We start from the raw sequence: 57,352 nt of genomic DNA on the forward strand, positions 1-57,352 counted from the left end.
GCCGTCGGTGGCCTGCTGAAGATGCCGATGTGGGTGTTCATCCCGACCGTCTTCCTCGGCCGCACCGTCCGGTTCACGGCACTCTTCCTGGGCGTCGACTTCGCCATCCACTAGATCTGCGCGAGCGCGTCGCTCCTTCGTCGCGCCGCGCTGCCGCGCTCGCAGTCGACGCGGTCAACAGGCAAGGCTGCTTGGCGTCTCACCGGTCGGCATCGCGAAAGCGCGGCCGTCACTCGCTCCGGTCGCTCGTACCTCGCTCTCTCCGCTCGCTTGCCCGCGTTTTCGCGAGTGGCCGACGCCGAGGGTCGCAGGGGGTCCGATAACATCCGCGTATGCAGATCAGCCAGACCGCTCTCGCCGTACTCCAGGCCGCGGAGGAGCATGGCGAGCCCGCCGTGAACCCATGGTTCATCGGTGGCGGCACGCTGCTCTTCCTGCTCCTGCTGCTTGCCGCGCTGGTGGCCTTCGGCGGCGGCCGGGACCACAGCTGAGTCCCACGGCCATCCGATGACGGACCCCGCTCGGCGTCCCCGGGTCGGGGTGATGGGCGGCACCTTCGACCCCATCCACCACGGTCACCTGGTCGCGGCCTCCGAGGTGCAGGGGTGGTTCGAGCTCGACGAGGTCGTGTTCGTCCCTACCGGTCAGCCGTGGCAGAAGTCCGACCGGGAGGTCTCGCCGCCCGAGCACCGCTACCTGATGACGGTGATCGCAACCGCGGCCAACCCCCGCTTCACGGTGAGCCGGGTCGACATCGACCGGGGCGGTCCGACGTACACGATCGACACGCTGCGCGACCTCCGCGCTGCGCGACCGGACGCCGACCTGTTCTTCATCACCGGCGCCGATGCGCTCACCGACATTTTCAGCTGGCGCGACGCCGACGAGGTCTTCGAGCTCGCCCACTTCGTCGGCTGCACCCGGCCGGGATCGGAGATGGATCCCGCGACGCTTTCGGCGATCCCGGCCGAGCGTGTCACGATGTTGGAGGTGCCGGCGCTCGCGATCTCCTCGACGGACTGCCGTCAGCGGCAGGCGGAGGGGCAGCCGATCTGGTACCTCGTCCCTGACGGGGTCGTGCAGTACATCACCAAGCACGGCCTCTACCCCGCAGAACCGGAGTGAAATTGACCGCGACCGAGCACGCCGTCGAGCTGGTGCACGCGGCGGCCCGCGCCGCCGCCGACAAGCTCGCCACCGACCTCCTCGCCTTCGACGTGAGCGAACAGCTCGCGATCACCGACGCCTTCCTACTCGCCAGCGGCGACAACGACCGGCAGGTCAAGGCGATCGTCGACGAGATCGAGGACAAGCTGCGCGAGATCGGCTCCAAGCCGGTCCGCCGCGAGGGCGAACGCGACGGGCGCTGGGTGCTCATCGACTACGGCGAGATCGTGGTGCACGTGCAGCACAGCGAGGAGCGGGAGTTCTACGCCCTCGAGCGGCTGTGGCGTGACTGCCCGATCATCGAGCTGCCTGCCGAGGTCCACGGGCCCGCTGCCGCCGATGGGTAGCGCCGAGCGGAGGCTGGTGCTGCTGCGGCACGGCCGCACCGGGTGGAACGCCAGCCGGCGGATCCAGGGCCAGCTGGACCCCGCTCTCGACGAGACCGGGCACGCGCAGGCGGCCGCGGTCGCTCCGGAGATCGCCGCGCTGGCGCCGGTGGCGCTGATCTCGTCGGACCTGCAGCGGGCACGCCAGACGACGGACTACGTCGCGCAGGCGACCGGCCTGACGCCGTCGTACGACGAGCGGCTGCGGGAGTACTCCCTGGGGGAGCGGCAGGGCCTGACCCACGAGGAGTACGCCGCCCTCGACCCGGCCGAGTACGCCCGGTTCCGTGCCGGCGACTGGGACGACGTCCCCGGCGCCGAGACCCAGGCTGAGGTGGCCGCGCGGTTCACCGCGGTCCTCAAGGAGACCGCTGCTGCGCTCGACGTCGGCGAGACCGGGCTGATCGTGGCGCACGGCGCCGCGATCCGCACCGCGACGGTGGCCTGGCTCGGATGGCCGGTCGAGCGGGCGACCGACTTCCGGGGGCTGGCGAATTGCGGCTGGGTCGAGCTCGTGGAGCGGCCCACCGGTCGCTGGGCGCTCGCGGCGTACAACCGCACTGGCGCCTCTCCGGTGGTCGAGTAGCCCGAGCCGCTAGGCGAGGGCGTATCGAGACCCCGGCACCCTCGAGACCTCGATTTCACTTGTCCTCAGGCGGTTCGGTAAGGTTCTCCGCGTTGCTCAGGCAACGATCACGGGGCTGTGGCGCAGCTGGTAGCGCATCTGCATGGCATGCAGAGGGTCAGGGGTTCGAGTCCCCTCAGCTCCACCCAGATCGACGGCCGGCCGGTGCTCAGCGGTCGCCCTTGGACTCCTCGCGGAGTCGCGGCTCGGCCCAGCTCTCCGGGTTGACGCCCCTCTTGTCGGCGTAGAACGCGCGCACGAGGTCCATGTCCGCCACCACGTCGCCGGACGGGGTGAACGATGGGCCCATCCCGAGCGAGCGGGTCGTGCCGTCGATGAATCCCAGGACGATGGGCAGCCCGGTCTGACCGGCGATCCGGTAGAACCCGGGCTTCCAGTACTCGCTCTTGCCCCGTGTCGCCTCCGGTGCGATCACGAGGAGGAAGGACTCGTGACCCTCGGCCTCGTGGAGCAGGGCCCGGATCGTCGCTCCCGGGTTTTCCCGGTCGAGAGGGATCCCACCAGTCTTGTGCAGGATCCAGCCGATGGGTCCCATGAAGTAGGTGTGCTTGATCAGCACCTGCGGGCGGGCGCTGCTGCTCCAAGCGATGAGCAGCATGGCCACCCAGTCCCACCGGGACGTGTGCGGCGCACCCACCAGGATGCCCTTCTGCGGCACGGTGCCGACGAGGCGCCACCTGCTGGCGCGCAGCAAGCCGCGGGCGAGCGCCCGTCGGACCCTCATCTTGTGTGCCATGGGCGAACCGTAGTGGCACCCAGGGGTGCTTGAATCGCGGGTATGACGATCCCCGACTACCGCTGGGGACGTGAGGGCTCGCTGCTGTCCCGCGTCGGCACCAGCGTCGCCTCGACCAGACCCGGCTCCTGGACGATCCGCAAGCTGATGCCCCTCGACCGGAGGCTGTTGCTGCGGACCCGTGGTCGGCGCACGCTGCTCGGGCCGATCGGCGCCCCGACCCTGGTCCTCGAGACCATCGGCCGGAAGTCGGGCGAGCCCCGGCTCAGTCCGCTGCTCTTCGCGCGCGACGGCGACTCGGTCATCGTCGTCGGTTCGAACTTCGGCCAGGAGCACCACCCGGCCTGGACGGGCAACCTGCTGGCGCACCCGCGGGCGCAGGTCATCGCCGGCGGGGCCGAGATCCCCGTCGTCGCCGAGCTGCTCACGGGCGCCGAGGCCGAAGCGGGCTGGCAGAAGATGGTGGACCTCACGTCGGTCTACGCGACCTACAAGACGCGCACCGACCGCGAGATCCGGGTGTTCCGGCTGACTCCGACGAGCTGAACGCGAGTCATCCTCTGGCAGCCACTCCGATTGACCCCAGCAGCTCGAGGACGCGACGCTCGATCTCGTCGCGAACCGGCCGGACGTCTTCGACGCTCAGGCCGGCCGGGTCGTCGAGCGGCCAGTCCTCGTAGCGCTTGCCGGGGAAGTAGGGGCACGCGTCGCCGCATCCCATGGTGACAACGACGTCGGCAGCGCGGACGATCTCCTCCGTCCACGGCTTGGGAAACTCCTCGGTGATGTCGATCCCACGTTCGGCCATCGCAGCGACCGCCGAGGGGTTGATCTTCGTGCCTGGCTCGGAGCCGCCCGACCAAGCGACGGCGTTGTCGCCGGCATGGTGGTTGAAGAACCCGAGCGCCATCTGCGACCGCCCGGCGTTGTGGACACACAGGAACAGGACGATCGGCTTGCCGTCGTCATGTCCCTCGACCCTGGCCATTGCGTGCAGGCGCTGCTTGGCGAAGCGCTCCGCGAGCAGTGGGAGGAAGCTGGTGACGGTCGCGCGGTCGGCGAACTCGTCGTAAGACGTCAGCAGGAACAGCTCGATGGTTTCCTTGTTGAATGTCCCTTCGAAGTGCCGTGTCAGCCGCTCGGCAGCGCCCTTGAGCGCGACCTGCTGGTCGAGGCTGATGTCGTGTTGCTCGGTCCTCATCGGTAAGCCTTTCGTGGGTTGAGTCAAGCGGTGCGCAGACGCGGCTCGAGGGCCGTGACTCGTGTTGCGAGGTGGTCGTACGCCGCGTCGAATGCGGCGTCGGTGCCGGGGGCCACCGGATCGGGCACCGACCAATGAAATCCGGTGGGACCGGCGAGTTCCTCGTGGGCGCGGTCGCAGACCGTGATGACGAGGTCGCCGTCGGCGAGGACCTGGTTGACGGCCCGTGGTCGGCGGCGGGGGATCGGGAGCTGGTGACGGTGGGCGGCCGCGAGTGCGCCCGGGTGGATCGCTGGGGCGGGGTGGGTGCCTGCGCTGGCTGCCGGGATCGCGCTGGCTTGTCGCCACATCGCCGCGGCGATGTGCGAGCGCGCGCTGTTGGCCGTACAGACGAATACCACGCGGCGGGGAACGGCGAGCGACTCCGGGCCGTGGACGTCGAGGGCCGCAGGGACGAGCCGGATGTAGCTTCGGCGGCCGTCGCCTTCCGAGCGCTGCCGGGCGATGAGGCCGGCCTCCTCGAGCACCCGCAGGTGGTGGGCCAGCAGGTTCGAGGGAATCCCGATGCTCGCGCCGAGCTCGGAGGCCGTCGCGTCCGTGAGCGACAGCAGGTCGGTGATCCGGAGCCGGGTCGTGTCCGCGAGGGCGGCGTGGACCTTTGCCCGGCCCTCGAGTGTGGGGTATGCCTCAATGACCATTGAGTCAATACTCACTGAGCGATCGGGATCCGTCAAGTGGTGCGTCCGAGGAGGTCTCAGCCGGGCGCGCCGTACGTCCTCTCCACCGACTCGGCGCGGCTCCAGGTCGCGGCCATCATCGCGGCCTGGGTGCGGTGCGCGACGCCGAGCCGCGCGAGCAGTCCCGTCACGTGGTTCTTGACGGTCTTCTCGGCAAGCAGGAGCCGCTCGGCGATCTCCCGGTTGGTCAGCCCCTCGGCGATGAGGAAGAGGATCTTGCGCTGCTGCGGCGTGAGCTCGCCGATCACCTGGATCGACCGCTTGTGGAGCGTCACGTGCTCGACCACGCTGGCGGGCACCGACCAGTCGACCACCGAGTGACCACTGGCGACCAACCGGATCCCGTTGACGAGCGAGCTCGCGGGGATCTGCTCGAGCATGTAGCCCGCGGCGCCGGCCAGCATCGCGGTCGCGACAGCGTCGTCGTCGCGCCGGCCGGCGAGGATCAGGCCCCGGATCCTCGGGTCCTCCACACGCATCGCGCGGCAGAGGCCCAGCCCGCTGCCGTCAGGCAGCCGGGCATCGAGGACGGCGACATCCGGACGGAGCTGGAGGATCTCGGGGAGGGCAACGAGGGCGAAACCGGACTGGCCGACGACCTCCATGTCGCTCTCGGCCTCGAGCAGGCTGGACAGCCCGCTGCGGACGATGTCGTATTGCGCAGCGAGGTACACGCGGATCCGTTCCGTGCCAGCCACGCCACAAACTCTGGCGGACCGGCGGCACCGCAGGGGCCGAACACCCACATACCGACGTCGTCACGACGTGTTCTGGTCGTCCGACCGGACACCGCCGGTCCTAACTGACTAGGTGTGCTCGCGGATCGGAGGACCGAACCGCGGGCAGGCCGACGCGCTACGGTTCGGTGGACGAAGCCCCGCTCGCCCGAGAGGACACCGCCGTGCCGTTCCAGAGTCCCTTCGCCGATGTCGAGATCCCGGACGTCAGCGTCTACGACTACCTCTTCGCGGGACTCACCGACGACGACCTCGGCCGCGTCGCGGTCTTCGACTCGGCGACCGGCACCGATACGACGTACGGCGACCTGCGCGCCCGGATCGACGCGTTCGCCGGCGCGCTGGCGGCCCGCGGGATCTCGCCCGGGGACGTGGTCGCACTGCACTGTCCCAACACCGCGGCGTTCATCATCGCGTTCCACGGCATCCTTCGCGCCGGCGCGACCGCGACCACCGTCAACTCCCTCTACACACCGTCCGAGATCGCCAACCAGCTCCGCGACTCCGGTGCCGTCCGGTACGTCACGGTCTCCGTCCTCCTGCCGGCCGCGCTGGCCGGGTGCGCCGACGCCGGTCTCGGCCCCGACCAGGTGATCGTGCTCGACGGCGCCGAGGGACACGAGTCGATGATGGACCTGCTCTCGGAGGGCGCCGCGGCGCCGGAGGTGTCCATCGACCCGGCGACACACCTCGCCGTTCTCCCGTACTCGTCGGGCACGACCGGCAAGGCCAAGGGTGTCATGCTCACCCACCGCAACCTGGTGGCCAACGTCGAGCAGACGACGTCGGCGATCCAGGAGCGGCCGGACGACGTCGTCCTCGCGGTGCTCCCGTTCTTCCACATCTACGGGATGAACGTGATCATGAGCCTGACCCTGAAGGTGCGGGCCAAGCTGGTCACGATGCCGCGCTTCGACCTCGACGCCTTCCTCCGCCTGATCCACGAGCAGCGGATCAGCTTCCTCTACATCGCGCCGCCGATGGCGGTCGCGCTCGCCAAGCACCCCGCGGTGGACAACATCGACACGTCCAGCGTGCGCGCGGTGCTGAGCGGTGCGGCACCGCTCGACGAATCGCTCGGCGAGGCGGTCAAGAAGCGGCTCGGTTGCGGGATGCAGCAGGGCTACGGCATGACCGAGCTCAGCCCCGTCTCCCACGCGCTGCCGCTCGACCGCGAGGACATCTCGATCGGCTCGGTGGGCCTGGCGGTCGCCAATGTCGGGTTCAAGGTCATGGACCCCGGCACCGGGGACGAGATCGAGGCGGTCCCCGGCGGCCGCACGGCTCCCGGTGAGCTGTGGGTGAAGGGGCCCGGCGTGATGGTCGGCTACCTCGGCAACGACGATGCCACGCGCGAGACCATCGACGACGACGGCTACCTGCACACCGGCGACATCGTCGAGGTCGGGCCGCACGGCGAGGTCTACGTCGTCGACCGGCTCAAGGAGCTGATCAAGTACAAGGGCTACCAGGTGCCGCCGGCCGAGCTCGAGGCCGTGCTGCTGACCCACCCCGCCATCGCCGACGCGGCCGTCGTGCCTCACCCCGACGAGGAGGCCGGCGAGGTCCCGCACGCCTTCGTGGTGGTCCAGGAGGGTCAGTCGCTGACCGCCGACGAGGTGATCGAGTACGTCGGCGGGAAGGTCGCGCCGCACAAGAAGGTGCGGCTGGTCGACTTCATCCCCGTCATCCCGAAGTCGGCGTCCGGCAAGATCCTGCGCAAGGACCTCAAGGGCAAGACCGCGGCCGATCTCGCGTAGCCGTTCAACCACGCTTCACCCTCCCGACACCGTCGGAGCGGCGCCGGTTCAGCGGTGGTCGGTTGGCTCCAGCCCATGACTGTCACCCGCCCCGAGGGCCGCCCGATCCTGTCCCTGACCCCGGTCGCCCGCGAGGGAGTCCGGCACGGATCGCGGTCCTACCTGACCTGCCTGTTTAAGTGCGGCAACGCCTGCGACCACGCCGAGCCGAACCAGACCGAGACCGGCCACGTGCGGGACGAGATCGCCAAGGCGATCGCCCGTCGGTCGGTCCTGCGGGGGACCGCCGTCGGTGCCGGCGCCCTGGTCCTCAGCGGCGTCGCCGGCGGGAGCACGCTCGCTGCTGCCGCGACCGCGCCGCTGGCCGCTGCCGGTCCGGGTGGCCCGCTGGCCAGGCTGAACTTCCAGCCGGTGGCGCCGAACCGGCGGGACGCGGTCGTGCTGCCGAACGGTTTCGACCACAACGTGATCATCCGGTGGGGCGACCCCGTCGTCGCCGGCGCGCCGGCGTTCTCGCCGTACGACCTCACCCTGGACGTGGTGAAGAAGACGTTCGGCTACAACAACGACTACGTCAGCGTCGTACCGCTCGACGACCAGCGCGCACTGATGACGGTCAACCACGAGTACGACGACCCGGAGCTGATGTACCCGGCGGGCCGGTACACGCAGGAGGAGATCGCCTGGTTCGGGATCTACTCGCACGGCCTGTCGGTCGTGACCATCAAGCGCGGTCAGGTTGCCGGCTCGTGGTTCCGTGAGAAGAACCTCGCCGCCGCGCCGAAGAACCGGCGGATCAACGCCGACACCAAGTTCCATGTCACCGGACCGGCTGCCGGGCACGCCCTGCTGCAGACGACCAAGGACCCGTCGGGCACCCGGATCAAGGGCACGCTCAACAACTGTGCCGGCGGCACCACCCCGTGGGGGACCGTGCTGTCGGGCGAGGAGAACTTCAACCAGTACTTCAACACCGAGGGGACGGTGCCGGCCGGCCCGACCCTCGCGAGCGGCACCCCACTCGCCACGGCGTACAGCCGTTACGGCATCGCCAAGTCCGGCAGCGACCCACGCAAGTGGTACACCGTCGACGACCGGTTCGACCTCGAGGCCGAGCCCAACGAGCCGCACCGGTTCGGGTGGATCGTCGAGGTCGACCCGACGAACCCGAACGAGTCCCCGAAGAAGCACTCGATGCTCGGCCGGTTCAAGCACGAGGGCGCCTGCGTCACCATCGCCCCGAACGGCAAGGCCGTCGCCTACTCCGGCGACGACGAGCGTGGCGACTACATGTACAAGTTCGTCTCCGCCGACCTGTTCGACGGCAGAGGGACCAACGCAGCGCGCAAGCACAACAAGACCCTGCTCACGAAGGGCACGCTCTACGTCGCGAAGCTGACCGGCAACGACAGTGGCGCCATCACCGCGCCGTACGACGGCACGGGCGAATGGATCCCGCTCACCAGCGACACCCAGTCCTTCGTCCCCGGCATGACGGTCGAGGAGGTGCTCGTCTTCACGCGTCATGCTGCAGACCTGGTCGCGCCGACGAAGATGGACCGGCCCGAGGACATCGAGGTCAACCCGGTCAACAAGAAGGTCTACGTGGCGCTGACCAACAACTCCAACCGCGGCACGTCGTACCCCGCCGACGAGGCCAACCCGGTCACGCTCTCGGGCACGCGCACCAGCCCCGCAGCGCCGCTGGTCAACCAGAGCGGCAACCGCAACGGATACGTCCTCGAGATGACTCCGGACGCCGACGACCACGCGAAGGACACCTTCACCTGGGACCTGCTGCTCGTGTGCGGTGACCCCGAGTCGCCGGAGACCTACTTCGCGGGCTACGACAAGTCCAAGGTCAGCCGGATCAGCTGCCCCGACAACGTGACCTTCGACAGCCTCGGCAACCTGTGGATCGCCACCGACGGCGCTCCGACGCCGATGGGTCAGAACGACGGCCTGTTCCGGGTGCCGGTCGCCGGGCCGGAACGCGGGCACGTGAAGGCGTTCCTCTCCGTGCCCAAGGGAGCGGAGTGCTGCGGGCCGCTGATCTACGACGACGACCAGTCGCTGTTCTTCGCGCCGCAGCACCCGGGCGAGATCAGCGGAGCGACGTTCGACGCGCCGGCCAGCACCTGGCCGCACACGAACGACTACCCGCGACCCTCGGTCTGCGTGGCGTACCGGCAGCGCTGATCACCGGCGGGTCGGGGCGGCGCAGTCGATGCAGGTCCGCGCCAGCGGCCTGGCCTCCAGACGGCCGTCCCCGATCGGCGCACCGCAGCTCTCGCAGCTGCCGTAGGTGCCGGCGGCCAGTCGCTCCACGGCGGCGTCCGCCTCGACCAGCTGGTGCCGTGCCTGTCGGACGAGGGCTCCGACCTGCGAGCGCTCGAACGCGATCGTCGCACCCTCGGGGTCGTGCTCGTCGTCGGCGTTGGTGTCGCGCGAGGCGGCCACCATCGCGTCGAAGTCCTCGGTGAGGGACGCGAGACGACGGAGGGTGGCCTCGCGCTCGGCGTCCAGCCGATCACGTGCCGCGTCGTCGTCCATGCAGCCATGGTGAACGGTCCGACCGACACCGGCCGAGGGAATGCCGTCCTATCACCCGGGTACCGCGCCCGCATGACGAAGTTCGGATACACGTTGATGACCGAGCAGAGCGGGCCGCGGGAGCTGGTGAGGTACGCCGTGGCGGCGGAGGGGGCCGGGTTCGACTTCGAGGTGTGCAGCGATCACTACTCGCCCTGGCTCATCGAGCAGGGTCATGCGCCGTACGCCTGGACGGTGCTGGGCGCGGTGGCGCACGCGACCTCGCGGGTCGGGCTGATGACCTACGTGACCTGCCCGACCATGCGCTACCACCCCGCGGTCGTGGCGCAGAAGGCGGCGACACTCCAGATCCTGGCCGAGGGGCGGTTCACCCTCGGACTCGGCAGCGGCGAGAACCTCAACGAGCACGTCGTCGGCGAGGGTTGGCCGGGGATCCAGGACCGGCACGACATGCTGGTCGAGGCCGTCGAGGTCATCCGCGAGCTGCACACGGGCGAACTCGTCGACTACCGCGGCCAGTACTACCAGGTCGACTCGGCCCGGGTCTGGGACGTCCCGGAGGAGGGCGTCGAGATCGGCATCGCGGTCGCCGGTGATCGGGCGATCGAGATGTTCGCCCCGCTCGGCGACCACCTCATCGGCGTCGAGCCGTCGTCGTCGCTGGTCGAGGGTTGGAACGACGTCGACGGGTGCGAAGCAGGTGGGGAGCGAGGCACGGGCGATCGGACAGGTCCCGATCTGCTGGGACCCCGACCGCGACACCGCGGTCAAGAAGGCGCACGAGCAGTTCCGCTGGTTCGGTGGCGGCTGGCCCGTGAACGCCGATCTGCCGACGCCGGCCGGGTTCTCCGGCGCCACCCAGTTCGTCCGGCCCGAGGACGTCGCCGGCGCGATCCCCTGCGGACCCGACCTCGACGCCGTCGTCGAGGCCGCGAGCGCCTACTGGAAGGCTGGCTTCACCGACGTCGCGATCGTGCAGATCGGCGACGACGGGCAGGACCGGTTCCTCGCCGAGGCGGCCGGACCGCTCCTGGAGAAGCTGCGCGCCGCGGCACCCGGCGATGCCGGATGACGGCCGCGGTCCTGCTCGACATCGACGGCTTCGGCCAGGCGGAGCTCGAGGATGCTGGTGCGCTGCGCGTCGAGGAGCTGCCCACCGACCTGCTCGAGCTCGACTGGTCGCAGGAGGTCCACCGCTAGGACGTGCCCTAGCCCGGTCCGGACAGGCGCGAGACCCGTCGGGTGGAGTATTCTGACCTCGTGCGGAAGAACCTGCTTCTTAGATAGCCGCGTCGACGACCAGACGGGTCGACGCGGCCGCCCCTCCCTGCGCGAGGGGCTTTTCTGTGTCTGGGTCATTGCAGGGCAGGTCACCCACCCACGAGCACCGAGAGAGAACCATGAGCGAGCAGAACCCGAACCGGCCGGCCGCGACCGAAGCGTCGTCGTACGACGTCCACGCCGTCGAGGCGAAGTGGCTGCCGGTCTGGGAGAAGATCGACCCGTTCCGCGCCGACGACGAGGCTGTCGTGTCCGGCACGCGGGAGAAGCGCTACGCGCTGACGATGTTTCCCTACCCGAGCGGTGACCTGCACATGGGTCACGCCGAGGTGTTCGCGCTCCACGACGTGATCTCCCGCTACTGGCGGTTCCGTGGCTACGAGGTCATGAACCCGATGGGCTGGGACTCCTTCGGGCTGCCGGCCGAGAACGCCGCGATCCGCAACAACGAGTACCCCGCCACCTACACCTACGCCAACATCGAGACGCAGGCCGCCTCGATGAAGCGCTACGGCCTGAGCTTCGACTGGTCGCGGCGGCTGCACACGTCCGACCCGGAGTACTACCGGTGGACGCAGTGGCTGTTCCTGAAGCTGCGCGAGCAGGGGCTGGCCTACCGGAAGAACAGCCCGGTCAACTGGTGCCCGCAGGACCAGACCGTGCTGGCCAACGAGCAGGTGCTGGCCGACGGCACCTGCGAGCGGTGCGGTGCCGAGGTCACGAAGAAGGAGCTGACGCAGTGGTACTTCAAGACCACGCACTACGCGCAGGAGCTCTACGACCGCCTGGATGACCTGCAGGAGACCTGGATCGGCAAGGTCGTCAACTCCCAGCGCAATTGGATCGGCCGGTCCGAGGGCGCGCACGTGGTGTTCGAGGTCGAGAGCCACGGCCCGGTGACCGTGTTCACGACCCGCCCGGACACGCTGTTCGGGGCGACGTTCTTCGTGGTCGCCGCCGACGCGAAGCTGGCCGACGAGATCTGCGCACCCGAGCAGCGGGAGGCCTTCGACGCGTACCTGCAGGAGGTCCGGAAGGCCACCGACATCGACCGGATGTCGACCGAGCGGCCGAAGACCGGCGTCTTCCTGGGCAGGTACGCCGTCAACCCGGTCAACGGCGAGCGGATCCCGGTGTGGGCTGCGGACTACGTGCTGGCCGACTACGGGACCGGCGCCATCATGGCGGTGCCGGCGCAGGACCAGCGCGACTACGACTTCGCGAAGGCGTTCGACCTGCCGATCGTGCGGACGGTGCAGCCCCCGGCCGACTTCGACGGTGAGGCGTACACCGGCGCCGGTCCGGCGATCAACTCCGCCAACGCCGAGATCTCCCTCAACGGCATGCACGTGGAGGAGGCCAAGTCGACGATCATCGCCTGGCTGGAGGCCAAGGGACGGGGCAACGGCACCGTCAACTTCCGGCTGCGCGACTGGCTGCTGTCGCGCCAGCGCTACTGGGGTGCGCCGATCCCGGTCATCCACTGCCCGTCGTGCGGTGAGGTGGCGGTGCCCTACGACCAGCTGCCCGTGAAGCTGCCCGAGCTGCGTGGTGCTGACCTGAAGCCGAAGGGCACGTCCCCGCTGGGTGCGGCGACCGAGTGGGTCAACGTCCCGTGTCCGTCCTGCGGCGGCCCGGCGACGCGCGACACCGACACCATGGACACGTTCGTCGACTCGTCGTGGTACTTCTTCCGCTACCTGTCCCCGAACGACGACAGCCAGGCGTTCGACCCGGCGCTGGCCCGGGCCTGGGGACCTGTCGACTTCTACCTGGGCGGAGACGAGCATGCCGTGCTGCACCTGCTGTACTCCCGCTTCTTCACGAAGGCGCTGCGCGACATGGGCCTGATCTCGTGGGACGAGCCGTTCTCGTCGTACCTGTCCCAGGGCAAGGTGATCAACAACGGTCGCAAGATGAGCAAGTCGCTGGGCAACGGCGTCAGCCTGGGAGACCAGCTCGACGACTTCGGGGTGGACGCGGTGCGACTGACCCTGGTGTTCGCCAGCCCGCCCGAGGACAACATCGACTGGGCCGACGTGAGCCCGGCCGGCTCCCTGCGGTTCCTGCAACGCGCGTGGCGGCTGTCGGGCGACGTCACCTCGGAGCCGGGCGCCGACGCGACCGCCGGTGACGTCGCGCTGCGCAAGGTCACCCACCGGACCGTCGCCGACGCCGCCCACCTGGTCGAGTCGCACCGGTTCAACGTGATGGTCGCCAAGGTGATGGAGCTGGTCAACGCGACCCGCAAGGCCATCGACGCGGGCTGCGGTCCGGCCGACCCGGCGGTGCGGGAAGCGGCCGAGGCCGTCGCGATCGTGCTGTCGCTGGTCGCGCCGTACACCTCAGAGGAGATGTGGGAACGGCTGGGTCACGCCCCGTCTGTCGCGCAGACCGGCTGGCCGACCGTCGACGAGTCGCTGCTGGTCGAGGACTCGGTGACCGCGGTGGTCCAGATCCAGGGCAAGGTGAGGGCTCGGCTGCAGGTCGCTCCGGACGTCTCCGACGCCGACCTGGAGGCGGCCGCGCTGGCCGACCCGGACGTCGTGCGCGCGATCGACGGACGCGACGTGCGGCGGGTGGTCGTCCGTGCCCCCAAGCTGGTCAACATCGTCGTCTGATCGTGCCGTGCCCTAGATTCGGGACATGACGGTCGCGCTCGTCACCGACTCCACCGCCAGCCTCCCGCCGGAGGTCGCCGCCGAGTGTCGGGTGTCGGTGGTGCCGGTCCAGGTCGTCATCGACGACGTCGCGTACGACGAAGGTGCCGAAGAGGCCTCGCCGGCGTGCGTCGCCGCGGCCCTGCGGGAGAAGCGTTCGGTGAGCACGTCCCGGCCGGCCCCGGCGGTCTTCGCCGACATCTACCGACGGCTGGCGGACGAGGGGGCGAGCGAGATCCTCTCGATCCACCTGTCGAGCGAGGTGAGCGGGACGTTCGAGTCGGCCCAGGTGGCGGCGCGGCACGCGCCGGTCCCGGTGACCTGCGTCGACACCCGGCAGGTCGGGTTCGGCACCGGTTATGCGGTAGAGACCGCTGCCGCCGTGCTGGCCACGGGTGGCAGCCGTGCGGACGCCGCTCGGGCTGCGCGGGAGCGCGCAGCGGCGGTCACCTCGGTGTTCTACGTCGACACGCTCGAGTACCTGCGTCGTGGCGGCCGGATCGGCGGCGCTGCCGCCGTCCTCGGCGGGGCGCTGGCGGTCAAGCCGCTCCTCGGCATCGAGAACGGCGTGATCACCACGCTCGAGAAGGTCCGGACCTCGGGACGGGCGATCAGTCGGCTCGAGGAGCTCGCCGTCCTCGCCGCGGGCGACCAGCAGGTCGACGTGACCGTCGCCCACCTCGCCAGCGAGGAGCGCGCCGGCGTGCTGACGACGAACCTCACCGACCGGCTCGAGAAGCAGCTCGACGGCCGCGCGGTCCGGTGCGGCGAGCTGGGCGCGGTGCTCGGTGCGCACGTCGGGCCGGGCATGCTCGCGATCTGCGTCGCGCCGCTCGATCCGGGCCTCTGAGCGACGGCCGCTCGCCGGAAACCGTCCACAGGACGTCGGCCGGCATCGGCTGTCCACAGCCCGCTGCGCGGCCGGGTGCGGATGCTGGAGAGCCCACCTAGCGTGCCCGCATGCGCAGCACCCGTGGATCGTCCGGCTCCGAGCCGTCGCGTGCCGAGCGGGCCGACGCCGCCGCTCGCCGGCTCGCGCTGCTGGCCGCCGACCTCGGCGCGGCCGATCCGGACCCGCGATCGACGTCGTGGCCGCCCCCGGACGCCGACTTCACCCGAGTAGTGCCGTCGCGGCGCGCGGTGTCGCCGGCGCCCGACCCGGTCGAGCCGGCCGAGCGGCTCGAGCCCCCGGTCGTCCCACGCCCGGGCCGGCACGCGGCGCGGCGCCGGCCGGGGTGGGCTGCGCCTCGGACGACCGGCTTCCCCGGTCTGGGTGCGCCCCAGGTCACCGTCCTGGCGGTGCTCGTCGCCGCAGGTGTCGCGCTCACCGCCTGGTGGGTCGTCCGCGACCAGGCCGCCCCGGTGGCGCCCGGATCGGCGGCTCCACCCTCCACCGCGGCGCCACTGGTCGCCACCACGCCCGGCACGGACCCGACCGGTGCGAGCCCGGCCGACGCTGGCGGCACCGTCACCGTCGACGTGACCGGCAAGGTACGCCGCCCGGGCATCGTCGTGCTCGACACCGGTGCCCGGGTGGTCGACGCGCTCGACGCGGCCGGGGGCGAGCGTGCCGGCGTCGATCTGAGCTCGCTCAACCTGGCGCGGGTGCTGGTCGACGGTGAGCAGATCGTGGTCGGCGCGCCGCAGCCGCCTCCGCCGGTGGCGACGAGCGGCGCGACCGCGCCCGGCGCACCTGCCGCCCTGGTCAACCTCAACACCGCGACCCAGGCCGAGCTCGAGACGCTCCCCGACGTCGGACCGGTGACCGCGCTGGCGATCCTCGCCTGGCGCGACCAGCACGGCGGCTTCACCAGCGTCGACGAGCTGCTCGAGGTCGACGGGATCGGGGAGACGACGCTCGAGACGCTCACGCCCTACGTGACCGTCTGACCAGGCGGGGCTCAGGCCGGCCGGTCCTCCAACAGCGCCCGGTGCAGGACCGCGATCAGGTCGCCGCGGGTGACGATCCCGACGATCCGGTCCTGGTCGTCGACCACGGGCACGACCTTGAAGCCGTCCTGCGTCATCGCGGGCACCAGCTCGGCGACCGGAGTCGCCGCCGGGATGGTGGTGACGTCGCGGATCATGATCGTCTCCACCGGCTCGAGCTCGACCAGGTCGCGCGTGAACAGGTCGATGATCGAGACGATCCCGACCACGTGACCCTCGTCGTCGACGACGGGCAGCGTCTTCACCTTCCGCTGCACGATGACCGTGCGCGCGCGGTAGATGGACTCGAACGGGCGCACCGTGGCGACGTCGGTGTGCATGATCCGCTGGACCGGCACGCTGCCGAGCCGGCGGTCGAGGGCATGGGCCTCGGCGTCCTGGACCAGCGCGACCACGTCCTCGGGGAGCACGTCGAGCCGCTGGGACAACCGGGCCATCGCGGACTCGATGTCCGCCGCCCCCAGCCCCAGCTCGGCGGCAGCGGGTGACGGCGGCGTTTTGGTCGGTGCCCGGTGCGGGTAGCGACGCCCGGTGAGGTTGTTGACGGCGATCGCCACGAGCAGCAAGGCAACGGTGTTCACAGCCACCGGCAGCACCACGAACGCGATGCCCTGCTCGTCGATCACCGGCGTGGCGGTGGCAGCGAGCAGCGCACATGCGCCCCCCGGAGGGTGCAGGCAGCGCAGCAGCATCATCACGCCGATGGCCGCGCCGACGCCTACCGCGCCGGCGAGCAGCACGTCGTCGACCAGCCAGTAGGCCGTCAATCCGACCAGGGTGGAGATGGTGTTGCCGCCGACGACCGGCCACGGCTGCGCGAGAGGGCTCGCGGGCACCGCGAACAGCAGGACCGCCGCAGCCCCCATCGGTGCGACGATGAAGGGGAGCGTCTCGGGCCCGCCCGGCACCACCTTGGCGGTCGCGCCGGCCACTGCGATGCCGATGAGAGCGCCCGCGGCGCCGCGGGCCAGCTCGGCGGAGGAGTAGCGCGTCACCCCGGCACCCTAGGTGCTCTCCCGACGCGCACGGCGACTCGCCTGCCCGGCAATCGTCCACAGGCCGGCCCGGGCCCCGCGTCCGTCCACAGCGCGGCCCGCCCAGCGCGGCCGGCGTCGGGAGCCGCCCCTACCGTCGCCGGGCATGGAGGAGCAGACGGCCACCGATCCGGGCGGGCCGCCCCCGCACGACCTCCGGATGGCGTCGGTCGGTGCCGCCGGATGGCTGGGTGGGATCGCCGCCTACGGCGTGGGGGCGCACGCGGTGTGGTGGCCCGTCGTCCTCGGCGTCCTGGCCGTTGTGGTCACCCGGCTTAGCCGGCGTCGGGTCGCCCGGCTGCTTGCCGCGTGCGCCGTGGTCGCCGCCGGCGTGGTCGCCGGGGCGCTGCTGAGGACCGAGGCGGTCAGCCACGGTCCGCTCCGGCAGCTCGCCGAGCAGCGCGCCGTCGCGGAGCTGACCGGGGTCGTCGTCTCCGATCCTGTCGAGGTCGACGGCCAGTGGGGGAGCCAGGTGGTCGTGCGTCTCCGCGTGCACGAGGCGACTGCGCGCGGCGAGACCTACCGGCTCGGTGCGAGGGTGGTCGTCATCGGCGACCCGGCCTGGTCCGGAGCCGCCCTCGGGTCCGAGGTGCGCGTGGTGGGCCGGCTGGCTCCCGCCGACGAGGGTGACCTCGACGCGCTCGTCGTCGGTGCCCGGCCGCCCGTGCGGATCCGCGGCCCGGACGTGTGGTGGCGAGGCGCGGCCGCGGTGCGGTCGTCGATCCGCGACTCGGTGGCGTCTCGGCCGGAGCCGCAGCGTGAGCTGGTGCCGGCCCTGGTCGTCGGTGACGACGCCGGCATCCCGGTCGGTCTCGAGCAGGACTTCCGCACCACCGGGCTCACCCACCTCACGGCGGTGAGTGGCACCAACCTGACGCTGGTGGTCGGGTTCCTGCTCCTCCTCGCCCGTTCGCTGCGGGTGCGCGGGCGCTGGCTCACCGTCGTGGGTCTGCTCGGCATCGTCGGGTTCGTCCTGCTGGCCCGCACCGAGCCGAGTGTCGTCCGCGCTGCGGCGATGGGCACGGTCGGTCTGTTCGCCCTCGGGACGGACGGGCGACGACGCGGGCTGCGCGCGCTCGGCGTGGCGGTGACCGGTTTGCTGCTCGTGACGCCGGCGCTCGCGGTGTCGGCCGGATTCGCGCTGTCGGTCCTGGCGACCGGTGGGATCGTCGTCCTCGGACCACCGGCGCAGCGAGCGCTCGGACAGTGGCTCCCCGCTCCGGTGGCCGGTGCGGTCGCGGTCCCGTTCGCCGCTCAGCTCGCGTGCAGGCCGGTCATCGCGGCGCTGTCGGGCGAGGTGAGCCTGGTCGCCGTCCTCGCCAACCTGCTGGTGGCGCCGGTCGTCGGGCCGGCGACGGTCCTCGGGCTGGCGGGCGGGTTGGCCGCCCTGGTCTGGGACCCGCTCGGTCGGGTGGCAGGGACGGCGGCCGGCACGTGCGTCGGCTGGATCATCCGGGTCGCGGAGTGGGGCGCCGACCTGCCGGCACCGTCGGTGCGCTGGGGATCCGGCGCGCTCGCCCTCGCCGTGCTCGCAGGGTTGTGCGTGGTGGTGGGGTTCGCGGCGCCCGCGCTGCTGCGCCGACGCGGGCTCGGCGTCGCGTTGATCGTCGGGTCGCTGGTCGTCGTCCTCGGCGTGCCGGGGCGGATCGCCTCGCTGCCGGGCGGGTGGCCCCACGGCTGGCCGCCGCGCGGCTGGCTGCTCGCGGTCTGCGATGTCGGCCAGGGGGACGCCCTGGCCGTCTCGGTCGGCCCGCAGACGGCGATCGTCGTCGACGCCGGGCCGGATCCCGAGCCCGTCGACCGCTGCCTCGACCGGCTCGGCGTCGCGGCGGTGCCGCTGCTGGTGCTGACCCACTTCCACGCCGACCACGTCGGCGGGCTGGAGGGTGTGCTGCGCGGGCGCTCGGTTGCCGCCGTGGAGGCGAGCCCGATGCTCGACCCGCCGGCGGCCGTCGAATCGGTCGAGCGGGCCGCGCGGGAGCGTGGTATCCCGGTCACCCTGGCGCGGTACGGCGCGACCCGGCAGTACGGCGACGTCACCCTCCAGGTGCTGTGGCCCGACCTGCCGATGCCGGTCGCGGGGCCGGGCGACGGCAGCGCGGCGAACGACGCGAGCGTGGTGCTCCTGGTCGAGTCCCACGGCGTGCGGATGCTGCTGACCGGTGACGTGGAGCCGCTGGGCCAGGCGCGACTCGCCGCGCGCCTGCCGGACCTGGACCTCGACGTGCTCAAGGTTCCGCACCACGGCAGCAGCTACCAGGACACCGACTGGCTGCGTGCGCTCGACGCCGAGATCGCAGTGGTGTCGGTGGGGGAGGGCAACGACTACGGCCACCCGGACCCGCGACTGCTCGACGCCCTCGCCGACGGCGGGGCAGTGGTCGCCCGCACCGACCAGGACGGCGACGTCGCCGTGGTACCGGGGGACGAGGGTCCTGCTGTCGTCGCCGACGACTAGGCTCGGCGCCATGCGGGCGGAGGACGTGCTGGGCCGGGTGGTCCTGGTGACCGGCAAGGAGGAGTTCCTCGCGGCCCGCACCCTCGAGGACGTCCGAGCCGCCGTCCGGGCCCATGACGCGGAGTCGGAGCTCTCCGAGGCGGCGGCCTCCGAGCTCAGCCTGGCAACGCTCGGCGAGCTGGCTGCCCCGTCGCTGTTCTCCTCGGTGCGGTGCGTGGTCGTCCGCGGCCTCGAGGACCTGCCCGACGAGTCCGTCGACGGGTTGCTCGGCTATGCCGCCGCCCCGGCCGAGGACGTCGGCCTCGTCCTGGTGCACGGCGGGGGTCCCAAGGGGTCCGGCGTCCTGTCCAAGCTGCGCAAGCTGGCGACCGTCACCGAGGTCAAGTCGGGTGAGATCAAGCCGTGGGAGATGGGCGGGTTCGCGGTCAGCGAGGCGCGGCGGCGGGGTGCGACCCTCGACAAGCAGGCGGCCGAGGTCCTCGTGGTCGCCGTCGGGCATGACCTCCGGTCACTGGCCGCGGCCGTCGACCAGCTCACCAGCGACTTCCCCGGCGAGCGGATCGACGAGGAGAAGGTGGGTCGCTACTTCGGCGGCCGCGCCGAGGTGAAGAACTACGAGATCGCCGACGCGATGCTGGCCGGCAACCGGGCCCTCGCGCTCCAGGAGCTTCGGTGGTCGATCGAGAGCGGCACCTCCGAGGTCTACATCCTGTCCGCGGTCGCCGCGCAGCTCCGTTCCCTGGCCAACCACGTGGCGGGCAACCGCGACGGCGGGATGCCGCCATGGAAGCTGAAGACCCTCAACACCCAGGCACGCGGCTGGACGCCACCCGCGCTCGCGCGGGCGATCCGCGCCGTCGCCAGGGCCGACGCCGACCTCAAGGGAGCCTCCAGCGACGCGTCCTACACGCTCGAGCGTCTGGTGCTGACGATCGCGGCGTTCCGCGAAGGTTGAATCGACACGTTTGGTCCGTCGAAATGACAGAACCGGCCGCCTCGCGGGCGACCGGCTTCGTCATTTCGACGGACCAAACGTGTCGATTCAACCAACTCCGGACCGGAGCCAGGGGCCTCAGAGAGAGGCGGCCTTCTTCATGATCGCCGACTTGCGGTTCGCAGCCTGGTTCTTGTGGATGACGCCCTTCGAGGCGGCCTTGTCGAGCTTCTTGGCGGCGTCGCGACCCAGCGCGACCGCCTGCTCCTTGTCGCCGGCCTCGGCGGCCTCGCGGAACTTGCGCACGGCTGTCTTCAGGCCGGTCTTGACGGCCTTGTTGCGCTCGTGACGCTTCTCGTTCTGCTTGTTCCGCTTGATCTGGCTCTTGATGTTCGCCACTACTAGCCTCTGTCGTTTCGATCGGTGGAAACTGGTCTGGTCCGGAGCGCGTCCGGGCAGGGAGGACCGGCCAGAGACGCGACGGACAAGGTTAACAGCGGCGCCGCGGAGCGCCCAAATCCCCCAGCCGGGCCACGGAGTCCGTCGCCGCCGTCACTGCGGCACCCAGCCCCGGCGCTCGGCGAGCCAGTCGCGCAGGACGTCCCGCTGCCAGGCCTGGGCCTGCCGGAGGTACGGAGAGGTGGGCGGCACCGGCTGCGCGGCCGAGGTCTCGAAGTAACCGAGGACCAGCGCGATCACGACGTCGATCTCCTCGGGGTCGACGCCGCCGAGCAGCGGGTGGGTCGCGATGTGCGCCTCGATGTCGAGCCCGTCGCCGCGTGGCCCGATGAGCAGGAAGAGCGAGTCGAGCCATGCGGCGCCGGCTACCGGCCAGTTCCAGTCGCACATCACGACCGAGCCGTCCGGGCGGACCAGCAGGTTGTCGTCACGGATGTCGGTGTGGACCAGGGTGTCGCCGTCGACGACGTCGGCGTACCGCGCCGCCAGAGCGCCGCACTCGTCTCGCCGCGGGTGGTCGATCCGGTCCCAGAGGGCCGGCCAGCCGGCGAACTCGTCGACCGCCCGGTCGATGCCGGCCGGCGCCGGAGTGAGCAGCCGGGCGATCTCGACGGCCATCGCCGACGCGGCGGTCAGCTCGTCAGGGACCCATGGGCGCAGCGGCGCCCGCCCTTCGACGTGCTCGAAACCCAGGACGACCCAGTCGTCGGCATCGTGGATCCAGCGCAGCCGCGGGGCCGGAAGGCCGTCCGGCAGCAGCTCCAGCTTGCGGGCCTCCTCGCGGTAGGCGTCCGCGAACTGCTTCTGGGCGATCGTCGACGCCGCCTTCACGAAGTGGCGACTGCCGTCAGCGCAGGTCAGCACCGACGCGAATCCCGGCGTGAAGCCGCCGGTCTGCGACGCCGCTCCGGTGACCGGCGCTCCGAGCCGGCGCTCGACCTCCGCCCGGATGTGCGGCGGCAGGAACGACCACTCGAGCCGTCGGGCGGTACGGCCGTGGGGGATCCGGGTGGGCAGCGCAGTGGTCACGGCGCCCATCCTCGCGCGCGCCGGCTCGTCTTCGCGCGCTGATATCGCCGGGGCGGCGTCAGCGGCGCTCGGGATCGAGCGTCTTCGTCCAGAGCACCGCGCCGTCGATGCCGCGCAGGTTCACGGTCAGTTGGCGGGTCCTGGAGGAGATCTCCACCTCGCCGAAGTACTGGTGCCCGCTGGCCGGGCCGGTGCCGGCCGTCGGTGCGACGCCCACGAACTCGGCGCGCGGCCCGAACGTGCCGTCCAAGGGGTTCGGAGCCGCGGCGACGACGGCGTTGACCGGTCCCGACACGAACTCCCAGAACGGGTCGAAATCCTGGTACGCGGCGCGGTCGGGCGAGTAGTGGTGGGCCGCGGTGTAGTGGACGTCGCCGGTCAGCCACACGTGGTTGCGGATGCCCAGCCGCGACAGGGCTGTCAGCACCTGTGCGATGTCGAGCTCGCGCCCGAGCGGGGTCCCGCCGTCGCCCTGGGCGATGCCCTCCTGAGCGGCGGCGCCGTCCGGAACGACCAGCGCGATCGGCAGATCGGCGGCGATGACCTTCCACGTGGCCCGCGACCTCCGCAGCTCGCCGATCAGCCACTTGGTCTGTCGGCTGCCGAGCACGCCGCCGTCGGCCGCCGGCTCACGGTTGCCGGTGTTGGGGTCCTTGTGGGTTCGCATGTCCAGCACGAACACGTCGAGGTGCGGGCCGTAGTGGATCACCCGGTACACGCGGCCCTCCGGGTCGGGCGAGATCGGCGCGACCGGGAGGTACTCGTGGAAGGCCTGCCGCGCCCGGGCCGCCAGTACGTCAACCCGCTGTTCGGTGTAGCGGGCATCGGTGAGGATCTCGCCCGGGTACCAGTTGTTGGTGACCTCGTGGTCGTCCCACTGCACGACCTGCGGGGTCTCAGCCAGGAATGCGCGCCAGTTGTCTGCCATCAGGTTGTACTTGTACTGGCCGCGGTACTCGTCCAGCGTCTCGGCGACCTTCGCCTTCTCCGGGACCACCAGGTTGTGCCAGGTGGACCCGTCGGGCAGCGGCACCGTCGCCTGCACCGGACCGTCGGCGTAGATGTTGTCGCCGCTGCACAGGAAGAAGTCGGGGTTCCGGGCCCGCATCGCGTCGGCGATCCTGAAGCCGCCGTACTCCGGGTTGACGCCCCACCCTTGACCGGCGATGTCGGCGGACCACAGGAACCGCACGTCGTCGTGCATCCGCGGCGCCGTGCGCAATCGCCCGACGACGGGTTCACCGGCGCGGTGGTGGTTGTCGAGGGAAACCGCGCGGATCCGGTAGTGCAGATCGGCCCCGTCCGGCAGCCGCGAGAGGTGGATCTCCCCGGTGAGGTCGGTCTCAGGGGTCACGACGGGCCCGCGGACCGGGCGGACTTCGCGGAACCCCGGGTCCCGCGAGATCTCGGCGATCAGGCGGGCCGGCCGGTCGGCGCGGGCCCAGAGGGTGGCGGCGCCTTGTCGCACATCGCCCGACTGGACGCCGTGGGTGAGCGCCGGCCGCCCACTGCGGACGAGGCCGGGCGCTCCGAAGGCCGGCGACCGCGCGCCGAGCACGCGGGACGGAAGCACGAGGCCGGTGGCGCCGGCCGTCAGCGCGGCGCCACGAAGCACGGCGCGGCGGGAGGGTCGGGGGCTGTCCGAGAAGTCCGAGGGCATGCGTCGAAGGTCGCGCCGGTCGGCGAACAGCACCTGACACGTGCGGTACAACAACCCCAACCCCCAGCGACGACTTCACTCCCTCTGGAGCTCGTCGACAGCTACGGGTGAGCAGGGATTCACCGCAGCGCTGGGCCCTGAGGAAGAATGGACGGATCATGCCCGTTCCCGCCCCGCCGCCCGGTCGCACCGACCCTGCGATCATCCGCAATTTCTGCATCATCGCCCACATCGACCACGGCAAGTCGACCCTCGCCGATCGGATGCTCCAGCTGACCGGTGTGGTCGGCGAGCGTGAGGCGCGGGCGCAGTACCTCGACCGGATGGACATCGAGCGCGAGCGTGGCATCACCATCAAGAGCCAGGCCGTCCGGATGCCGTGGACGGTCGACGAGGGGAACACGGAAGGCGCCGAGCCCGGCACCTACGTGCTGAACATGATCGACACCCCTGGCCACGTCGACTTCACCTACGAGGTCTCGCGGTCGCTGCAAGCCTGCGAGGCGGCGATCCTGCTGGTCGACGCGGCCCAGGGCATCGAGGCGCAGACGCTGGCGAACCTCTACCTCGCCATGGGAGCGGACCTCCACATCATCCCGGTCCTCAACAAGATCGACCTCCCGAGCGCCAACGTGGACAAGTACGCCGCGGAGCTGGCCGGCCTGGTGGGGTGCGACGTGTCCGACGTGCTCCTCACCAGTGCCAAGACCGGCGTCGGGGTGGAGGCGCTCCTCAACGAGATCGTGAAGCAGACGCCTGCGCCGGTCGGTGACGCCGACAAGCCGGCCCGGGCGCTGATCTTCGACTCGGTCTACGACACCTACCGCGGCGTCGTGACCTACGTCCGCGTGATCGACGGCAAGCTCACCCACCGCGACCGGATCAAGATGATGTCGACCAACGCCGTGCACGAGATGCTCGAGGTCGGAGTGATCAGCCCCGAGCCGGTACGGACCGGGGAGATCGGGGTCGGCGAGGTCGGCTACCTGATCACCGGCGTGAAGGACGTCCGTCAGTCGCGGGTCGGCGACACCGTGACGTCGCAGCACCACGGCGCGACCGAGCCGCTCGGCGGCTACAAGCACCCCAACCCGATGGTGTACGCCGGCCTCTATCCCATCGACGGCGACGACTATCCCGTGCTGCGCGACGCGCTCGAGAAGCTGCAGCTCAACGATGCCGCGCTGGCCTACGAGCCCGAGACCTCCGGCGCGCTCGGCTTCGGCTTCCGGGTCGGGTTCCTGGGGCTCCTCCACATGGAGATCACCCGCGACCGGCTGGAGCGGGAGTTCAACCTCGACCTGATCTCGACCGCACCCAACGTGGTCTACGAGGTCGTCATGGAGGACGGCAAGACCTTCGAGGTCACCAACCCGAGCGAGTACCCCGACGGCAAGATCGCCGAGGTCCGCGAGCCGGTGGTCAAGGCCACCATCCTCTCGCCGAGCGACTACATCGGCGCGATCATGGAGCTCTGCCAGACCAAGCGCGGCAACCTGCAGGGCATGGACTACCTGTCCGAGGACCGGGTCGAGATGCGCTACACCCTGCCGATGGGCGAGATCGTCTTCGACTTCTTCGACCAGCTCAAGAGCCGCACCAAGGGCTACGCCTCGCTCGACTACGAACGCTCGGGCGAGCAGTCCGCCGACCTGGTGAAGGTCGACATCCTGCTGCAGGGCGAGCCGGTCGACGCGTTCAGCGCGATCGTCCACCGGGATGCGGCGTACTCCTACGGCGTGATGATGGCCGGGAAGCTCAAGGAGCTGATCCCGCGGCAGCAGTTCGAGGTGCCGATCCAGGCCGCGATCGGCGCGCGGGTGATCGCCCGCGAGAACATTCGCGCGATCCGCAAGGACGTGCTCGCGAAGTGCTACGGCGGTGACATCACCCGCAAGCGCAAGCTGCTCGAGAAGCAGAAGGAAGGCAAGAAGCGGATGAAGATGGTCGGCCGGGTCGAGGTCCCGCAGGAGGCGTTCGTCGCCGCGCTGTCGACGTCGGGGCCGGCGGGCGACAAGCCGAAGAAGTGACCCGGACGCCAGCGCCGTGGTGCTGACCATCCCGCCGGGACTCGACAGCCAGCGTGCGCTCGGGTCGGACTGGGAGGCCTGGCTCGACCGGCTGCCGGCGCTGGCGGACTCCGTGGTGTCGGAGTGGGAGCTGACGCTCGACGGGGAGTCGATGCACGGGTTCTGCTCGCTGGTGCTGCCGGTGCGGACCCGGAGCGGGATCTCCGCCGTGCTCAAGCTGCACACGGACGCCGAGGCCGAGGAGTCCGACCACGAGCACCTCGTCCTCCAGCGGTGGCACGGCAGGGGAGCGGTCCGGCTGCTCCGCGCCGACCCGGGCCGGCGGGCGCTCCTGCTCGAGCGCCTCGACCAGGTCGACCTCACCGAGCACTGGGACGAGGAGGCGTGTGAGATCGTCGGCCGGCTCTACGGCCGGCTGCACGTGCCGCCGATGCCGCAGCTGCGGGAGCAGGCGTCGTACGTCGCACGGTGGACGGATGCGCTGCAACGCGACGCGCACGCCGTCCCCGTCCCGAGGCGACTCGTCGACCAGGCGGTCTCGCTCGCCCGTGACCTGTGTCAGGAGCCCGCGACTGCCGTGATCCACGGCGACCTCCACTACGAGAACGTGCTGGGAGGCGAGCGCGGCGGCGAGCAGGCCTGGCTGGTGATCGACCCGAAGCCGACCAACGGCGATCCCCACTACGAGATCGAGCCGATGCTGCGCAACCGCTTCGATGAGTACGGCAGCGCCGTCGCGGTCGGGTCGGTGCGCGAGGGCATCCGACGCCGGTTCCACACCCTCGTCGACACCGCGGGCTTCGACGAGGCGCGGGCGCGGGACTGGGTGGTCGTGCGCAGCATCCTCGACGCCCACTGGGCGCACGCCGACGCCGTCCGGGCCGGGCGACCGCTGTCGGCCGAGGAGCGGGAGTACGTGACACGCTGCATCACGGTCGCGAAGGCCGTGCAGGACTGACCTGGCAAGCCATACGGCTTGACGCATGCCGATATGGGCATATGATAGCGGCCATGGCACGAGCAGCGACGACGTCGGACGTCTTCAACGCGATCGCCGAGCCGCAGCGCCGGGAGATCCTGGTCCTGCTGCGGGCGGGTGAGCGGCCGGTGACCGAGCTGGCCCAGGAGCTGGGGATGACCCAGCCGGGGGCGTCCAAGCACCTGCGCGTCCTCCGTGAGGTCGGGCTGGTGCGGGACCGCAGGGCCGGCAAGCAGCGGCTCTACGGCCTCGACGCCCGCGGGCTGCGACCCGTCCATGAGTGGACCGGCGGGTTCGAGCAGTTCTGGACCCAGAGCTTCGACCGGCTGGACGCATACGTGCAGGACCTCAAGCAGGCAAGGCAGGAGGAGTAGCTGATGAGCGCGACGGGACGAGGAGCGCCGGCGCAGTCTGCGACGGCAGACCGGGAGATCGTCATCTCCCGGGTGATCGACGCCCCACGAGAGCTGGTGTTCGAGGCGTTCACCGAGGTCCGGCACCTGTCGCGGTGGTGGGGACCGGAAGGTTTCACGACGACCACGGGGGCGTTCGAGTTCCGCGTCGGTGGGGAGTGGCAGTTCGTGATGCACGGACCGGACGGGACGGACTACCAGGAGTGGATCTCCTGGACCGCCATCACGCCGTCGGAACGCATCGCGCTGCTCCACGGTGAGTCGCGCGACGACCCGAACGCCTTCGAGTCGGTCCTGACGTTCGAGGCAGACGGTGCCGCGACCAGGATCGAGATGCGCACGGTGTTCCCCACCAAGGAGCTGCGCGACGAGGCGGTCGAGAGGTACCACGCGATCGAGGGCGGCCAGCAGACCCTGAGCAACCTGGCGGCGTACGTCGCCGAGGTCCTTCGGAACGGAGCGGAGGACTGATGGCAGGGAAGGTGTTCTTCAGCGTGTCCATGTCGCTGGACGGGTTCATCGCGCCCGCGGCGCCCGAGGAGCTGATGGGGAGGCAGTGGATGGAGCTGCAGCGGTGGGTCTTCCCGCAGCGCTTCTTCAGGGCCAACTTGAAGCTCGGCGAGGGCGGCGAGGAAGGGCGTGACAACGACATCCTGCGGGAGACGTTCGAGCGCACCGGAGCGAGCGTGATGGGCAAGCGCATGTTCGATGCCGGCGCGCAGGCGTGGCCGGAGGAGGCGCCGTTCCACACCCCGGTCTTCGTCGTGACGCACGAGAAGAGGGATCCCTGGGTGCGGCCGGGAGGGACGACCTTCCACTTCGTCAACGACGGCATCGAGCCCGCGCTCGCCCGGGCCCGCGAGGCGGCCGGCGACCGTGACGTCCGCATCGCGGGCGGCGGCGCGACGATCCTCGAATATGTGAACGCCGGCCTGGTCGACGAGTTCTCGATCGCTCTCTCGCCCGTGCTGTTCGGCACCGGGATCCGACTGTTCGAGGGCGTTGACGCGGGCCGGGTGGCCCTGGAGCCGGTCCGCGCGGAGCCGTCTCCGAGGGTGACGCACCTGGCCTACGCCGTCCGGGAGCACGGATAATCACGCGACGCCGACGGCTCGGGCTGCGACGATCTACCCGTGCCCCGCCTCCTCTCCGTCAACGTCGGCCTCCCCAAGGAGGCCGACTGGGCAGGCATCGGGAGGACCTCCATCGACAAGCAGCCGGTGACCGGACAGGTCGCGGTCACGGAGCTCGGTGTCGCGGGCGACCAGGTCTCCGACACCGTCCACCACGGCGGAATCGACCAGGCCGTCTCCGCCTACGCGCGGGAGGACCTCGACTTCTGGGCCGCCGAGTTGGGGCGGGACATCCGCGCCGGTCAGTTCGGCGAGAACCTGACGACCGAGGGCGTCGACCTCACCCACGTCGCGGTCGGCACCCGGCTCCAGGTCGGCGAGGTGCTGCTCGAGATCGCCAGCGTCCGTACGCCGTGCAACGACTTCAAGAACTGGATGGGCCTCAGCGGGTTCGACAACACCGCCTGGGTCAAGCGGTTCGCGGCCGAGGGCCGTCCGGGGCCCTACCTCCGCGTCCTCGCGACGGGTTCGATTACCGCCGGCGACTCCGTCGAGATCGTCCACGAGCCCGACCACGGCGTCACCGTCCGGGACATGTTCGTGGCCCTCTTCCTCGATCGCTCGCGGCTGCCGGACCTGTTGGCGATCGAGGATCTCGCCCCCGAGGTGCGGCGGAAGGTCGAGCAATATCTCTCCCGGTAGGGGGCGCGCTACCGACAGGGGCCGGAGTGATCTAGGTTACGTGTCATTCACCCGTCGGTCTCGGAAGCGCATGAGGAGCGTCATGCCCATCACCCACGACACGAGTTTCCTCGACCACATGCCGCAGAATGTGGCGATCCAGTTCATGGATCGGGTCGCGGCCTCTGGCAGCAGGGAGGCGTTCCGGTTCCCCGTCGGCGACGCCTGGGAGTCGGTCACGTGGACCCAGGCGGGGGATCGAGTACGACGCCTCGCCGCCGGTCTGCTCTCCCTCGGCCTCGAGTCCGAGCAGCGCGTCGGCATCGCGTCCTCGACGCGCTACGAGTGGATCCTCGCCGACCTCGCGATCATGTGCGCCGCGGGCGCGACCACCACCGTCTATCCGTCGACCGGATCCGAGGACACCGCCTACATCGTGGGTGACTCCGAGTGCCGGTTCGTCTTCGCCGAGGACGGGACGCAGCTCGAGAAGCTCAAGGCGCACCAGGACGAGCTGCCCAACCTGGCGAAGGTGATCTCCTTCGACGACAGCGTCGCCGACGGCGACTGGGTGATCACCATGGATGCCCTCGCCGACCTCGGTGACGCCTACCTCGCCGAGCACCCCGACGCGATCGAGACGGTGAGCAAGGAGATCAGGCCCGACCACCTCGCGACCCTGATCTACACCTCCGGCACGACTGGGCGCCCCAAGGGCGTGCGCACCCTCCACAAGGCGTGGGTGTTCGAGGGCGAGGCGATCAAGGCCCAGAACATCCTCAGCGAGGACGACCTGCAGTTCCTCTGGCTGCCGATGGCCCACTCCTTCGGCAAGGTGCTGCTCTCGACGCAGCTGGCCTGCGGCTTCGCGACCGCGATCGACGGGCGGGTCGACAAGATCGTCGAGAACCTCGGGATCGTGAAGCCGACCTTCATGGGCGCGGCGCCGCGGATCTTCGAGAAGGCCCACGCCCGGATCGTCACCATGCAGGCGTCCGAGGGCGGCGCCAAGGAGAAGATCTTCAAGAAGGCGTTCGAGGTCGGCCTCAAGGTCGACGAGCTCAACCGCGCCGGCAAGCCCGTCCCGCTGCCGCTCAAGATCCAGCACCGGATCTTCGACAAGCTGGTCTTCAGCAAGGTGCGCGACCGCTTCGGCGGCCGGGTGCGGTTCTTCATCTCCGGCTCGGCAGCTCTCAACGCCGATATCGCCGCCTGGTTCCACGCCGCCGGCATCCTCATCCTCGAGGGCTACGGCATGACCGAGAACGCTGCCGGCGCCACGGTCAACCACCCCGACGAGTACAAGCTCGGCACCGTCGGTATGCCGTTCCCCGGCACCGAGGTCCGGATCGCCGACGACGGCGAGGTGCAGCTCAAGGGCCCGCACCTGATGGCCGGCTACCACAACCGCGACGAGGCGACCGCCGAGGCGATGACCGACGACGGCTGGCTCCGCACCGGCGACAAGGGCGAGCTCGACGACGACGGCTTCCTCCGCATCACGGGCCGGATCAAGGAGCTCTTCAAGACCTCGGGCGGCAAGTACATCGCGCCGCCCGCGATCGAGGCGAAGTTCAAGGCGATCTGCCCCTACGTCAGCCAGTTCATGGTGTTCGGCGCCGAGCGCAACTTCGTCGTCGCCCTGGTCACCCTCGACCCCGACGCCATCGCCGGGTGGGCTGCCGAGAACGACATGGCCGGCCAGTCCTACACCGACATCGTCCGCTCCGAGAAGGTCAAGGCGATGATCGGCGACTACGTCGACGAGCTCAACTCCCAGCTGAACCGGTGGGAGACCATCAAGAAGTGGGAGCTCCTCGACCACGACCTGACCATCGAGTCCGGCGAGCTCACGCCGTCGCTCAAGGTGAAGCGGTCCGTCGTCGAGTCGAACAACAAGGACCTGATCAACTCGTTCTACGGGTGAATCATCGGCGGCTCACAGGAGCCGCACAGGATCGCTGTCTTTACTGATCGGCATGACCACCGACCTGCACGACCATGGTGACGGAGCGCTCGAGCCCCACGACCTCGGGCTCCAGCACGACCTGAACGAGCTGTCCGAGCAGCGCGGCCGCGCATGGGGACGGCGCGGGCTGCTCGGCCTGATGGGCGGGATCGGCGTCGCCGCGGTCGCCGGGTGCGCCGACGACAGCGGTACGCCGAGCGGCTCGTCGAGCGCGAGCAGCAGTGCCGCCGTACCGCCGGCCGGTGGACCCATGGGCGACGACTCCGGCGTCGAAGTCGCCGACGGCGAGATCCCGGAGGAGACGGCCGGCCCCTACCCGGGCGACGGCAGCAACGGGCCCAACGTGCTGAGGGAGTCGGGCATCGTGCGCAGCGACATCAGGGCCAGCTTCGGCACCGCCACCGGCGTCGCCGGGGGAGTGCCGACCAAGGTGCGGTTGCGCATCTACGACCTGTCCGGGGACGACATCACCCCGCTCGCCGGCGCAGCGATCTACCTCTGGCACTGCGACCGCGAGGGCCGCTACTCGATGTACTCCGAGGGGGTCACGGAGGAGAACTACCTCCGCGGCGTCCAGGAGGCCGACGACGACGGCTGGCTCGAGTTCACCACGATCTTCCCGGCCTGCTACGCGGGCCGCTGGCCCCACCTGCACTTCGAGGTGTACGAGAGCGTCGCCAAGGCCACCACCGCGGAGAACAAGCTCCGCACCTCCCAGCTCGCGCTCCCCAAGGACGTCTGCGACGAGGTCTACGACAACGTCGAGGGCTACGAGCAGAGCGTCACGAACCTGTCCCAGCTGACGCTCGAGAGCGACGGGATCTTCTCCGACGGCTATTCCCTGCAGCTCGCGAAGGTGACCGGCTCGGTCGACGAGGGCTTCACGGCGACGCTCAACGTGCCGGTCTGAACCCGCCTGAGACAATCGCCGGGTGCCGTCAGCATTGCCCGAGGGGGAGCCCGCGCCGCCCGACGGCTCACTCCCCGCCAGCGCACTGGCCGAGCTCGGCAGCCGGCCGCTCGGCTTCTACGTGCACGTGCCGTTCTGCACGGTGCGCTGCGGGTATTGCGACTTCAACACCTACACGGCCGAGGAGCTGGGCGGCGGTGTCAGCCGGCAGACGTACGTCGACCACGCGATCGCCGAGGTCCGGCTGGCCCGCTCCGTTCTGGGTGACGTCGACCTTCCGGTGTCGACGGTCTTCCTCGGCGGCGGCACGCCGACGCTGCTGCCCCCCGAGGACCTGGGCCGCCTGCTCGGTGCCCTCGACGACGAGTTCGGCCTGGTGGCGGACGCCGAGGTGACGACCGAGGCCAACCCCGACTCGGTCGACCCGGCCTACCTCGAGCGGCTGCGGGCCGCGGGCTACAACCGGATCTCCTTCGGCATGCAGTCGGCGGTGCCGCACGTGCTGGCCACGCTCGACCGGACCCACGACCCCGAACGGGTTCCGGGGGTCGTGGCCGACGCCCGTGCGGCCGGCTTCGACCAGATCAGCCTCGATCTCATCTACGGGACCCCGGGGGAGAGCCCGGCCGACTGGGTGACCTCCGTCGAGGCGGCGCTCGGCTGCGAGCCCGACCACGTCTCGGCGTACTCGCTGATCGTGGAGGAGGGCACCGCGCTCGCTCGCCGGGTGAAGCGCGGCGAGCTGCCGATGCCCGACGAGGACGACCTCGCCGACAAGTACGTCGCCGCCGACACCCTGCTGAGTGCCGCCGGCCTGCAGTGGTACGAGGTCTCCAACTGGGCGCGCGACGGCGCCGGCAGTGAAACGCGGTGCCGCCACAACCTGGGCTACTGGACCGGTGCCGACTGGTGGGGCGTAGGGCCCGGCGCGCACTCCCACGTCGGCGGCGTGCGGTGGTGGAACGTCAAGCACCCGGCCGCGTACGGCGACCGGCTCGCGGCCGGCGTCAGCCCCGCCCACGCGCGCGAGGTGCTGGACGCCGCCACGCAGCACGTGGAGCGGGTGCTGCTCGAGGTGCGGATCCGCGAGGGCCTGGCGGGCAGCGCGCTGGACGACGCCGGTCGCGCCGCCGTACCGGACCTGGCCCGCCGGGGGCTGGTCGACCCCGCCGACTGGGAGCAGCGGGACCGGGTGGTGCTCACCTGCCGCGGTCGGCTCCTCGCGGACCTCGTCGTCCGCGACCTGATCCCCTGAACCTGGGGCCGTAGGATCGGCGGCGTGGGACAGCAGCCGCCGGAGTACGAGCCCTACCAGCAGCCGTACGGGCAGCAACCGCCCCCTTACGGAGAGCAGCCGCCCGTCTACGGCCGGCCGCCGACTCCCTATGGGTTCAACCCGGCGGCGCCGTACGGCGTCGATCCCGTCACGGGAGCCGCCTACTCCGACAAGTCGAAGCTGGTCGCCGGACTGCTGCAGATCCTGGTGCCGCTCGGCATCGGCCGGATGTACATGGGTCACACCGGTATCGGCGTCGCCCAGCTGCTGGTGACGATCTTCACCTGCGGCGTCGCGTCGCTGTGGCCGTTCATCGACGGCATCGTGATCCTCGCCGGCAACCCGCGCGACGGGCACGGCCGGCCGATGAAGATGGGCTGACCGGATCTGGCCCCGCGCGTCTCGGGCTAGGCGTCGACCGTCACGAAGTCGATGAGCTCCTCGACACGGCCGAGCAGCTCGGGCTCGAGGTCGGCGAACGAGCTGACCCTCGACAGGATGTGCTGCCACGCGCGGGCGATGTCGGCCTGGTCGCGGTGGGGCCAGCCGAGGTGCTGGCAGACGCCCTTCTTCCACTCGATGTCGCGGGGGATGGTCGGCCACGCCCGGAGCCCGAGCCGCTCGGGCTTGACCGCCTGCCAGACGTCGACGAACGGGTGACCGACGATCCGGACGTGCCGTCCGTCCGGGCCGCGCGCGATCGCGTCGGCGATGCGTGACTCCTTCGACCCGCGCACCAGGTGGTCGACGAGCACGCCGACCCGGCGCTGCGGGCCGGGCCGGAACGAGACCAGGTGGTCGGCCAGGTCGTCGACCCCGCCCAGGTACTCGACCACCACGCCCTCGATCCGGAGGTCGTCGCCCCACACCTTCTCGACCAGCTCTGCGTCGTGGCGGCCCTCGACGAAGATCCGGCTGGCCCGCGCGACCCGGGCCCTCGCGCCGTGGACGGCGACCGAGCCGCTCGCCGTCCGGGTCGGACGCGCGGGCTTCGCGGTACGGCGGACCGGCGCGGTGAGGATCACCGGCCTGCCCTCCAGCAGGAAGCCAGGCCCGAGGGGAAACGTGCGGCGCTTGCCGCGCCGGTCCTCGAGGGTGAGCGTGTGCAGGTCGCGGTCGACGGCGACGATCTCGCCGCACCAGTCGGCGATGACCTCCTCGACGACCGCGCCGATCTCGGCCGGCGCCTCGACGGCGCGCCCGTTCTTCGGCTTCTTCCAGTCCCCGGCCAGCACGTCGGAGCCATAGCGATCGGTCACGACCCACACCGTATTCGTGGACGGATCACATTCTTGGCGGGACACTCGGCACGTGCTCGATCGAATCACCGAGAGGCTTTACGAGCGCCTGGGATCGCGGTACTGGCTGGTGCTGGCGGTCGGTCAGGCCGCCGTGTCGATCCTGGTCGCCCTCGTGACGGTCGTGATCCTCGCCTCCTACTACGACGCCAGCACGCACCAGGTGGCGCGACTCGCGACGTTCGGCTCGATCCTGACCGCGATCGCGATCTTCGTCGCCTCGCTGCGCACGCGGTCGGCGTTCTGCGCCGTCCGCGCCTGGCACGACACCCCGGCGCCGACGGCGACCGAGACCGTCAGTGCCTGGGAGACCGCGACGACTCTGACCTACCGTCAGTTCCGCCGCAACAGCTGGTGGATCAACCCGTTCGTCGTGCTGCCGACCAGCGCCTTCGGCGTCGTGCTGTTCGACCTGGAGTGGACCGACTTCTTCGTGCTGGTGCTGGCCTGCGTCGTGCCGGCGGTCTACGCCACGGTGCTCAGCTACTCGGCGGGCGAGATGCTGTCCCGGCCGATGGTCAGCGACATCGCGAAGGTGCTGCCCGACGACTTCCCGTTCACCCGCCTCGGGCTGCCGGTGCGCAAGCGGATCCTCCTCGGTCCGTCGACCTACACCGTCGCGACGGCCCTGCTGGTCGCGAGCCTGCTGGGCGACCGCAGTGGATCCGACGACCTGGTGCTGGCGGTCGTGGCGTCGGTCTGCGTGGGACTCGCTCTCTCCCACGAGCTCTCGGTGCTGCTGGCCGAGGCGATCACGCGCCCGATCGAGCGGGTCCGGGTGGCGATGGCCAGGGTCGCGGACGGGGACCTGGCGGCGCGAGTGCCGGTGACGACCAGTGACGAGCTGGGGGAGCTCGCGCACGACTTCAACCTGATGGCGCGCGGGTTGGAGGAGCGCGAGCAGATGCGCGCGGCGTTCGGCACCTACGTCGACAAGGAGGTCGCCGCCCTCATCCTCTCCGGTCAGTTCCCGGAGGAAGGTGTCGAGGTCGAGGTCTCGATCATGTTCTGTGACGTCATCGGCTTCACGTCCTACGCCGAGAGCGCGCCGGCCACCGCGGTGGTAGCCACCCTCAACCGGCTGTTCTCGGTGATGGTGCCGATCGTCGACAAGCACGGCGGGCACGTCGACAAGTTCATCGGCGACGGGCTGCTGGCGGTGTTCGGGGCTCCCGAGCTCTTCCCGGACCACGCGGACCGCGCCGTGGCGGCTGCGCGGGAGATCGTCGCGGCCGCGGCCGCGCTCGACACCGGCCTGAGCGTGGCTGCCGGGGTCAACACCGGCCGGGTGGTCGCAGGATCGATCGGTGGCGCGGGCCGGCTGAACTTCAGCGTCATCGGCGACGCCGTCAACGTCGCCGCCCGGGTCGAGGCCGCCACCCGGCAGACCGGGGACGACGTGCTGATCACCGCGGCCACGGCGGCGATGCTGACGACGGACGTGCCGCTGGTCTCCCGGGGCAGCGTCCCGCTCAAGGGCAAGGCGGAGCCGCTCGAGGTGCTCGCGCCGCTCGGGCCGGTGACGGCGCCGACCGCGTGACAGTCAGCGGCCCTCAGGCCAGCGGCAGCCGCTTCTCGGACCGGGGCAGCTGCTCGTAGCCACGTCGTACGGCGTCGGCCAGCCGCTCGGCGGGGAACGGCCACTCCGCCGCGGCGAGCGCGTCGGCCAACGGCACGCCGCGCCCGGCGAGGTCGCGGATCGTCTCCGCCACGACACCGATGTCCGAGCGCTGGTCCTGCACGAAGGCCCGGTCGACGACGGCGCCGTGTCCGGGCACGACGACCGAGCCGGGGGTGGTCAGGTTGAGCACGAGGTCGAGCGTCTGTGGCCAATCCAGCGGGTAGGAGTCGCCCCCGTACGCCGGCGGCGCGGACTCCTCGACCAGGTCGCCGGCCAGCAGCGCGTCGGCGGCGGGCACCCTGACCACGAGGTCGCCGCCGGTGTGGCCCCGGCCCGGGTGGACCAGCTCGACCGCGCGGTCGCCCAGGTCGAGCACCGAGGCGGAGGAGAACACCTGGTCAGCGGGCACGATCGTCGTCGCGAGCACCTCGTCGCGGTGCGGGTCGTCGGCCTCTGCGTCGTAGGCACGTTTGATCCGCTCGCCAGCCGCGATGGTCCGAGCGGCGGCCTCGTCGGTCGCATGGATGGGCAGGCCGGCGCCGTACTCCTCGCGGAACGTGACGTTGCCGAAGGTGTGGTCGAAGTGCTCGTGGGTGTTCACCACCGCCACCACCTCGCCGGCGCCGAGCGCGCGGACGTCGGCAACCACCTCGCGCGCGACGAGCGCGGAGCTGTGGGTGTCGACGACGACCAGGCCGCGGCTGCCGCCGACCACGCTCACGTTGACGTCGAGCCAGGGATAGCGGGCGACCCACACCCGGTCGGCGATCTCGGCGAAGGGCATGCAGCGACGCTACCGAACGTGCGCACGGCGCCCACGGCGGTATCCTTGGCACTCAGACGACCCGAGTGCCAGGCAGTCAAGAGGGAGGCGAGATGCAGGAGGACCGCAGGCTCGCCGTACTGCGCGCGATCGTGGAGGACTACGTCGCCACCGAGGAGCCGGTCGGTTCGAAGGCGCTGGTCGAGCGGCACGGGCTCAACGTGTCACCGGCGACCATCCGCAACGACATGGCCGCCCTCGAGGAGGAGGGCTACCTCGCACAGCCCCACACCAGCGCCGGACGGGTGCCGACCGACAAGGGCTACCGGTTGTTCGTCGACCGGCTGACGACCGTCAAGCCGATGAGCTCGGCCGAGCGCCGGGCGATCGCCACCTTCCTCGACGGCGCTGTCGACCTCGACGACGTCGTGCACCGGTCGGTCAGGGTGCTGTCGCAGCTGACCCGGCAGGTCGCCGTCGTGCAGTACCCGACGCTGTCGCGCTCGACGGTCCGGCACGTCGAGATCGTCGCGCTCACCCCGAGCCGGCTGCTCGTCGTCCTCATCCTCAGCACGGGCCGCGTCGAGCAGCGGCTGGTCGAGCTCACCGAGGAGCTCGCCGACGACGACCTGGCCGCCCTGCGTTCGCGGATCAACCTGACGGCGATCGGTGAGCAGATCGCGGCCGCGGCCGTCGCCCTCGATGCTCTCGTCGCAGGCGAGCAGCCCGCGTCCCCGGCCACCGTCGCCGTCGTCGAGACCCTCGTCGAGGCGATGAGCGACCACCGCTCGGACGAGCGCATCGCCGTCGGCGGTACGGCGAACCTCGCCCGCTTCGGCGACAGCTTCGACTCCGCCGTCCGTCCCCTGCTGGAGGCGCTCGAGGAGCAGGTGGTGCTGCTGAAGCTCCTCGGCGAGGCCACCAGCGGCGGCACGGTCACCGTGCGCATCGGGGCTGAGGGTCCCTACGAGGAGCTCTCGTCCACCAGCGTGGTCGCCACCGGCTACGGCCCCGACGACGCGCTGGCGTCGCTCGGCATCGTCGGCCCGACCCGGATGGACTACCCGAGCACCATGGCCGCGGTCCGCGCGGTCGCCCGTTACGTCTCGCGAATCCTCGACGAGGGCTGACGCCCCGCTCCACCCGAACCAGTCCCGATCCCAGACAAGCAAGGAAGCACGTGAATCAGGACCTGTACGACCTCCTCGGTGTCGCCCGCGACGCGGACGCCGACGCCATCAAGAAGGCCTACCGGCGCCTCGCCCGACAGCTCCACCCCGACGTGAATCCCGATCCCACGGCGCAGGAGCAGTTCAAGCAGGTGACGGCGGCCTACGAGGTCCTGTCGGACCCGCAGAAGCGGGCCGCCTACGACCGTGGCGGCGACCCGTTCGGCGGCGGCTTCGGCGGCCAGGGTGCCGGCTTCTCCTTCACCGACATCATGGACGCGTTCTTCGGCGGCGCGGCGGGCGGCGCCACCCGCGGCCCGCGCCAGCGCACGCGTCGCGGCCAGGACGCGCTGATCCGCCTCGAGGTCGACCTCGCCGAAGCAGCGTTCGGAGTCTCCCGTGAGCTCAAGGTCGACACCGCGATCCGGTGCACCACCTGCGGCGGCGCCGGCGCGGCGCCGGGCAGCCAGCCGGTGACGTGCGAGACCTGCCACGGCCAGGGCGAGGTCGCACACGTGCAGCGCTCGTTCCTCGGTGAGATCCGCACCCTGCGGCCCTGCCCGGCCTGCCGGGGCTTCGGGTCCGTGATCCCCGACCCCTGCCGCGAGTGCGCGGGCGACGGACGGGTGCGCTCCCGCCGCACCCTCACCGTCAAGATCCCCGCCGGCGTCGACACCGGCACCCGGGTCCAGCTGAGCGAGCAGGGCGAGGTCGGCCCCGGCGGCGGCCCCCCGGGGGATCTCTACGTCGAGATCCTCGTCGCCCAGCACCCGACGTTCACCCGGCACGGCAACGACCTGCACTGCACCGTCGTCGTGCCGATGACGGCGGCCGCGCTCGGCACCGTCCTGACGCTGCCGACGCTCGAGGCCGACCTGGTCGGCGCCGAGGGCGCCGGTGACTCGGGACTGCAGACCGACTTCCAGCTCGAGGTCGAGCCCGGCACACAGTCCGGCAGCGAGACCGTGGTCCGTGGCCAGGGCGTCCCCGGCCTGCGCGGTGGCCGCGGCGACCTGATCGTCACCGTCCACGTGGAGACGCCGACCCGGCTCGACCCGCGGCAGGAGGAGCTGCTCCGCGAGCTCGCCGCGGTCCGCGGCGAGGAGCAGCCGAGCGGCAACGTCCGGCCGACGCAGCGGTCGGTGTTCGGCCGGCTCCGCGACGCGTTCAACCAGCACTGACCGGCGCGTGGTGCTCCCGTGACCCTCCCGCAGCACGTCGTGCCGTCCCTGGACGGGGTCACCGCCGGCGCGGTCGTCACGGTGGAGGGAGACGAGGCCCACCACGCCGTCGTCGTACGTCGCCTGCGGGTCGGTGAGCAGGTCACGCTGGCCGACGGGCTCGGCCTGGTCGCGACCGGCGAGGTCAGCGCGACGTCCAAGCGCTCCTTCGACGTGCGGGTGACCGCGGTCGACGTGGTGCCGCGGCCGAGCCCTGCTGTGACCGTCGTGCAGGCGCTCCCCAAGGGCGACCGCGGCGAGCTCGCCGTCGAGGTGCTCACCGAGATCGGCGTCGACCGGATCGTCCCGTGGGCGGCCTCCCGCAGCGTGGCGGTGTGGAAGGGCGAGCGGGCGGCCAGGTCGCACGCGAAGTGGCAGAGCACGGCACGCGAGGCGGCCAAGCAGGCCCGCCGGGCCTGGCACCCGGTCGTACCGCCGCTCGCCACCACCCCCGACGTCCGGGCCCTGGTCGGCGCCGCGGACCTCGCCGTGGTGCTGCACGAGGAGGCGACCGAGCCGATCGGCGCGCTCGCGGTCCCGGACGCCGGCGAGATCCTGGTCGTGGTCGGTCCCGAGGGCGGACTGACCGACGACGAGGTCTCCGGTCTCGTCGCGGCCGGTGCCGTCGCCGTCCGCCTCGGTGACGAGGTACTCCGCACCTCCACCGCCGGCGTCGCCGCCGTCGCCGCACTGCTGGCGCAGACGGAACGGTGGGGCGGGTAGGGCGGGTAAGGCCTAGCGCGCGAGCATCGCCTCGACCCGGGCGATCTCCTCGTCGAGCTCGGACTTCTCCGCCTTGGTGAGGTCGCGGTGCAGACGGTCCATCTCGACCCGGTCGTCGACGATCCGCCAGATGCCGGCCAGCCAGCCGTCGGCGAAGAGGGTGTTGCCGATGCCGCCGTTGGTGCCCATCCACGACTTCCGCGCCTCGGGGTCGGTGACCCGGTCGCGCGCGGCGTGCGACAACCAGACGTTGTCGTAGGTGCCGAGCAGCCGGACCGGTGCGGGCGCGTCCTCGTCGGCGATCGGCGCCCCGTCGACGTCGTAGAGCACCCGGCCGTCCTCGTCCTCGTGCTGGACCAGGTCGTCCATCCCTTTGACCACCGGACCGAGCCGGGTCACCGCCGACCAGGCCGTGACGTCGGCTGCCGTGGCCGGCCCGAAGGCCCGCAGGTACCGCCGCACCAGGTCCGGGACGTCCGGCTCGGCCATGGGCACGCCGGTCCAGCGGTCCACGTAGTCGTAGACCACGCCGCCCGGCTTCTTCCAGCAGCCGCGCGGTGGCAGCTGGGCGAGTGGCGCGATGCTGCGCGCGAGCTGACCGAGCTGGGTGGGCGGGTAGGGAAACCGTTCGGCCAGCCGGAGCCCGATCTCCTTCTGCGGGAGCGGACCCTCGGCGAGCACGTCCCGCAGCGCGGCCTCCGCGGCCGACCGCTCGATCTCGCGCGTATCGCCGACGGACTGGCTGACCCGGATCTCCTGCTCGATCCGCGGCGCCACCCACGGGCGCAGCACGGCGGCGTCCTCGGGCGCGAGCAGGTGGATGGTGCCGCGCATCGTCAGCAGCCGCACCAGCTGTCGCTGCTCGAGCAGCCGGCTGACGTCGTAGGGGTCGAGCTCGGTGAGCCGGGCCGCGAGGGAGAGGTACGGCGGCAGGTTCTCCTGGGCTTGCAGGCCGACGAGGTGGCGCACCATCTCCTCCGGCGACATCGCGACCCGCTCGAGGAGGTGCTGGCGTAGGAGCAGGGTGCGGTTGAGGCGCTGCCGGGTCAGACGCATACCCGGGACACTAGAGCAGGTCGTGGGACCTACAGGCGGCTCGTGCGTTGACAGGTCATGCGTACCCGGACCGTCGTCGCCGTCGCGGTGGTCGCCGGCACCGTCAGCCTCTCGGCCACGCCCGCCCTGGCGGATCGCACCGGTCCGGCGACCGCGCCGTCCGCCGCCGCACCGCGCTTCGACGAGTACGTCGCGCTCGGCGACTCCTGGTCCGCGGACGTGGTGTTCCTCGACGGCCAGGGGTTCCCGGACACGACCCACGTGCCGATCGACTGCGCCCAGTCCCACGTGAACTACCCCAAGCTGGTGGCCCGGGAGCTCGGCGTCCCCGTCCTCCGCGACGCCACCTGCGGCTCGGCGACGACCGAGCACTTCGCAGCGCCGCAGTCGCTGCCGCTCGGCGGCACCAACCCGCCGCAGTACGACCGGCTCACGCCGACCACGGACCTGGTGACCGTGGGCATCGGCGGCAACGACGCCGGCTTCGCCGGTGCCGCCATGGCGTGCATCAGCCTGCTCCCCATCGAGACGATCCCCATGGACGTGCTGCCGCTGCCGGACCTCCCGCTGCCCCTGATCTCGACGTCGACGCTGCCGGTCGGCGGGTGCAAGGCCTACTTCACCCGAGGCGGGATCGACCGGCTGGCGGTGGCGATCGCCCAGTCCGAGATCAAGCTGGTGCGCGCGTTCCGGCGGATCCACCGGCTGTCGCCGGACGCTCGCATCCTCGCGGTCAACTACCTGGCGGCGGTCCCGAAGCGCGGTTGCTGGCCGGTGGTACCGGTGACCAACCGGGACATGGCCTACCTCCACGACACGTTCCTCGAGCTGAACGCGATGGTCGCGCGGGCCGCCCGCCGCGGCGGCGCGGAGCTGGTGGACACCTACACCCCGACCCTCGGCCACGACATGTGCAAGGGCCCGACGGTGCGGTACGCCGAGGCCTACGGGCCGTCGGTCAACGACCTCGCCCTCGGCGTACCGGCCCACCCGAACTCAGCGGGCGCGCGCGCCCAGGCGCGAGCGGTGCTCGGCTACCTGCGCAGTCCGGTGGTCGAGTAGCCCGAGCCGCTAGGCGAGGGCGTATCGAGACCCCAACCGCGCCCGCTCGCCGTCGGGCTGTCATCTCACCGAGTCTCGATACGGCCTCGCGCCAGGGCGCTCGGCCTACTCGACCACCGGATCCCTACTCGACGACGATCGTCTTGGTGTCCTCGGTCGGACCCGGGCCCTCGCCGCCTGACGGGTCGTCGGTCATCGCCACGAAGGTGTACTCGCCGGGCTCGAGACCGCTCACGTCGACAGTGGCCTCCCAGGGGTAGAGGCCGTCGATGTAGCCCTCGGCCGTCGAGAATCCCTCGACGACGGTCGTGTCGGACTCGTCGCGGACCAGCCACGGCACGGTCGCCTCGAACGAGCTGGCCTCGCCGCTCGCCTCGAACGAACCACTCACCGTCGCGCCCTCTGCGGGGGAGGTGACGTTGACGAGACCGCGGGTCGAGAGCTCGTCCGCTGCTTCGATGCCGTCCTCGGCATCGATGCCGAACAGCAGGCCGGATGGCTCGACGACCACGGGCGCCTGCTCGCCCTCGACACCCTGCAGGGTGTAGACGAGCTGCTGGACGGCGAGCTTCGCCTCCAGCTTGCTCATTCCAACGGGCGTATTCCAGCCGTCGTCCTGCGTGGTGACCACGAATCGATCGCCGTCGAACTCGACGCTGGCGAACCCGCCACCGGGGAACAACGTCCGGTAGTCCGCGTCGAGAGTGTCGCCCGCCGTCATCAGCGCGACGGCCTCCTCGAGCGGGTTGTCGGCTTCGACGTCGCGCTGCTCGGCGAAGAGACGCGGACCTTGCGGGGTGTCGCCGACGAAGAACACGGGCACCGAGACGGTCTCGGCCGGCGGGGTGCTCGCCTCGGTCGCGGTCGGCTCGGACGTCGCGGTCGTGACGTCGGTCGGCGTCGGCTCGGAGGTCTCGGACGCGGGCGTCGAGGCGGGGTCGTCGGCGTTGCTGTCGGGCTCGTCGTCGTCGCCGCACCCCGAGAGGACGAGCGCGGTGATCGTCGCGGCGACGGCGAGGGGGAAGGCGTGACGCTTCATGATTTCGATCCTCTCGGTGGTGGACGGGTCAGCGGATGCTGATGGTCCGCGTGTCGCTGAATTCAGCGGGTGCGTCGGAGGTCTGCCCGACATCGAGGGCCGTGACCTCGAAGACGTACTCGCCGGGCGCGAGATCGCTGACGTCGATCTCCCCGGTCACCCAGCCGGGGGCGTGGAGGGTCGCCTGGGCGTCGGGACCCTCGACGTCGGCGGGCGTTGCGCGGCCCTGCCGCACGGAGTCGCCGTCCAGGGACAGGGTCCACTCGACCCGCCGGACGTTGGTCGACATGGTGCCGTTGGCGCTCAACGCGCCGTCCTCGACGAGGAGACCTTCGGAAGGGTCGGTGATGTTGACCGGAGCGGTGAGGGTGAAGCTCGTGTCGCGGGCGACCAACGTGCCGACGTCCAGGCCGAGCACCCGGCGGGCCGGTTCGTCGTCCAGCTCGAAGCTCACGGGGAGCCGATCGCCGAGCGCGGCTTCAGCGGTGTACACCGCCTGTTGCACGCCGAACCGGCCGTCGCCGGCTGCTCCCTCGAGAGCGTCCGTGGTGCCGAGCTCGACGACGACCCGGTCGTCCTCGATCCGGACCGTGTCGAACGACTCGGCGGGCCAGAGCGTGACGTAGTCGGGATCGCGCGGCTCCAGCGTGAGCCGCTGGAGGGCGGTGAGCACCTTCTGCTCGGGATCGTCCGTCGGAGTGACGGCCTGGAACTCGCGGAACAGCCGCGGACCCGTCGCGGTGTTGGAAACGAAGTAGAGGCCGGCAGCAGCGGTCGTCGGGTCGCTCGTCGACCCGCTCGTCGACGTGCTCGCGACCGGCGGCTCCTCGTCGCTGTCGGGGTCGCTGTTCACTCCGGCCACCACGACCGTCGCGACCACCACTGTTGCCGCGACCGCCCCGGCGCCGACGAGCAGCGGCGCCCACCGTCGCGAGGAGGTACGACGCGCGCGGGTGCGGCGTCGTACCTCTCCGAGGCCGTCGTGGGGCTGGACGTCGGAGACGGCGTCGTGCAGGAGCGCGCGCAGGCGCTCGTCGTCGCCCATGTCGTTGCCGGTCATTGGTCGGTCCTCAGGTCCGGGCCGAGCTCTTCGAGGATCGGCCGGAGGGCGGCGGAGCCGCGGGACGCGTGGCTCTTCACCGCGCCCCGGCTGATCCCGAGCGCGTCGGCGATCTCCGCCTCGGACAGGTCGAGGTAGTAGCGCAACGCGAGCACCTCGCGCTGACGCCGGGGGAGCTGCTGCAGCGCGTCGAGCACCATCCGGCGCCTGCTGTCGCCGAGCACCGGCTGGTCGGCGCCCGGCGCCGTCTCGGGCGCCTGCTGGCGGGCCAGGTAGCGACCGACCACGCCGCGGTGCCGCAGCGCCGAGCGGGAGCGGTTGACCACCGCCTGGCGGAGGTAGGCCAGCGCCTTGTGGTGGTCGGTCAGCCGGTCCCACCTCTGGTGCACCGCGACCAGCGCGTCCTGCACGATCTCCTCGGCCATGCCCTGGTCGCGCACCAGCAGCACCGACAACCTGACCAGCTGGTCCCAGTGCGCCAGGTAGAGCGCCTCGACGGCGCCGTCCGCGTCGGACGGCACTTCCGGGCGCGCCTCGGTCACGCCGAGTCCCCACGCGGAGGGCGGCGCGATCCGTGGAATCGCTGCATAACCGGTCACGCTAGTTCCACGCGCGTCCACGGCGACGGGTTGACGTCGGCGCGCCCCGATTTGGGAGGGTGGGCACGTGACTCTCCCCCAGAATTCAGCACCGCCAGATCCCGACTGCCTGTTCTGCAAGATCGCCGCCGGCGACATCGACGCGACCATCGTCCACGAGGCCGAGACGACGGTCGCGTTCCGCGACCTGAACCCTCAGGCGCCCACCCACGTCCTGGTGATCCCGCGCAGCCACTACCCGAACGCCGCGGCGCTGGCCGAGGCCGATCCCGCCACGGCCGCCCACCTCTTCGACGCCGCCCGCGAGATCGCCGCCGCCGAAGGGCTCGACGGCGCCGACGGCGGCTACCGGATGGTCCTCAACACCGGCCCCGCAGCCCACCAGACCGTCTTCCATGCCCACCTGCACCTGCTCGGCGGGCGCCAGATGACCTGGCCGCCTGGCTAGGTCAGAGCGCCTGGAGCACTCGCATCACGGCGAAGAGCACGGGCAGCCCGAACACGACGAGCAGGAACCACGCCGTGAGGCGGTGGTAGGTCTTCGCGCCGTCGAGAGAGCCGGCGAAGTCGAGCAGCGCGCCGTCCGGCACGTGGTGGGTCAGGCCGAGCCTGCGGGCGTCCTCGGGGAGGTGGTTGCCGGGGAACCACGACGGCTCGGCGTCGTCGACGAGCTCGACCGCGTCGTCGTCGTACTCCTCACCGGGCGCCATGCGCACACGGTACGCGCCCCTGTGTAGTTCCCGCGGGACTAAACGGAGTCGGCCTGCGCGTTGATCCGGCGTAACATTGCTGCTTCACGACCCAGCCCTGTCGCCGCACCAGAAAGGCCGCCCAGCTCGGGCAAGGATGACCAACTCACCGACGCACCCGACCCGTCACACCGTCGTGGTGCCCAACAGCATCGACATGGTCAGCCTGCTCGGCCCCGGCGACGAGCACCTCGGGATGATCGAGCGCGGCTTCGGCTGTGAGATCCATGTCCGCGGCAACCGGATCACGCTTGCCGGCGACCCGGGCGAGGTCGCCCTGGCCGAACGGCTGCTCGACGAGCTGGTCGCGATCATCCGCACCGGCCAGGGGGTGACCCCCGAGACCGTGGAGCGGGTGGCCGGCATGCTGCGCGCCGAGACCACCGAGCGGCCCGCCGACGTGCTCTCGCTCAACATCCTCAGCAACCGCGGCCGGTCGATCCGCCCGAAGACCCTCAACCAGAAGCGCTACGTCGACGCCATCGACAAGCACACGATCACCTTCGGCATCGGGCCCGCCGGCACCGGCAAGACCTACCTGGCGATGGCGAAGGCCGTCCAGGCGCTCCAGTCGAAGCAGGTCAACCGGATCATCCTGTCGCGGCCGGCCGTCGAGGCCGGGGAGAAGCTCGGCTTCCTGCCGGGCACGCTGAGCGAGAAGATCGATCCGTACCTGCGACCGCTCTACGACGCGCTCCACGACATGATCGACCCGGAGTCGATCCCCAAGCTTCTGGCCGCCGGCACCATCGAGGTCGCGCCGCTCGCCTACCTGCGCGGACGGTCGCTCAACGACTCGTTCATCGTGCTCGACGAGGCGCAGAACACCACGCCCGAGCAGATGAAGATGTTCCTGACGCGACTGGGCTTCGGCTCCCGGATCGTGGTCACCGGTGACGTCACCCAGGTCGACCTGCCGTCCGGCACCACCTCCGGCCTCCGGATCGTCGAGGACATCCTCGACGGCGTCGACGACCTCACCTTCGTCCGGCTGACCGCTCACGACGTGGTGCGGCACAAGCTGGTCGGCCGGATCGTCGAGGCCTACGACGAGTACGACGCGCGTGGCGAGGTCCACGCGGCCCCCGTGGCGCGACCCAAGCGCCGCGATGGATGATCCCCTCGTGAGCATCGAGGTCCTCGACGAGTCGGGCGCCGGCGTCGACGTCAAGCACCTGGCCCGGCTGAGCCGGTTCGTGATGGACCAGATGCGGGTGCACCCGCTCGCCGAGCTGTGCATCAAGGCCGTCGACGAGGCGACCATCGCCCAGCTCAACGCGCAGTGGATGGAGAAGGAAGGCCCCACCGACGTGCTCGCCTTCCCGATGGACGAGCTGCGACCCGGCCTGGTGACCGAGGAGCCCGAGGAAGGCGTCCTGGGCGACCTGGTCCTGTGCCCGGCGGTCGCCGAGCGGCAGGGCGAGACGGCGGGCCACGGCACCGTCGCCGAGCTGGAGCTGCTCACCGTCCACGGCATCCTCCACCTCCTCGGCTACGACCACGCGGAGCCGGAGGAGCACAAGGAGATGTTCGGTCTGCAGGACAAGCTGCTCGCCGAGTGGCGTGCCGCCGGCTCGTCGCAGGCCGGCTGACCGGGCCGAGGCACACCATGTCCACCGGCGACCTGTGGTTGCTCGTCACCGCGGCCGTCCTCGTGGTGCTCGCAGGGCTGTTTGCGGCCGCCGAGGCCGCCCTGGGTGGGTTCTCCCGCGCCCGGGCGGGCGAGCTCGCGAACGAGCCGCGTGCCGGCGCGGAGCGGCTGGTCGTCGTGCTCGATGACGCGCCGAGGTACCTCAACACCGCGCTGTTCGTCCGGATGCTCTGCGAGATCGCCGCGATCGTGCTGGTCACCATCCTGGTCACGGAGTACGTCGACCAGTCGTTCTGGGCGCAGGTCGGCATCGCGACCGGCGCCATGCTCGTCCTGTCGTTCGTGGTGGTCGGCGTCGCGCCGCGGACCCTCGGGCGGCAGCACGCCGACACCGTCGCATTGTGGTCCGCCTGGCCGCTCGGGGCGCTGACCCGGATCCTCGGGCCGTTCCCGCAGCTGCTGATCATGATCGGAAACGCGATCACGCCCGGCCGCGGGTTCCGCGAGGGACCGTTCTCCACCGAGACCGAGCTGCGCGAGCTGGTCGACATCGCCGAGGCGTCGGCGGTGATCGAGTCCGACGAGCGGAAGATGATCCACTCCGTCTTCGAGCTCGGCGACACGACCGTGCGCGAGGTGATGGTGCCCCGCGGCGACGTGGTCTACATCGAGACCTACAAGAACCTGCGGCAGACGATGTCGCTGTTCCTCCGCTCCGGCTTCTCCCGGGTGCCCGTGATCGGCGAGAACCTCGACGACGTCCAGGGGTTCGCCTACCTCAAGGACGTCGTCCGCCGCGACTTCGAGGCTCCGGACGTCGAGCTGACGCAACGGGTCGAGGAGATCATGCGGCCGGTCCTGTGGGTGCCGGACTCCAAGCCGGTCGACGACCTGCTGCGCGAGATGCAGGCACGGCGCCAGCACGTCGCCGTCGTCGTCGACGAGTACGGCGGCACCGCCGGGCTGATCACGATCGAGGACCTGCTCGAGGAGATCGTCGGCGAGATCACCGACGAGTACGACACGGAGGAGATCGACGTCGAGCACCTCGACGGGGGCGAGGTGCGGGTGTCGTCGCGCTACCCGATCGACGACCTCGACGAGCTGTTCGGCTTCGACGTCGAGGAGGAGGACGTCGACTCGATCGGCGGACTCATGGCCAAGCACCTCGGCAAGGTCCCGATCCCCGGCTCGGCGGTGGAGTGTCACGGACTGCGGTTCGAGGCCGAGCAGGCTTCCGGCCGCCGCAACCGGGTCGGCACGGTTCGGATCAGGAGGCTCACGCCCGACGAGGTGACGGCCGACGAGGTCGCTCATCGCTCGTCCCGGGACCATCGCGATAATCGCCCTCATGTCTGACTTCTCCGCCGAGGACAAGAAGCTCCTCACCCTTGCCCGTGCGACTCGAGCGCGGATCGGCGCGGCCGAGGGCGCAGCGGTGCGCGACACCGACGGCCGGACCTACGCCGCTGCCACCGTCGACCTTCCGTCGCTCCAGCTGACCGCGGTCCAGTGTTGCGTGGCGATGGCGGTCGCCGCGGGGTCCGCCGGCATCGACGCGGTCGTCGTGCTGGGTGCGTCGGGAGCGCTCGCCGACACCGACCGCGCGGTGCTCGGTGACTTCGCCGGCAGCGACGGCGTCGTCGCCCACCTGGGCGACCCGCGCGGGACGATCGCCGCGACCGTCACCGTGTGAGAACAGCCCGAAATGATGGCGACCCGCCCCTTATTTCAGGGGCGGGTCCGCCGCGCGGCGCCGTTGTCCAGCGGAGCGGATGTCGCGAGCAGGAACGAGACATCACGAGCCGGTCGAGGGCACTCGGCTGGGATCCTGACACGGCTCGGACGTGCGCGGGTAGGAATCGGCAGGATTTTGCCGTGCGCGTTGTCCCCGTCGCGCGGTAGTTTTCGACGCGTGGCAGACCGTGCCTGGGAAGAACATCTGCGCGCCGTCGAGCGGCTCGGGTCGTCGTACTCAGCCATCCCACCGGGTGACCCGGTCCGGTTGGCGAAGCAGACCACCAACCTGTTCCGCGCGCGTGCCGCGAGCACTGCCCCCGGACTCGACGTGAGCGGCCTGACCGGCGTCATCCAGGTCGACCCGGCTCCCGACCCTGCGTCCGGCGGTCCGCCGACCGCCGACGTCCAGGGCATGTGCACCTACGAGGACCTCGTCGACGCGACCCTGCCCCACGGGCTGATGCCGCAGGTGGTGCCGCAGCTGCGCACGATCACCCTCGGCGGCGCGGTCACCGGCCTCGGCATCGAGTCGACCAGCTTCCGTAACGGCCTCCCGCACGAGTCGGTGCTCGAGATGGATGTGTTCACCGGTGCGGGCGAGGTCGTCACGACCCGGCCGGGGGACGACCTGTTCGACGCCTTCCCCAACTCCTACGGCAGCCTCGGCTACGCCACCCGGCTCCGGATCGCGCTCGAGCGGGTGCCGTCGTACGTCGCGCTCCGTCACGTCCGCTTCGACGACCCCGGGCTGCTCGCCAAGACGATCGAGGAGATCACCCGGGCGAGGGAGCATGACGGCGGGCCGGTCGACGGTCTCGACGGGGTCGCGTTCGCGCCGGGGGAGTACTACCTCACGCTCGCGCGCTGGACGGACGACTCCCACCGCACCCCGTCCGACTACACCGGGCAGCAGATCTACTACCGGTCGATCCGGGACCGGCAGACCGACCTGCTCACCATCCACGACTACCTGTGGCGTTGGGACACCGACTGGTTCTGGTGCTCCGGTGCGTTCGGCGCCCAGCACCCGCTGCTGCGGAAGGTCTGGCCGGCCAGCAAGCGCCGCTCCGACGTCTACATGCGGCTGCTCAAGCTCGACCGCCAGTTCGCGATCGCCGACCGGCTCGACCGCCGGGCCGGGCGTCCGCTCCGCGAACGGGTCGTCCAGGACGTCGAGGTGCCGGTGGAGCGACTGGCCGAGTTCCTCGACTGGTTCGACGCCGAGGTCGGGATGCGACCGGTCTGGCTGTGCCCGCTGGTCTCGACAGGCTCGACCAGCGAAGGGAGGCCCTGGACGGCCTACCCGCTCGAGCCGGGCGCGACCTACGTCAACGTCGGGTTCTGGGGCACGGTCCACGTCGGACCCGACGCCGTCAACGCGCCGAAGAACCGGGCCATCGAGGCGAAGGTCCACGAGCTCGGTGGCCACAAGAGCCTCTACTCCGAGGCGTTCTACGACCCCGACACGTTTGACCGGCTCTACAACGGGCCGGCCCTCGCCGCAGTCAAGCGGCGCTACGACCCTGATGACCGTCTGACCTCTCTCTACGACAAGGCCGTGAGGAGCCACTGATGAGCCAGAGCACCGAGACCAGGACCAAGCTCTCGATCGCCGAGGCGTTCGACAGTCTGATGCGGGAGCCGCTCCCGCTCCGGATCACCGCGTACGACGGGAGTGCCGCCGGTCCGGAGGACGCGCCCTACCGCTTCCACGTCGCCACCGAGCGCGGGCTGAGCTACCTGATGAGCTCGCCGGACCCCGACCTGGCGCTGGGCCGGGCCTACGTGTCCGGCGACCTGCAGTTGTTCGGTGCGCACCCGGGCGACCCCTACGAGGCGCTCAAGGTCCTCAAGCACGGCATCAAGTTCCGCCGGCCGACCCCGGCCGAGCTGGTGACCCTGGTGCGCTCACTGGGCATCTCGCACCTGGTGCCCCCGCCGCCTCCGCCCGAGGAGGCGCCGTCGCGGGTCCGCCGGGTCTTCGAGGGCTTCCGGCACAGCCTGAGCCGCGACGCCGAGGCGATCAGCCACCACTACGACGTGTCCAACCGGTTCTACGAGATGGTGCTCGGGCCGTCGATGACCTACACGTGCGCGGTCTTCCCCCACGAGGGCGCGACGCTGGAGGAGGCACAGGCCGCCAAGTACGACCTGGTCGCCCGCAAGCTCGACCTCCGGTCCGGCCAGCGGCTGCTGGACCTCGGTTGCGGCTGGGGCGGCATGGTCCGTCATGCGGCCAGGGAGTACGGCGTGAAGGCGCTCGGCGTGACCTTGTCCCGGCAGCAGGCCGAGTGGGCGCAGGAGGAGATCAAGCGGCAGGGGCTCGACGACCTGGCCGAGGTGCGTCACCTCGACTACCGGCTGGTCGGCGAGGGTTCGTTCGACGCCGTGAGCTCGATCGGCCTCACCGAGCACATCGGGGTGCGCAACTACGCGTCGTACTTCGGCTTCGTCAAGGACAAGCTGAAGCCCGAGGGCCGGCTGCTCAACCACTGCATCACCCGCGCCAACAGCTACCAGTCGACGCGGACCGGGGAGTTCATCGACCGCTACGTCTTCCCGGACGGCGAGCTCGCCGCGCCGGGCCGGCTGGTGAGCGCGGTGCACGACGCGGGGTTCGAGGTCCACGACGTCGAGAACATCCGGGTCCACTACGCCCGGACGCTGGCCGGCTGGTGCGCGAACCTCGAGGCGAACTGGGACGAGTGCGTCGCGGAGGTCGGCGAGAACACCTGCCGCGTCTGGGGCCTCTACATGGCCGGCTCCCGGCTCGCTTTCGAGCGCAACGAGATCCAGCTGCACCACATCCTCGCCGCCAAGGTCACCGACGACGGCAGCAACGGGTTCCCCTTGCGCCCCACCTGGTAGTCCGTTCGAGGTAAAAAACCCGGGCACTTCTTCCATTCCGCTCCCGCCGGCCTTCGCCGGTGGCAAAGTCTGCCCATCGTCGGGGGTCACTTGCCGCGTCGCTCCGAGGAGTCGCGGTCTGAGGTTTGCGGGAGCTAAGAAGATGGCCGCTGCGCGCGCGTCAAAGGCTGGTCCGTTCGCCGTTCTCATGGCCTCCGCGGCTCTGGTGGTCTCGGCAGTGCCGAGTGTCAGCTGGGCCGATCCACCGCCGATGGGCAGCGCGTGCACGATCGAGGGCACAGCCGGCCCCGACGTGCTCAACGGCACGTCCGGCAGCGACGTCATCTGCGGCAAGGGCGGTGACGACACGCTCAAAGGCCTCGGAGGGGACGACCTGATCCTCGGCGGTTTCGGCGGCGACACCATCGACGGCGGATCGGGTGACGACGACGTGCGCGGCGGAGCGGGCGACGACACCCTCAACGGCGCGAGCGGCGAGGACACGATCTACGGGGACAACGACGACGACGACCTCCTGGGCGGGAACGACGACGACCTCATCGTCGGAGGACTCGGCGAGGACGACGTCCGGGGCAACAACGGCGCCGACCGGGTGTTCGGCCGGGAAGACGCCGACGTGGTCTACGGCGGCGACGGCGACGACGTACTGCGGGGCGGCTCCGGGAGCGACGACCACTTCGGGCAGGTCGGTGACGACACCATCTACGACCGCGACGGCGCGGGGAACGTCGACCACGCGAGCTGCGGCGACGGCACCGACGTCGCCCGGGTCGACTTCTACGACACCGTGAACGCCGATTGCGAGCGGCGCCGGAACCTCGACCGAGAAGACCCCGTCGCCGTGGACGATGCCGCGGCTGTCGACGAGGACGACCCGGCGACAACGGTCGACGTGCTCGCCAACGACACCGACGCCGACGGCGGTCCCATCACCATCGACTCGGTCACCCAGCCCGCCAACGGCACCGTGGTGATCACCAACGGTGGTGACGACCTCACGTACGTGCCGGACGCCGACTACTGCAACGACGGCTCGCCGACCGACGACTTCACCTACACCCTCGCGCCGGGCGGGGACTCCGCGACCGTCGCGATGACCGTCAACTGCGTGGCCGACGTCCCGGTCGCGGAGGACGACACCGAGACCGTCGACGAGGACGACCCCGCAACGACGTTCGACGTCCTCGCCAACGACGACGACGAGGGCCAGGTCATCCAGGTCACCGCGGTCACCCAGCCGACGAACGGCACGGTCGTGATCACGAACGCCGGCGCCGACCTGACCTACCAGCCGAATGCGAACTACTGCAACGACCCGCCCGGCACTGCGACCGACGACTTCTCCTACACGATCACGGACGGTGACACCGCGACCGTCGAGGTGACCGTGACCTGCTTCGACGACACGGCGGACGCCGTGGACGACACCGCGACGGTCGGTGAGGACGACACCGCGACCACGGTCGACGTCCTCGCGAACGACGGCGACGCCGAGGGCGACGCGTTCTCGATCACCGATGTCACCCAGCCGACGAACGGCACGGTCGTGATCACGAACGCTGGTGCCGACCTGACCTACGAGCCTGACCAGAACTACTGCAACGACGGCGTCACCACCGACGACTTCACCTACACGATCACGGACGGTGACACCGCGACCGTCGAGGTCACCGTGACCTGTGTGAGCGATCCCGCGGTAGCGGCCGACGACGACAAGACCGTGGCCGAGGACGACCCGGCGACGACCATCGACGTGCTCGCCAACGACACCGAGGGCGACACCGGCACCATGTCGATCGCCTCGGTGACCCAGCCGACCAACGGCACGGTGGTGATCACCAACGCGGGCGCCGACCTTACCTACGAACCCAATGACAACTACTGCAACGACCCGCCCAGCACGACGCCGGACACGTTCACCTACACGCTGACGCCGGACGGCGACACGGCAACGGTCTCGGTGACGGTCACCTGTGTGAACGACGCCCCGGTGGCGGACGACGAGTCCTACACCGGTGCGAACGCCGCCGTCGGCAACACCGTCCTCGTCCACAACGACCCGACCGACGGTGCCCCGAGCGAACCCGGGCCCAAGAAGTCGATCACGGGTGACCTGCTCGCGGGCGACGTCGACGTCGACAGCGCCGGACCGCTCACGATCACCGCCGAGACGGTGAACAGCGCCGACGGCGGCACCGCGGTCATCGAGGCCGACGGCGACTTCGTCTACACCCCGAAGGCGGGCACCAGCTGCACCGACCACTCCGACTCGTTCGACTACACCGTCTCGGACGGCGACGGCGGCTCGGACACGGGCACCGTGACGATCGAGACCAACGGCTGCGTCTGGTACGTCGACAACGACGACCCGACCGGCAACGCGGGCACGTCCACCGCGCCGTTCGACACCTTGGCGCAGGCCGAGACCGCCTCCGCAGCCAACGACACCATCTACCTCTACGACGGCGACAACACCACCACCGGCTACGGCGCGGGGATCACGCTGAAGCTCAACCAGCGGCTGCTCGGCGAGGTCTCCGACCTGGTGGTCGGAGCCGACACCCTGGCCACGGGTGTGCCCGGCAACCGGCCCACGATCACCGCGAGCGGAGCCGACGTCGTCACCCTGGCCGCAGGGAACACCGTCCAGGGCCTCGAGCTCGATCCGTCGGGCGCCGGCGGCGGCATCGCCGGCGGACCCGGGGACGTCGGCGGCACGATCGCCGACGTGCGGATCGTCGACGCCGGGACGGCCGGCACCCAGCCGGGTCTCGAGCTCGACAGCACCTCCGGGACGTTCAACGTCTCCGACCTCACGGTCAGCACCTCGGGTGCCACCGGCGTCCTCACCGCCAACGCGGGCACCGTGAGCTTCGCCGCCACGGGCACCATCTCGGTCACGACCACCGGCGCCAAGGCGGTCAACCTGAACGGCACCAACCTCGGCACCAGCGTGTTCGACACGGTCACCTCCAGCGCGTCCGGCGCCGGTGGTGCCTCAGCGACCAACACGACCGGGACCGTCACCTTCGCGAGCATGAACCTCACGACGACGTCGGGCAGCACGCCCGCGTTCGCTCTCAGCAACGCGGCGGGCGTGACCGTGACCACAGCGAGCGCCACCGCGACGGGGGGACCCGCCGTGGACGTCGTGAACGCACCAGGTGCCTTCCTGAACTTCACCTCCGTCACCTCCACCAACAGCACCAACGACGGTGTCAACCTCGACGGACTGACGACGGGCACGTTCTCCGCGAGCGGCGGCAACCTCTCCGGTGCTGCCGGAATCGCGTTCGACCTGAACGGCGGTTCGGGCACCGTCCTCTACCCCGGCAACCTCAACGACGGCACGGGTGCGACCGCCGAGGTTACCGGCCGCACCGGAGGCTCGGTCAGCTTCGGAGGAACCGTTGCCGACTCCAACGACGCGGGTGGCGGCATCACCCTCTCCGGCAACACCGGGGGTTCGACGAACTTCACCGGCACCACGAAGACACTGAACACGGGCGCGTCCAACGCGGTGTCGATGACGAGCAGCGACGGGCACACCCTGTCCTTCGTCGGTGGTTCGCTGGACATCGACACGACCAGCGGGCGCGGCTTCAACGCCGATGCCAGCGGCACGGTCACCGTCACCGGGTCGAGCAACACCATCGACAGCACGACCGGTCGGGCGCTGAGCGTCGTGACGACCGACATCGGGGCTGCCGACCTCACCTTCCAGCGGATCTCGGCCAACGGCGGCAGCCAGGGCATCGTGCTCGATACCACAGGCACTGCCGGCAACCTGGTCGTCACCGGCACCGGCGGGACCTGCACCATTGCCGACGCGACGGGCTGCTCCGGCGGCACGATCGCTGGAATGACGGGTTCCGACGACGCTGGCGTGGTCCCGGCGGGCACCGCCATCGTGCTGCGGAACACTTCCGCGCCGTCCTTCACGCGGATCCGGATCAACGGCGCGACCAACTACGGCATCCGCGGTATCGGTGTCAACGGCCTCACCCTGGCCGACAGCGTCGTCCACGGAACCCTCGGCACCAGCGACCTGACGGCCAACAAGGACGGCGGCCTGCGGTTCGAGGAGCTGACCGGAACCGTCAACGTCACGAACGTCCCCGTCAGTGGCGGCTACTTCACCAACATCATGGTGGACAACACGACAGGCGCCCTCGACGCGACGTTCGACAACGTGGACAGCCTCTCGCTGGACAACACCGGCGGCGACGACGCTGTGCAGTTCGAGGGCATCGGGACCGCCGACATGGACGTCGAGTACAAGAACAGCCAGATCACCGATGCGAGCGGCGACCTGTTCCAGTACATCGGCGACGGCACGGGCGGTGGCGACCTGGATCTGACCGGGAACGCGTTCACCAACAACGAGCCCACCATCAACACTGGCGGTGGCGGCATCGCGCTCGTCGCTGGCGCGAAGGGCGCCGCGACGATGGACGTCCTCAGCAACACGATGCGCGATTCGAAGACGAACATGCTCACGATCATCAAGAGCCGGGATGACGCGGCCGGGACGAACAATCTCGTCGCCACCATCAGCAACAACACGATCGGTGCCGCTGCGGACGCGAACTCGGGTTCCCTCGAGGGCGACGGCATGGAGATCACGACGTTCGGAGACGGCAACGCCACGTTCACCGTTACCAACAACCAGGTCCGGCAGTACAACTCCAGCGGGATCCAGTTCGTTGCCGGCGGCGGCGTCGCCGAGAGCGGTCAGTTCAACCTCAAGGTCAGCGGTAACACTCTCGCCAACCCCGGCACCACCCCGCTGATCACCCTGCTCCAGGGCATCCGCGTCGACAGCGGTGTCGACGCCGCCGACACGTTCGCGACGTGTGTCGACTTCGACGCGAACTCGATCACCGGGTCGAGCGATGCCGCCGACAAGGACTTCCGGCTGGTCGCCAGCCAGAACACAACGCTCCGGCAGCCCGGCTATGCGGGAGGTGCCACGGACGGCGCCGCGTTCGCGACCTACGCCGAATCGCTGATCGGAGGTGGCGCGCAGGGCACTGCCGCCGCCAACGCGCCCGCGACCTTCTCCGGAGGTGGAACCACATGTCCCTGACCAACCTGGGTCGAGCCGAAGGAGCACAGGACTGATGTCAGAGCCGTTCCTGTCGGAGATCAAGCTGTTCGCGTTCAACCATGTGCCCAAGGGCTGGGCCATGTGCAACGGCCAGTTCCTGCCGATCAACCAGAACCAGGCGCTGTTCGCCCTGCTCGGCACGCGGTACGGCGGCAACGGGGTGACCACCTTCGCGCTGCCCGACCTGCGCGGCCGGGTGCCGATCCACTTCGGTGGCGGCCACAACCTGGGCGAGGCCGCCGGCAGCGAGTCGGTCACCATCACCCACCAGACGATGCCCGCCCACCTCCACGTCATGAACGGCTCGACGGTGGCGAGCGGCGGCAACGACAACCCGACCGGTCGCTTCCTGGGCAGCGCGAGCAACCTGTACCACACGCCGGCCAGCCTGACGACGATGAACCCCGGGACGATCGGCAACGCGGGCGGCAGCCAGCCGCACCAGAACATGCAGCCTCACATGGCACTGACGTTCGGGATCGCGCTCCAGGGCATCTTCCCGAGCCAGAACTGAGGAGAGCGACGTGGCACCTTACATCGGCGAGATCCGGATGTTCGGAGGGAACTTCGAGCCCAACGGATGGCGGTTCTGCAACGGTCGGGCGATGTCGATCGCGGAGAACGACATCCTCTTCCAGTTGATCGGCGACAGGTACGGCGGCGACGGCGTGACCACGTTCAACCTGCCTGACCTGCGCGGGCGCGTCCCGATCCACCAGGGCGCCAGGCCGGGAGGATCGACGTACATCCTCGGCCAGACCGGCGGCGTGGAGGAGGTCACCCTCACGATCAACCAGATCCCGATCCACACCCATCCCGCGGTCGGCGCCGCTGTGACCGGCGACCAGACGAGTCTCAACAACGCGCTCCCGGCCAACTCGGTGACGATCACGCCGTACCTCAACACCGCACCGGACGCCGCGTTCAACCCGGCCGCCGTCAATCCCACGGGAGGGTCCCAGCCG

The 57,352-nt window shown here is 70.7% G+C and carries 55 protein-coding genes and 1 tRNA gene (2 of these 56 cut by a window edge); 40 read left to right on the forward strand and 16 right to left on the reverse strand.

The genetic code is table 11. The features are described from left to right. The 6 genes from SHK19_RS08005 to SHK19_RS08030 all read left to right on the forward strand — a co-directional run. Positions 1-114 carry the 3' portion of a hypothetical protein gene (locus SHK19_RS08005; protein ID WP_322458049.1) on the forward strand. The gene continues 348 nt to the left of window position 1, outside the view, so only the last 114 of its 462 coding nucleotides appear in the window; its start codon lies off the left edge, out of view; it ends in the stop codon at positions 112-114. A gap of 218 nt (positions 115-332) precedes the next feature. After that, positions 333-491 (forward strand): hypothetical protein, encoded by a 159-nt coding sequence (locus SHK19_RS08010; protein WP_322458050.1) that lies wholly within the window; start codon positions 333-335, stop codon positions 489-491. Positions 492-507: 16 nt separating this feature from the next. Further along, positions 508-1,125, forward strand: coding sequence for a nicotinate-nucleotide adenylyltransferase (gene nadD, locus SHK19_RS08015; RefSeq protein ID WP_322458051.1), 618 nt, complete (start codon positions 508-510; stop codon positions 1,123-1,125). Between the two features lie 2 nt (positions 1,126-1,127). Next, the gene (rsfS, locus tag SHK19_RS08020) at positions 1,128-1,514 is read left to right on the forward strand and encodes a ribosome silencing factor (RefSeq protein WP_322458052.1); all 387 of its coding nucleotides are present in this window, start codon (positions 1,128-1,130) and stop codon (positions 1,512-1,514) included. Continuing rightward, complete coding sequence (locus tag SHK19_RS08025) at positions 1,507-2,139, forward strand: histidine phosphatase family protein (protein ID WP_322938327.1); 633 nt, start codon at positions 1,507-1,509, stop codon at positions 2,137-2,139. The genes rsfS and SHK19_RS08025 overlap by 8 nt, the downstream gene beginning before the upstream one ends. A 111-nt stretch (positions 2,140-2,250) precedes the next feature. Then, a tRNA-Ala gene (locus tag SHK19_RS08030) sits at positions 2,251-2,323 on the forward strand. Between the two features lie 24 nt (positions 2,324-2,347). Here the strand turns inward: SHK19_RS08030 and SHK19_RS08035 are convergent. Then, positions 2,348-2,935 (reverse strand): 1-acyl-sn-glycerol-3-phosphate acyltransferase, encoded by a 588-nt coding sequence (locus SHK19_RS08035; protein ID WP_322458054.1) that lies wholly within the window; start codon positions 2,933-2,935, stop codon positions 2,348-2,350. Between the two features lie 42 nt (positions 2,936-2,977). On the opposite strand from SHK19_RS08035, the gene SHK19_RS08040 reads away from it, so the two are divergent. Continuing rightward, entirely contained in the window at positions 2,978-3,481 is a 504-nt protein-coding gene (locus tag SHK19_RS08040) for a nitroreductase family deazaflavin-dependent oxidoreductase (RefSeq protein ID WP_322938328.1), read from the forward strand. A gap of 7 nt (positions 3,482-3,488) precedes the next feature. On the opposite strand, the gene SHK19_RS08045 is transcribed toward SHK19_RS08040, so the two are convergent. From SHK19_RS08045 to SHK19_RS08055, 3 genes are read right to left on the reverse strand one after another with little or no spacing between them, the layout of a single operon-like run. Then, entirely contained in the window at positions 3,489-4,136 is a 648-nt protein-coding gene (locus tag SHK19_RS08045) for an arsenate reductase ArsC (RefSeq protein ID WP_322938329.1), read from the reverse strand. Between the two features lie 23 nt (positions 4,137-4,159). Further along, positions 4,160-4,834, reverse strand: a complete 675-nt coding sequence (locus SHK19_RS08050; RefSeq protein ID WP_322458057.1) for an arsenate reductase/protein-tyrosine-phosphatase family protein — start codon at positions 4,832-4,834, stop codon at positions 4,160-4,162. 56 nt (positions 4,835-4,890) lie between these two features. Beyond that, positions 4,891-5,571 (reverse strand): response regulator transcription factor, encoded by a 681-nt coding sequence (locus tag SHK19_RS08055; RefSeq protein ID WP_322458058.1) that lies wholly within the window; start codon positions 5,569-5,571, stop codon positions 4,891-4,893. A 167-nt stretch (positions 5,572-5,738) separates the two neighbouring features. Between SHK19_RS08055 and SHK19_RS08060 the strand changes: the two genes are divergently transcribed. Both SHK19_RS08060 and SHK19_RS08065 read left to right on the forward strand, forming a co-directional pair. Next, positions 5,739-7,370 (forward strand): AMP-binding protein, encoded by a 1,632-nt coding sequence (locus SHK19_RS08060; RefSeq protein ID WP_322938330.1) that lies wholly within the window; start codon positions 5,739-5,741, stop codon positions 7,368-7,370. A gap of 75 nt (positions 7,371-7,445) precedes the next feature. Continuing rightward, entirely contained in the window at positions 7,446-9,569 is a 2,124-nt protein-coding gene (locus tag SHK19_RS08065) for a PhoX family protein (RefSeq protein WP_322938331.1), read from the forward strand. Here SHK19_RS08065 and SHK19_RS08070 read toward each other — a convergent pair whose 3' ends face one another. Beyond that, positions 9,570-9,923: a TraR/DksA family transcriptional regulator gene (locus tag SHK19_RS08070; RefSeq protein ID WP_322938332.1), complete on the reverse strand. Its 354-nt coding sequence runs from the start codon at positions 9,921-9,923 to the stop codon at positions 9,570-9,572. 72 nt (positions 9,924-9,995) lie between these two features. Between SHK19_RS08070 and SHK19_RS08075 the strand changes: the two genes are divergently transcribed. From SHK19_RS08075 to SHK19_RS08090, 4 genes are all read left to right on the forward strand, one after another. After that, positions 9,996-11,123, forward strand: coding sequence for a TIGR03557 family F420-dependent LLM class oxidoreductase (locus tag SHK19_RS08075; protein WP_322938333.1), 1,128 nt, complete (start codon positions 9,996-9,998; stop codon positions 11,121-11,123). 200 nt (positions 11,124-11,323) lie between these two features. Further along, positions 11,324-13,825: a leucine--tRNA ligase gene (gene leuS, locus SHK19_RS08080; protein ID WP_322938334.1), complete on the forward strand. Its 2,502-nt coding sequence runs from the start codon at positions 11,324-11,326 to the stop codon at positions 13,823-13,825. 25 nt (positions 13,826-13,850) lie between these two features. After that, complete coding sequence (locus SHK19_RS08085) at positions 13,851-14,714, forward strand: DegV family protein (RefSeq protein ID WP_322458065.1); 864 nt, start codon at positions 13,851-13,853, stop codon at positions 14,712-14,714. Between the two features lie 110 nt (positions 14,715-14,824). Further along, entirely contained in the window at positions 14,825-15,754 is a 930-nt protein-coding gene (locus SHK19_RS08090) for a helix-hairpin-helix domain-containing protein (protein ID WP_322938335.1), read from the forward strand. An 11-nt stretch (positions 15,755-15,765) separates the two neighbouring features. On the opposite strand, the gene SHK19_RS08095 is transcribed toward SHK19_RS08090, so the two are convergent. Beyond that, entirely contained in the window at positions 15,766-16,809 is a 1,044-nt protein-coding gene (locus tag SHK19_RS08095) for an HPP family protein (RefSeq protein ID WP_322938336.1), read from the reverse strand. Between the two features lie 145 nt (positions 16,810-16,954). Here SHK19_RS08095 and SHK19_RS08100 point away from each other — a divergent pair, with 145 nt between their 5' ends. Together SHK19_RS08100 and holA are read left to right on the forward strand one after the other, a co-directional pair. Beyond that, the gene (locus SHK19_RS08100) at positions 16,955-19,306 is read left to right on the forward strand and encodes a ComEC/Rec2 family competence protein (RefSeq protein ID WP_322938337.1); all 2,352 of its coding nucleotides are present in this window, start codon (positions 16,955-16,957) and stop codon (positions 19,304-19,306) included. Between the two features lie 10 nt (positions 19,307-19,316). Then, on the forward strand, positions 19,317-20,261 hold the full coding sequence (gene holA / locus SHK19_RS08105; RefSeq protein WP_322458069.1) for a DNA polymerase III subunit delta: 945 nt from the start codon (positions 19,317-19,319) through the stop codon (positions 20,259-20,261). Positions 20,262-20,378: 117 nt separating this feature from the next. Here holA and rpsT read toward each other — a convergent pair whose 3' ends face one another. The 3 genes from rpsT to SHK19_RS08120 form a co-directional block, all read right to left on the reverse strand. Next, a complete protein-coding gene (gene rpsT / locus SHK19_RS08110; protein ID WP_322938338.1) occupies positions 20,379-20,639 on the reverse strand; it encodes a 30S ribosomal protein S20 in 261 nt (86 codons plus the stop codon). A 153-nt stretch (positions 20,640-20,792) separates the two neighbouring features. Further along, a complete protein-coding gene (locus SHK19_RS08115; protein WP_405030463.1) occupies positions 20,793-21,728 on the reverse strand; it encodes a protein kinase family protein in 936 nt (311 codons plus the stop codon). A 58-nt stretch (positions 21,729-21,786) separates the two neighbouring features. Beyond that, positions 21,787-23,388 carry an alkaline phosphatase D family protein gene (locus tag SHK19_RS08120; RefSeq protein WP_322938339.1) on the reverse strand — a complete coding sequence of 534 codons (1,602 nt, stop codon included), beginning with the start codon at positions 23,386-23,388 and terminating at the stop codon, positions 21,787-21,789. 158 nt (positions 23,389-23,546) lie between these two features. Between SHK19_RS08120 and lepA the strand changes: the two genes are divergently transcribed. The 10 genes from lepA (at position 23,547) to SHK19_RS08170 (ending at position 33,100) form a co-directional block, all read left to right on the forward strand. After that, complete coding sequence (gene lepA, locus SHK19_RS08125) at positions 23,547-25,418, forward strand: translation elongation factor 4 (protein WP_322938340.1); 1,872 nt, start codon at positions 23,547-23,549, stop codon at positions 25,416-25,418. Positions 25,419-25,434: 16 nt separating this feature from the next. Next, complete coding sequence (locus SHK19_RS08130; protein ID WP_322938341.1) at positions 25,435-26,376, forward strand: aminoglycoside phosphotransferase family protein; 942 nt, start codon at positions 25,435-25,437, stop codon at positions 26,374-26,376. Between the two features lie 53 nt (positions 26,377-26,429). Further along, a complete protein-coding gene (locus tag SHK19_RS08135) occupies positions 26,430-26,771 on the forward strand; it encodes an ArsR/SmtB family transcription factor (RefSeq protein WP_322938342.1) in 342 nt (113 codons plus the stop codon). Between the two features lie 3 nt (positions 26,772-26,774). After that, complete coding sequence (locus SHK19_RS08140; protein WP_322938343.1) at positions 26,775-27,281, forward strand: SRPBCC family protein; 507 nt, start codon at positions 26,775-26,777, stop codon at positions 27,279-27,281. Beyond that, a complete protein-coding gene (locus SHK19_RS08145) occupies positions 27,281-27,904 on the forward strand; it encodes a dihydrofolate reductase family protein (RefSeq protein ID WP_322938344.1) in 624 nt (207 codons plus the stop codon). The genes SHK19_RS08140 and SHK19_RS08145 overlap by 1 nt, the downstream gene beginning before the upstream one ends. 39 nt (positions 27,905-27,943) lie before the next feature. Then, positions 27,944-28,585, forward strand: a complete 642-nt coding sequence (locus SHK19_RS08150; RefSeq protein ID WP_322938345.1) for an MOSC domain-containing protein — start codon at positions 27,944-27,946, stop codon at positions 28,583-28,585. An 82-nt stretch (positions 28,586-28,667) separates the two neighbouring features. Beyond that, complete coding sequence (locus tag SHK19_RS08155) at positions 28,668-30,491, forward strand: AMP-dependent synthetase/ligase (protein ID WP_322458079.1); 1,824 nt, start codon at positions 28,668-28,670, stop codon at positions 30,489-30,491. Between the two features lie 52 nt (positions 30,492-30,543). Further along, a complete protein-coding gene (locus tag SHK19_RS08160; RefSeq protein ID WP_322938346.1) occupies positions 30,544-31,443 on the forward strand; it encodes a dioxygenase family protein in 900 nt (299 codons plus the stop codon). Between the two features lie 22 nt (positions 31,444-31,465). After that, positions 31,466-32,698, forward strand: coding sequence for a radical SAM family heme chaperone HemW (gene hemW / locus SHK19_RS08165; protein WP_322938347.1), 1,233 nt, complete (start codon positions 31,466-31,468; stop codon positions 32,696-32,698). A gap of 24 nt (positions 32,699-32,722) precedes the next feature. Continuing rightward, a complete protein-coding gene (locus SHK19_RS08170) occupies positions 32,723-33,100 on the forward strand; it encodes a TM2 domain-containing protein (protein WP_322458082.1) in 378 nt (125 codons plus the stop codon). Positions 33,101-33,126: 26 nt separating this feature from the next. Here SHK19_RS08170 and SHK19_RS08175 read toward each other — a convergent pair whose 3' ends face one another. Continuing rightward, positions 33,127-33,978: a DUF3097 domain-containing protein gene (locus tag SHK19_RS08175; protein ID WP_322938348.1), complete on the reverse strand. Its 852-nt coding sequence runs from the start codon at positions 33,976-33,978 to the stop codon at positions 33,127-33,129. Between the two features lie 52 nt (positions 33,979-34,030). Between SHK19_RS08175 and SHK19_RS08180 the strand changes: the two genes are divergently transcribed. Next, positions 34,031-35,557 carry an adenylate/guanylate cyclase domain-containing protein gene (locus SHK19_RS08180; protein WP_322938349.1) on the forward strand — a complete coding sequence of 509 codons (1,527 nt, stop codon included), beginning with the start codon at positions 34,031-34,033 and terminating at the stop codon, positions 35,555-35,557. Positions 35,558-35,570: 13 nt separating this feature from the next. Here the strand turns inward: SHK19_RS08180 and SHK19_RS08185 are convergent, their stop codons facing one another. Beyond that, positions 35,571-36,422: an MBL fold metallo-hydrolase gene (locus SHK19_RS08185; RefSeq protein ID WP_322458085.1), complete on the reverse strand. Its 852-nt coding sequence runs from the start codon at positions 36,420-36,422 to the stop codon at positions 35,571-35,573. A gap of 92 nt (positions 36,423-36,514) precedes the next feature. Between SHK19_RS08185 and hrcA the strand changes: the two genes are divergently transcribed. Genes hrcA through SHK19_RS08200 form a run of 3 tightly spaced genes read left to right on the forward strand, consistent with a single transcriptional unit; the run spans position 36,515 to position 39,513 of the window. After that, positions 36,515-37,531: a heat-inducible transcriptional repressor HrcA gene (gene hrcA / locus SHK19_RS08190; RefSeq protein WP_322458086.1), complete on the forward strand. Its 1,017-nt coding sequence runs from the start codon at positions 36,515-36,517 to the stop codon at positions 37,529-37,531. A gap of 50 nt (positions 37,532-37,581) precedes the next feature. Further along, entirely contained in the window at positions 37,582-38,751 is a 1,170-nt protein-coding gene (gene dnaJ / locus SHK19_RS08195) for a molecular chaperone DnaJ (protein WP_322458087.1), read from the forward strand. Between the two features lie 18 nt (positions 38,752-38,769). After that, positions 38,770-39,513 carry a 16S rRNA (uracil(1498)-N(3))-methyltransferase gene (locus SHK19_RS08200; protein WP_322938350.1) on the forward strand — a complete coding sequence of 248 codons (744 nt, stop codon included), beginning with the start codon at positions 38,770-38,772 and terminating at the stop codon, positions 39,511-39,513. Between the two features lie 12 nt (positions 39,514-39,525). On the opposite strand, the gene SHK19_RS08205 is transcribed toward SHK19_RS08200, so the two are convergent. Continuing rightward, positions 39,526-40,569 (reverse strand): winged helix DNA-binding domain-containing protein, encoded by a 1,044-nt coding sequence (locus tag SHK19_RS08205; RefSeq protein WP_322938351.1) that lies wholly within the window; start codon positions 40,567-40,569, stop codon positions 39,526-39,528. Between the two features lie 57 nt (positions 40,570-40,626). Here SHK19_RS08205 and SHK19_RS08210 point away from each other — a divergent pair, with 57 nt between their 5' ends. Further along, positions 40,627-41,631 carry an SGNH/GDSL hydrolase family protein gene (locus SHK19_RS08210; protein ID WP_322458090.1) on the forward strand — a complete coding sequence of 335 codons (1,005 nt, stop codon included), beginning with the start codon at positions 40,627-40,629 and terminating at the stop codon, positions 41,629-41,631. A 124-nt stretch (positions 41,632-41,755) separates the two neighbouring features. Here the strand turns inward: SHK19_RS08210 and SHK19_RS08215 are convergent, their stop codons facing one another. The 3 genes from SHK19_RS08215 to SHK19_RS08225 are packed head-to-tail and all read right to left on the reverse strand — an operon-like array spanning position 41,756 to position 44,329. Next, positions 41,756-42,670 carry a Gmad2 immunoglobulin-like domain-containing protein gene (locus SHK19_RS08215; protein WP_322458091.1) on the reverse strand — a complete coding sequence of 305 codons (915 nt, stop codon included), beginning with the start codon at positions 42,668-42,670 and terminating at the stop codon, positions 41,756-41,758. A gap of 28 nt (positions 42,671-42,698) precedes the next feature. Next, on the reverse strand, positions 42,699-43,730 hold the full coding sequence (locus SHK19_RS08220; RefSeq protein WP_322938352.1) for a GerMN domain-containing protein: 1,032 nt from the start codon (positions 43,728-43,730) through the stop codon (positions 42,699-42,701). Continuing rightward, positions 43,727-44,329, reverse strand: a complete 603-nt coding sequence (locus SHK19_RS08225; protein WP_322938353.1) for a SigE family RNA polymerase sigma factor — start codon at positions 44,327-44,329, stop codon at positions 43,727-43,729. Before SHK19_RS08225 ends, SHK19_RS08220 begins: the two co-directional genes overlap by 4 nt. Positions 44,330-44,396: 67 nt before the next feature. Here SHK19_RS08225 and SHK19_RS08230 point away from each other — a divergent pair, with 67 nt between their 5' ends. Next, on the forward strand, positions 44,397-44,777 hold the full coding sequence (locus SHK19_RS08230; RefSeq protein WP_322938354.1) for a histidine triad nucleotide-binding protein: 381 nt from the start codon (positions 44,397-44,399) through the stop codon (positions 44,775-44,777). 1 nt (position 44,778) lies between these two features. On the opposite strand, the gene SHK19_RS08235 is transcribed toward SHK19_RS08230, so the two are convergent. Then, entirely contained in the window at positions 44,779-45,039 is a 261-nt protein-coding gene (locus SHK19_RS08235; RefSeq protein WP_322458095.1) for a hypothetical protein, read from the reverse strand. A 136-nt stretch (positions 45,040-45,175) separates the two neighbouring features. Here SHK19_RS08235 and SHK19_RS08240 point away from each other — a divergent pair, with 136 nt between their 5' ends. The 9 genes from SHK19_RS08240 to SHK19_RS08280 all read left to right on the forward strand — a co-directional run. After that, the gene (locus SHK19_RS08240) at positions 45,176-46,195 is read left to right on the forward strand and encodes a PhoH family protein (protein WP_322458096.1); all 1,020 of its coding nucleotides are present in this window, start codon (positions 45,176-45,178) and stop codon (positions 46,193-46,195) included. 7 nt (positions 46,196-46,202) lie between these two features. Continuing rightward, the gene (ybeY, locus tag SHK19_RS08245; RefSeq protein WP_322458097.1) at positions 46,203-46,670 is read left to right on the forward strand and encodes an rRNA maturation RNase YbeY; all 468 of its coding nucleotides are present in this window, start codon (positions 46,203-46,205) and stop codon (positions 46,668-46,670) included. 17 nt (positions 46,671-46,687) lie between these two features. Beyond that, positions 46,688-48,028, forward strand: coding sequence for a hemolysin family protein (locus tag SHK19_RS08250; RefSeq protein WP_322938355.1), 1,341 nt, complete (start codon positions 46,688-46,690; stop codon positions 48,026-48,028). After that, a complete protein-coding gene (locus SHK19_RS08255) occupies positions 48,021-48,365 on the forward strand; it encodes a cytidine deaminase (RefSeq protein ID WP_322938356.1) in 345 nt (114 codons plus the stop codon). The genes SHK19_RS08250 and SHK19_RS08255 overlap by 8 nt, the downstream gene beginning before the upstream one ends. Positions 48,366-48,584: 219 nt before the next feature. Further along, a complete protein-coding gene (locus tag SHK19_RS08260) occupies positions 48,585-49,982 on the forward strand; it encodes an FAD-binding oxidoreductase (protein WP_322938357.1) in 1,398 nt (465 codons plus the stop codon). Continuing rightward, a complete protein-coding gene (locus SHK19_RS08265; protein ID WP_322458101.1) occupies positions 49,982-51,277 on the forward strand; it encodes a cyclopropane-fatty-acyl-phospholipid synthase family protein in 1,296 nt (431 codons plus the stop codon). The genes SHK19_RS08260 and SHK19_RS08265 overlap by 1 nt, the downstream gene beginning before the upstream one ends. 187 nt (positions 51,278-51,464) lie before the next feature. Continuing rightward, positions 51,465-56,366 carry a beta strand repeat-containing protein gene (locus tag SHK19_RS08270; protein WP_322938358.1) on the forward strand — a complete coding sequence of 1,634 codons (4,902 nt, stop codon included), beginning with the start codon at positions 51,465-51,467 and terminating at the stop codon, positions 56,364-56,366. A 34-nt stretch (positions 56,367-56,400) separates the two neighbouring features. Further along, on the forward strand, positions 56,401-56,901 hold the full coding sequence (locus SHK19_RS08275; protein WP_322458103.1) for a phage tail protein: 501 nt from the start codon (positions 56,401-56,403) through the stop codon (positions 56,899-56,901). A gap of 10 nt (positions 56,902-56,911) precedes the next feature. Next, positions 56,912-57,352, forward strand: the 5' portion of a protein-coding gene (locus tag SHK19_RS08280; RefSeq protein WP_322458104.1) for a phage tail protein. 75 nt of this gene lie beyond the right edge of the window; 441 of the gene's 516 nt are visible here — the first part of the coding sequence; it begins with the start codon at positions 56,912-56,914; its stop codon lies beyond the right edge, outside the window.

The sequence above is a fragment of the Nocardioides bizhenqiangii genome, assembly GCF_034661235.1.
Classification (GTDB): domain Bacteria; phylum Actinomycetota; class Actinomycetes; order Propionibacteriales; family Nocardioidaceae; genus Nocardioides; species Nocardioides bizhenqiangii.

Coding starts and splice junctions, on each gene's coding strand:
- SHK19_RS08010 (WP_322458050.1), top strand. CDS start 333: ATGCAGATCAGCCAGACCGCTCTCGCCGTACTCCAGGCCGCGGAGGAG.
- nadD (WP_322458051.1), top strand. CDS start 508: ATGACGGACCCCGCTCGGCGTCCCCGGGTCGGGGTGATGGGCGGCACC.
- SHK19_RS08025 (WP_322938327.1), top strand. CDS start 1,507: ATGGGTAGCGCCGAGCGGAGGCTGGTGCTGCTGCGGCACGGCCGCACC.
- SHK19_RS08035 (WP_322458054.1), bottom strand. CDS start 2,935: ATGGCACACAAGATGAGGGTCCGACGGGCGCTCGCCCGCGGCTTGCTG.
- SHK19_RS08040 (WP_322938328.1), top strand. CDS start 2,978: ATGACGATCCCCGACTACCGCTGGGGACGTGAGGGCTCGCTGCTGTCC.
- SHK19_RS08045 (WP_322938329.1), bottom strand. CDS start 4,136: ATGAGGACCGAGCAACACGACATCAGCCTCGACCAGCAGGTCGCGCTC.
- SHK19_RS08050 (WP_322458057.1), bottom strand. CDS start 4,834: ATGGTCATTGAGGCATACCCCACACTCGAGGGCCGGGCAAAGGTCCAC.
- SHK19_RS08065 (WP_322938331.1), top strand. CDS start 7,446: ATGACTGTCACCCGCCCCGAGGGCCGCCCGATCCTGTCCCTGACCCCG.
- SHK19_RS08070 (WP_322938332.1), bottom strand. CDS start 9,923: ATGGACGACGACGCGGCACGTGATCGGCTGGACGCCGAGCGCGAGGCC.
- SHK19_RS08075 (WP_322938333.1), top strand. CDS start 9,996: ATGACGAAGTTCGGATACACGTTGATGACCGAGCAGAGCGGGCCGCGG.
- leuS (WP_322938334.1), top strand. CDS start 11,324: ATGAGCGAGCAGAACCCGAACCGGCCGGCCGCGACCGAAGCGTCGTCG.
- SHK19_RS08085 (WP_322458065.1), top strand. CDS start 13,851: ATGACGGTCGCGCTCGTCACCGACTCCACCGCCAGCCTCCCGCCGGAG.
- SHK19_RS08090 (WP_322938335.1), top strand. CDS start 14,825: ATGCGCAGCACCCGTGGATCGTCCGGCTCCGAGCCGTCGCGTGCCGAG.
- SHK19_RS08100 (WP_322938337.1), top strand. CDS start 16,955: ATGGAGGAGCAGACGGCCACCGATCCGGGCGGGCCGCCCCCGCACGAC.
- holA (WP_322458069.1), top strand. CDS start 19,317: ATGCGGGCGGAGGACGTGCTGGGCCGGGTGGTCCTGGTGACCGGCAAG.
- SHK19_RS08120 (WP_322938339.1), bottom strand. CDS start 23,388: ATGCCCTCGGACTTCTCGGACAGCCCCCGACCCTCCCGCCGCGCCGTG.
- lepA (WP_322938340.1), top strand. CDS start 23,547: ATGCCCGTTCCCGCCCCGCCGCCCGGTCGCACCGACCCTGCGATCATC.
- SHK19_RS08135 (WP_322938342.1), top strand. CDS start 26,430: ATGGCACGAGCAGCGACGACGTCGGACGTCTTCAACGCGATCGCCGAG.
- SHK19_RS08140 (WP_322938343.1), top strand. CDS start 26,775: ATGAGCGCGACGGGACGAGGAGCGCCGGCGCAGTCTGCGACGGCAGAC.
- SHK19_RS08145 (WP_322938344.1), top strand. CDS start 27,281: ATGGCAGGGAAGGTGTTCTTCAGCGTGTCCATGTCGCTGGACGGGTTC.
- SHK19_RS08155 (WP_322458079.1), top strand. CDS start 28,668: ATGCCCATCACCCACGACACGAGTTTCCTCGACCACATGCCGCAGAAT.
- SHK19_RS08160 (WP_322938346.1), top strand. CDS start 30,544: ATGACCACCGACCTGCACGACCATGGTGACGGAGCGCTCGAGCCCCAC.
- SHK19_RS08185 (WP_322458085.1), bottom strand. CDS start 36,422: ATGCCCTTCGCCGAGATCGCCGACCGGGTGTGGGTCGCCCGCTATCCC.
- hrcA (WP_322458086.1), top strand. CDS start 36,515: ATGCAGGAGGACCGCAGGCTCGCCGTACTGCGCGCGATCGTGGAGGAC.
- SHK19_RS08205 (WP_322938351.1), bottom strand. CDS start 40,569: ATGCGTCTGACCCGGCAGCGCCTCAACCGCACCCTGCTCCTACGCCAG.
- SHK19_RS08210 (WP_322458090.1), top strand. CDS start 40,627: ATGCGTACCCGGACCGTCGTCGCCGTCGCGGTGGTCGCCGGCACCGTC.
- SHK19_RS08215 (WP_322458091.1), bottom strand. CDS start 42,670: ATGAAGCGTCACGCCTTCCCCCTCGCCGTCGCCGCGACGATCACCGCG.
- SHK19_RS08220 (WP_322938352.1), bottom strand. CDS start 43,730: ATGACCGGCAACGACATGGGCGACGACGAGCGCCTGCGCGCGCTCCTG.
- SHK19_RS08235 (WP_322458095.1), bottom strand. CDS start 45,039: ATGGCGCCCGGTGAGGAGTACGACGACGACGCGGTCGAGCTCGTCGAC.
- SHK19_RS08240 (WP_322458096.1), top strand. CDS start 45,176: ATGACCAACTCACCGACGCACCCGACCCGTCACACCGTCGTGGTGCCC.
- SHK19_RS08250 (WP_322938355.1), top strand. CDS start 46,688: ATGTCCACCGGCGACCTGTGGTTGCTCGTCACCGCGGCCGTCCTCGTG.
- SHK19_RS08255 (WP_322938356.1), top strand. CDS start 48,021: ATGTCTGACTTCTCCGCCGAGGACAAGAAGCTCCTCACCCTTGCCCGT.
- SHK19_RS08265 (WP_322458101.1), top strand. CDS start 49,982: ATGAGCCAGAGCACCGAGACCAGGACCAAGCTCTCGATCGCCGAGGCG.
- SHK19_RS08270 (WP_322938358.1), top strand. CDS start 51,465: ATGGCCTCCGCGGCTCTGGTGGTCTCGGCAGTGCCGAGTGTCAGCTGG.
- SHK19_RS08275 (WP_322458103.1), top strand. CDS start 56,401: ATGTCAGAGCCGTTCCTGTCGGAGATCAAGCTGTTCGCGTTCAACCAT.